The following is a 57,671-nucleotide window of genomic DNA, read 5'->3' as shown; positions in this document are numbered from 1 at the left end:
AGCGAGGGAGTAATTCATGCCCCCGTGGCCCATGGCGATCCCGTCGTCCACGCCGATGGTATTGAACTCGAAAGGCACCCCGCCCGCCGCCCGGACCGCGGCGCGCACCTTTCGCCCCACGACATCAAGATGGGCGTGGCCGGGGATGATCTGGACGAAGGAGTTCGCGATGGCGATGAACGGTTTGTCCCAGTCGCTCTCGGATTGAATCGCCCCGGTGGCCCGGAGGAGGCTGCGGTGCGGGGCGCGCAGGCTGCCGCGCTTGATGGTGTCGCTGATGTGCATGTCCCCTATTTAGCGTCCGTGACAGCATGACAAAAATACCACTTTCGCCACTTTATGATACTGTTTCGGTATGGACTACTCCTTGCGTGAACTGGAATGCTTCACCGCCGTGGCGGAGGAACTGTCGTTCACCCGGGCGGCGCAAAAACTGCACCTCGCGCAGCCGCCGCTCTCCCGGCACATCCGGGCGTTGGAAGATAAGCTGGGTGCCGCCTTGTTCGACCGGTCCGGACGGAAGGTCGCGCTCACCACGGCGGGAGCGGTCTTTTATGAGGAAACGCGCACCGTCCTGCCGCAGTTGGTGCGCGCGGGAGAGACCACCCGGCGGTTCGTTTCGGGAGAAACGGCCCGCCTGCGGCTCGGGTTTGTCAGCGCCGTGCTCAGCCCGGAACTCGTCGAGATTCTACGGGCGTTTCGCGAGCGGCATCCCGCCGTGCAACTGTTGATGCAGGACTCTCCCCCGGCGGAACAACTCGCGGCCCTCCGCCACGGAAGTCTCGACGGTGGATTCATCGGCCTGCCTCCCGATGGACCCACGCCCGGAATTCAGTTTGTTCCCTGGCGCCGGGAACCCCTGGCGGCGTTTGTGCCGTTCGGCCACGCATTGGCGGCGCGCCGGCAAATCGATTTGCGCGAGCTGGCCGGCGAGGCCTTGGTCGCCGTTTCCGGTGAAGCGGCCCCCGCCTTTTCCGCTTATCTGCGCAAAGTCTGTGGCCAGGCCGGCTTTCGGCCGCGCATCGTGCTGGAGTCTCCCCGCGCCCAAGCGGTCGCCATCATGGTCGCGGCCGGCACGGGCATCGCCCTGCTCCCGACATCGCTGGCCCGCGTGGTGGGCGATGCCGCTGCGATCATTCCGCTCAAGAAGGCGCCCAGCGTCGCGCATGTCTTTGCCCGCAACGCTGGTGCGCCGTCCCCGGCCATGCGAGACTTCGTCGCCCTGCTCACAGGGGGAGGTATGGACAAGGGCCGGAGATGAACGGCCCAGAGGATGCACCAAAAGTTTCTGAGCTTCTCCTCGCGTGTCAATCTGAGCGGAGTGTAACGGAGTCGAAGAACCCCGTCGCTCGATCATCGCTGGTTGTTCGACGGGATCCTTCGACTTCGCTCAGGATGACATCGTGGAGAGACCGTAGTGATATTTCACAATCGCTCTACTTGGCCCCCGCGGCCACGGGGGCGGCGGCGGGTTTCGGCTCGGCGGGCTTGGCGGCGGATTTCGGCACTACCTTCCAGAAGCGTCCGGCAAACTTTTGCCAGTCGGCGAGGATCTCCTTGGCGCGCGCGCTTTCGGTGGCTTCGAGATGCTTGTAGATGAGCTTCTGGACCAGCCCCTTGTCGTCGTCGGTCAGGCGCTCGATGCCGACCATGCCGGGATTGTAGAGGTCGGAGAAGCGCTCCTCCATATCGAGGATGAAGGCCAGGCCGCCAGTCATGCCGGCGCCAAAGTTTTTGCCCGTACGGCCGAGCACCACCACGGTGCCGCCGGTCATGTATTCGCAGCCGTGGTCACCCACGCCTTCGACCACGGCCGTCGCGCCGGAGTTGCGGACGCCGAAGCGTTCGCCCGCGCGGCCATTGGCCAGGAGCGTACCGGCAGTGGCGCCGTAGAGACAGGTGTTGCCCACGATGGAGTTGTCGCCGGCGGCAAATTTGTGGTCGGGCGCCGGCTTGACGATGATCTCGCCGCCGCTCATGCCCTTGCCGACGTAATCGTTGGCCTCGCCCTCGAGAATGAGGCGGATGCCCGGCGCCAGGAAGGTGCCGAAGCTCTGGCCGGCGCTGCCCTCGAGCTTGAGCTCGAGCGTGCCTTCGGGCAGGCCTTCCTTGCCGTACTGGTAGCCGATTTCGCCGGAGACTTTCGTGCCGACGCTGCGATTGAGGTTGCGCACCTTGTAGCTCAGCGAGATGGGCTGCTGCTCGGTGATCGCGTCCTTCGCGTCCTGCAGGATGATATCGTCGAGCGGGCGCTCGTGCATCCCATCGTTGCGGCTGCGGGTGCAATAGCGGGGCGCGTCCTCGTTGTCGGCGACATTGGCGAGGAGCCGCGAGAGATCGAGCGTGTTGGCCTTCGGGTGATTCGGCACATGGCGCTGCTTGAGCAGCTCGGGCCGGCCGATGATGTCGGTGAGCTTGCGCACGCCGAGATCGGCGAGCAACTGGCGCACTTCCTCGGCGACGGCGTTGAAGAAACTCACGACCATCTCCGGCGTGCCCTTGAACTTGGCACGCAGCTTCTCGTCCTGCGTCGCGACACCGACCGGGCAGGTATTCAGGTGGCACTGGCGCACGTAGACGCAGCCGGTGGCGATAAGCGCCGCGGTGCCGAAGTTGAACTCCTCCGCGCCGAGGATCGCCGCCGTAATGATATCGCTGCCCGTGCGCATGCCGCCATCGGTGCGCAGCACGATGCGGGAGCGCAGGTTGTTCGACACCAGCGTTTGCTGCGTCTCGGCGACGCCGAGTTCCCAAGGCGTGCCGGCGTGCTTGATCGAGGAGAGCGACGACGCGCCCGTGCCTCCGTCATGGCCGCTGACGAGCACGATGTCCGCATGCGCCTTGGCCACGCCCGCAGCGACCGTGCCGACACCGGCCTCGCTGACGAGCTTCACGCAGACCTTGGCGCGCGGGTTCACTTCCTTGAGGTCGTGAATGAGCTGCGCCAGATCTTCGATGCTGTAAATATCATGGTGCGGCGGCGGTGAGATGAGCATCACGCCGGGTACGGTGTGCCGGAGCTTGGCGATGATCGTGCTCACCTTGTGGCCGGGGAGCTGGCCGCCTTCGCCGGGCTTGGCGCCCTGTGCCATCTTGATTTCGATCTCCTTCGCGCTGGCCAGATAGGCCGCAGTCACGCCGAAGCGCCCGGAGGCGATCTGCTTGATCGCGGAATTCGCGAGGTCGCCATTCGGGCGGCGCTTGAAGCGCTCGGGATCTTCGCCACCTTCGCCGCTGTTCGACTTGCCGCCGATGCGGTTCATGGCGATGGCGAGAGTCTCGTGAGCCTCGGGGCTGAGCGCGCCGAGCGACATGCCGGCGGTGGTAAAGCGCACGCGGATATCCTCGATCGATTCGACTTCGTCGAGCGGGATCGGCTTGTTCTTCGGCACGAGCTCGAACATGTCCTTGAACGAGATCGGCTGCTGCGCTTTCACCGCCGCGACGTACTTCTTGTACTCATCGGGATTGCCGGTCTTCACGAAGGAATGGAAAGACTGGATGACGGGCGGGGTGACCGCGTGGTTCTCGCCATTGCGGCGGAAGCGATAGAAGCCGGGGTCGTCCAGCTTCACTGGGCCCGCTGGCTCCGTCGGTACGGGGGCAAAGCCTTTCTCGTGACGCGCCAGCGATTCGCGGGCGATCTCGACGTAGCCGATGCCGCTGACCTGCGAGGGCGTCCGCCAGAAGCACTCCTCGATCACTTTCGCCCCGAGGCCGATGGCCTCGAAGATCTGCGCACCGCAGTAGCTCGAAAGCACGCTGATGCCCATCTTGGACATGATCTTGAGCAGACCGCTCTCCAGCGCCGTGCGAAGATTCTGGAGCGCCTTGGCATACGTCAGCGCTTCCGCGTCCTTGAGTGCGGCTTGCGCCTTGGCCAGCTTGTCGGGGTCGGCGCCGGCCTTGGTGACTCCCTGCTGCGCCGCGACCTTCACCTGGTCGATAATCTCCCGGGCGGAGTCGAAAACGAGATAGGGATAAATGGCGCTCGCGCCGTAGCCGATCAGGCAGGCCATCTGGTGGACGTCGCGGGCTTCGCCCGATTCGCAAACGATCGACGCCTTCATCCGCTTGCCGGCGCGGATGAGGTGGTGGTGCACCGCGCCGGTGGCGAGGAGCATGGGCACTGGGACATGCGCGTGATCGACCGCACGGTCGCTCAGGATCAGGATCCGCGCGCCATCGAGCACCGCGGCTTCCGCCTCGGCGCAAATGCGTTTGATGGCCTTTTCCAGGCCCTCTGCGCCTTCGCTCAGCGGCCAGGTCGCGTTGATCGTCTTCGCCGGGTGATACTTGTCCGCCAGGTTGCGCAGCACGGCGATCTCGTTCTCGAGCAGGATCGGCGACTCGGCCTGGATGAGCCGGGCGTGCTCGGGTGTCTCGGCGAGCAAATTGCGCCGCCAGCCGTAGTTGACGTTGAGCGACATGACGAGCTTCTCGCGGATCGGGTCGATCGGCGGATTCGTGACCTGGGCGAAGAGCTGCTTGAAATAGGTGTAGAGCAGGCGCGGCTGGAGCGAGAGCACGGCCAGCGGCGTGTCGTCGCCCATCGAACCGATCGCCTCGGCGCCGTCGCGGACCATCGGCTTGAGGATGATGTCGAGTTCCTCCGCGGAATAACCAAAGGTGATCTGGCGCTGGGCGAGGGTGAGAATGTCGAGCGGCTCCGTCGGTTCCTTGACGGGGTCCTTCGCAAGGTCGTTGAGGCGAATGAGATTGTCCTTCAGCCACGCGCCGTACGGCTTGCGGGCGGCGAGCGCGGTCTTGATCTCGGCATCGCGCATCAGTTTGCCCGCGGCGGTGTCGATGGCGATCATCTCGCCGGGCGCGAGCCGGCCTTTTTCCACCACATGCGCGTCATCGAACTCGATGGTGCCCACCTCGGAGCCGATGCTGAAAATGCCGTCGTCGGTGAGCTTGTAGCGGGCGGGGCGCAGGCCGTTGCGGTCGAGGCAGGCGCCGATGGTGATGCCATCGGTGAAGCAGAGGGCGGCGGGGCCGTCCCACGGCTCGTTGAAGCAGCGGTGGTATTCGTAGAAGGCTTGGAGCGCCTCCGGGACGTGCTTCTCGCTGCGCCAGGCCGGCGGGACGAGCATGGTCATCGCATGCAGGATCGAGCGGCCCGACATGACGATGGCTTCGAGAGCGTTGTCGAGTTCGCCGGAGTCGCTGCCGCCGGGCTGGATGATCGGCTTGAGCAGGTCGATGTCGGCGCCCCAGAAATCGGCTTCGAGCTCCGCCTCGCGGGCCCGCATCCAGTTCACATTGCCGCGGCGGGTGTTGATCTCGCCATTGTGGGCGAGCATGCGGAAGGGGTGCCCGAGCGGCCAGGTGGGGAAGGTATTCGTCGAATAACGCTGGTGATAGATGGCCAGCGCCGTCTCGTAGCGCTCGTCCTGCAGATCCTTGTAGAATTTTTGCAGCGATGGCGAGACCAGCAGGCCCTTGTAGATGATCAGCCGGTGCGAGAAGGACGCGATGTAGAAGTGCTTGATGCCATCGGTTTCGGCGCGCTTCTCGATTTCGTTGCGCGCGAGGAAAAGGCGGCGCTCGTACTCGTCGTCCACCATGCCATGCGGACGGCCCACCAATACCTGCTCGATGCGCGGCAGGGTGGAGGCGGCCTTGTCGCCCAGCATGTGAATATTGGTGGGCACTTCACGCCAGCCAAAGAGAAAGAGCCCCCGCTTTTGAATGACGTCCTCGGTGATGGCCTTGGCCCGCGCCTGCGAGTAGGCATTGTCGTGCGGCAGGAAAACCATGCCAACGCCGAGGTCGGACTCCTGGAAAAGACGATGGCCGAGCTTCTGCACCTCGGCGGTGAAGATTTTGTAGGGAAGCTGCGTGGAGACGCCGGCGCCGTCACCGGTTTTGGCATCCGCGTCGACCGCGCCGCGGTGGGCGAGGTTGCAAAGCGACTGAAGCGCGTATTTCAGCACTTGATTCGATCGCTTGCCGCTGACTTGGGCGATGAAGCCCACGCCGCAGGAATCATGTTCAAAATCCGCCGAGTAGAGCGAAGGGCGGCCTGACGTTCTGTCCAGAGTGACTTGATTCAGCATATTAATATTCCCAAGGTGTTTCCCGGACGACGAAATTAGGAGCGAAGACGCGCAATTCAAGACAAAATCTGCGGCAATTGTGCAAAATCTTGTCGCCAACCGACCGCAAGCGTGTCTAACTTCCGCCCTTTTCCCCGACATCACCCTCTCAACGCATTGGTATGAAAGAACTTGACGAACAGGAGCGGCTTATCGTCCGTCACCTTATCCGCGACCCCCGCGAGTCGGATAATGGCATCGGCGAGGCGACCGGGGTAAACGTGCGCACTGTCGGCCGCAAGCGACAACGACTGGAACAGGCGGGCATTCTTTCCTACTTCACCCATCTGGATCTTTCGGCACGGGGGACCGGGCAGTTCGGTGCGCGGCACCTTTACATCATAAAGTTCAGGATTGGAGTCACTTACAAACAACTCCTCGAGGATATCCAGCGCGAGCCCTTCGTGCGGTCGATATTTACTGAAATTATTTTTGAGAGCCATATCGCGGAAATCGACGGCAAGCTCGCCATGCTGCTCTTTATCGATGGCGAGGATGAAACGAACATCGTCCAGACCGTGCAGGAACAGCTCATCCCCAGCCTGCTGCGCAACCACGGCGAGAATTCCATCGAGGCGGTGAATACGATCCGCGTGCTGGCCCCGGTACGGACGATGCGCAACTACATCCAGCCGGTGAACATGCACGCCGGGTACATCAAGAAGGACTGGCCCGACGAGGCGATCTACGTCGGGCATTCGCACACCTGAGCGATTCTCGCACGATGCGGCGCCGGCTCATCGGAAGCGGGGTCTGGCTGGTGATGGCGGCGGCGCTCTTCGCCGCGCCCGATGCGGATCCGTATCCGACGCCGACTTCGAAGAAGGGCCTGCAAGTGCAGATGGTGGATGACGCCATCGCGCTCGGCATCCGGCACGCGGGGCTGAACTGCCACCTCGCCAGCTTCGTCGATCTCGCCGCCCGCCCGGACAGCATCCGGTTCACGTTTGAGGGCAACGACTACTTCTTCCTCGCACCACCGGTCGCGCATTTGGATGCGGAAGTCCAGCCGCTGTCCGCGCATGGCATCGTCATCAGCCTCATCCTCCTCAATTACGAAAACAAAGACGAGGCGCTGAACAGCATCTTCCTGCACCCGCGCTACGACCGCGCGGCGAAGACGAACCACATGAGCGCCTTCAATGTCGCCACGCCCGACGGCGTGCGCCATCTGCGCGCCACGGTCGCCTTCCTCGCGCAACGCTACAGCGAAGCGGGCGCGCCGCATGGCCGGGTGTGGAATTATATCGTCGGCAACGAGGTCAACTCGCACTGGTGGTGGAACAACATGGGTCGCGCCACGACCGAGGACGTGGCGTCCGAATACGAGCGCGCCGTCCGGAACGTGCACGCCGCCGTGCGCACCGCCTCGGACAATGCGCGCATCTTCCTCTCATTCGAGCATCATTGGTCGATCCGCTATCCCGCCGGGGCGCCGGATCAATCCTGCCCCGGCCGCGAACTGCTCGAAGCTTTCGCCCGTTTTGCGCGCGAGCGGGGCGACTTCGACTGGCACCTCGCCTATCATCCTTATCCCGAGAATCTCGGCGAACCACGCTTCTGGCTCGATAAATCGGCGACCCAGTCCGCCGACACGCCGCGCATCACCTTCAAAAATATCGAGATCCTCCCGCGCTACCTTGCCCGTCCCGAGTTGCTCTGGCAGGGCCATCCACGCCACGTCATCCTCTCCGAGCAAGGCTTCCACTGCCCCGACCGCGCCGATGGCGAGCGCGACCAGGCTGCCGCGTATTGCGCCGCGTGGTGGAAGATCGCGCATCTTGATGGCATCGACGCCTTCATCCTCCACCGCCACGTCGACCACGCCTATGAAGGCCTGAACCTCGGCCTCTGGACGCATCAGCCGGACACCATCGCCACGCCTAACCGGCATCGGCAATTGTACGAGGTTTTCCGCGTCGCTGACACGCCGGAGTGGGAAAAGGCCTTTGCCTTCGCTTTGCCGGTCATCGGGATCGAACGCTGGGAGCAACTGCTGCCGGCGGCCGGACCTCGTTAACCGAGAATTCCCGCCTCGACCCACCGGTGTTCGCCGGCGAGGACACGCTGCGCAATGCGATACCCGGCGCGATCCGTGTGATGGTGCAAAGCGTGAAATAGCTTCTCGATCCGGAGTCGCGAGGCCCGCGCGAAGAAGTCGGCGAGCTCGAGTGCTTCCGGTGCCTTTAGCGCTTCGGCCCGGCCGCACGTTGCCGCGATAGCAAAGAGCTCGGTGCCGATATCGACAAACCGGCCGAGCAGCATCTGCTCCCGTTCCAGCTTCGGTCCGTGCAAGGCCATCGCGTGGAAGAGTTCGCGGGCGAGCCGATGCGAAGCGCGCGCCGCCCAGCGCACATGACCGGACAGGCGGGCGTTTACGTGTGAGAAGAGCAGCCCCGCATTCGCCAGCGGCCCGAGCCATTGCCGCGGATACCAGCCCGCGTAATTCAACACCGCGCGTCCGGCGGCCCCGGCGCGGGTCTTCCACGGCAGACGGGTATCCAGCATCGGGGCACCGATTTTCAAATGCGGATCGAGCGCCTCGCGGGCGATGAAGAGCCGCATGATCTCGCTGGAGCCTTCAAAGATTGTATTGATCCGCGAATCGCGCAGCAGCCGCTCGACCGGCACAGGTGGCTCACCGCGCGCGGCCAGCGATTGCGCCGTTTCATAGCCGCGACCGCCACGGATTTGCATCGCTTCGTTCACGTGTTCCCAGCACCGCTCGGTGGCCCAGAGCTTGCACATCGCGGCTTCGAGTCGCACGTCGGCATGCTTGTCGCGGTCGACGAGACTCGCGGCATAGAGCGTCATCGATTCCATGGCAAAGGTCTCTGCCGCCAGCCGCGCGATTTTCTCCGCGATGGCCGCGTGCCGGCCGATCGGTGAGCCCCATTGCACCCGCTCGGCGGCCCAGGTGCGCGCGATTTCGAGGCAACGCTTCGACAAGCCGACGCACGCCGCCGGCAAGGTGAGGCGGCCCGTATTCAAGGTGGTGAGCGCCACGCGCAAGCCCTTGCCCTCGGCGAGCAGGATATTTTCGCGCGGCACTTTCACCTCGGTGAAGCGAACGACGCCGTTGTAGAGCGCGCGCAACCCCATGAAATGGCAGCGCCGCACGACCTCGACGCCCGGCGTGTCCATATCGACCACGAACGCCGTGATCTGGTTGCGCCCGTTCTGGTCCGGAGTGCGCGCCATGACCACGATCACGCCGGCCTTCACGCCGTTGGTGCACCACAACTTCTCGCCATTGATGATGAAATGCGCGCCGTCGGGCGTCGGCTCCGCGCGCGTCTCCATCTTCGCCGGATCACTGCCCACTTTCGGCTCCGTGAGCGCAAAGGCCGAGACCTCGCCGGCCGCGACGCGCGGCAGCCAGTGACGCTTCTGCTCTTCGTTGCCGAAAAGGATCAGCGGTTGCGGCACACCGATGGATTGATGTGCAGAAAGCAGCGCGGTGAGATTGCCGCAATAGCTGCCGAGCAATATCGCCGCGCGGCAATAGTTCGTCTGCGAAAGCCCAAGCCCACCGTATTCCACGGGGATCTTGATGCCGAATGCGCCAAGCTTCGCGAGACCCGCGAAGACACGATCGGGGATTTCGCCCGTACGATCGATCTCGTCGGGATCGGCTTCGGCTTTCAGGAAATCGCCCAGGCGTTGGAGAAACGCATCGCCCTGATCGTGGTCCTCCGAGCGCTGTCCGGGGAAGGGATGGAGCGTGTCGAAATCAAAGCGGCCCATGAACAAGCCGCTGACGAATCCGTCGCGCGTTTCCGCACGGGCCGCCTCCGTGAGCTCCAGCGCCGCTCGCTGCTCGGGAGACATTTTCGAAGTATCGATGATCGATGTCGGTTCGCTGGCGGAGGCGGGTTCAGTTTTCATAAAGGGGAGCGATTAGTCGTCGTCGTAAAAGCGCTGGCCGGATTTCGCCATTTCCTTGATCAGCGTACAGGGCGCGTAGTGCGGGCCGGCGCTGGTGGCCAGGCGCGTCAAATCATCGGCCACCTTGGCGACGGCCACGCTGTCCGCATGGCGCAACGGTCCACCCCGGAACGGCGCGAAACCCGTGCCCATGACCATCGCGAGGTCGATTTCACCCGCCGAAGCGACGATACCTTCCTCCAGGCAGCGCGCGGCCTCATTCACCATGAGCAACACCAGACGGTTTTCGATTTCGTCGCGGTTTGGCGGATTCGGCATGCGCGGCGGCCGTAGCTTCACGACCTGTTTGTTGAGCGAAGCGTCAGAGCCCTTGCGATATTTGTAGAAGCCTTTGCCTGCCTTGCGGCCGAGCATGCCGGCGCCGAGCAATGCGGGCAACACGTCGGGCACGTGCATGCGCGACGGGAAGGCCGCCGCCAACGTCGCCGCCACATCGAGCGAGATATCGACGCCTACTTCATCCGTCAGGCGCAGCGGTCCCATCGGCATGCCAAAATTGAGCATCGCCGAATCCACATCCGCCACACTTGCGCCCTGCCAGAACAGCGCCGCCGCCTCGATCATGTAAGGCAGCAGGATGCGGTTCACGAGAAAGCCCGGGCTGTCCTTGACCAGCACCGGCAGTTTGCCGATGCGTTGCGCGAATTGCACCGCGCGTTGGGCCACTTCCGGCGACGTGTCGCGGCCCTGGACCACTTCCACGAGCTGCATCTTATGGACAGGATTGAAAAAGTGCAGGCCGACCACGCGGCTGGGATGCCGCGTGACGGCGGCCAGTTCGCTGATCGACAGCGCCGAGGTATTCGTCGCCAGGATGGTGTCTTCCGGTACGAGCTCGTCCAGTCGCTGGAAGAGCTTCTTTTTAATATCCATCTTTTCCACCGCGGCTTCGATGACGATATCGGCACCCTTCAACGGCACTTCTGTCGGAGCGGGTGAAATGCGATCCATCCCCACTCGCACGTCGCGTTCCGTGAAGGTGCGCGAGCGCAGGCCGGCGGCATAAAGTCCCGCAATTTTGCCCATGCCCGCGGCGACGCGCTCCGCATCGATGTCGCGGAGGATGACCGACACTCCCCGAGCACTGAGCCACTGCGCGATGCCGGCACCCATGATGCCCGCACCGATCACCGCCGCGCGGGCCACCGGCTTCGCATCGCGCGCCGCCTTCGTCACGGAAAATTTGCGCGCTTTTTCCTGGAGGAAAAAGAGATTCAGCAACTGGCGGGTGGTATCGCTGGCGATCAACTCCGTCACCGCTTCGCGCTCCCGCTCGAGCGAGTCCTTCTCATCCCACGAGGACGACCCTTTCAAGATCACTTCCAGCGCCTTGTCGATCGCCGGGAAGTTGCCGTGCGTTTTCTTGTAGACATCATGACGCGCCCCCGGAGCAATGACGGCGTCCACCACCGCATTCACGGTGGCGGAGTGGGTGAAGCCATGATCCCGTTTCCCGCGTTCCAGCCAGCGCCGCGCCGCGATCAGCAAGTGTTCGCGCGGCATGACTTCATCCACCAATCCCGCGCGCAAGGCCTGCTTCGCCGGCAGCACTTTCGCGCCGAGGATGATGTCGAGTGCCTTGGGCACGCTGAGCAGACGCGGCAGGCGCGTGCAGCCGCCCCACGCGGGAATGATCCCGAGCTTCGTCTCGGGCAGGCCGATCTTGGTCGCGCTGTCCGTTGAAGCCACGCGCCAATCGCACGCGAGGCACACCTCGTAGCCGCCGCCGAGCGCCGCGCCGTGCACCGCGGCCACCGTCGGAAAAGAAAGCGCCGCCAGCTTGTTGAAAACGTCCTGCCCGCGCTGGATGAAATTCTTCACCTCCTCGGTGTTCATCTTGCGAATGGCATGTAGGTCCGCCCCGGCCATGAAGATGCCCGGCTTGGTGCTCGCGATGATCAGCCCGCGCGTGACGGCTTCCGGCTTCCCCAGTTCATCCAGGTGCGATTCGAGTTCGGCCAGCGTTTCGAGATCGAAAATATTTGCGGGCGAATCGGGCCGATCGAACTTCAGCACGATGATTCCGTCTTCCAGGGTTTGGCGTTGGATATTGGGCATGGCTTAAATCCTTTCCAACCAGATGGCGCCGCCCTGGCCGCCGCCGACGCAGAGCGTGACGAGCGCGCGTTTGGCCTGGCGTCGGGCGAGTTCCTTTAAGCTGCTCAGGACGAGCCGTGCACCTGTGGCGCCGACGGGATGCCCGAGTGCGATGGCGCCGCCGTTGACGTTCAGCTTGTCGGGTGGAATCCCCGGCTTCAATCGCGCGAGCACCGCCAGCACTTGGGCGGCAAAGGCTTCGTTGATTTCCACGAGGTCGGCGTCGGCGAGGTTCAGGGTGCTGAATTTGGCGAGGCGCTCGATGGCGGCGACAGGACCCAGTCCCATGCGCGCGGGGTCGCAGCCCGCGTAGGCATAGGCGGTGAGCACACCCAATGGCTGAAATCCCAGATCCTTCGCGCGCGACTCGGTCATCAAGAGCAGGGCGACCGCGCCATCGGTAATCTGCGACGAATTGCCCGCCGTCACCGTCCCATACTTTTCGAACACCGGGCGCAGATTCCCGAGCACGGCCATCGATTGATCAGAACGCGGCCCGTTGTCGCGCAGGAGCGCTTTTCCGCCGACGAAAACCGGGCACATTTCTTCGGCCAGTCGCGCTTCCGCGGCCAGCGCACGCTGGTGGGATTGCAAGGCAAAGGCGTCCTGTTGCTCGCGCGTGATGCCATCCTCGCGCGCCAGCAACTCGGCCGTTTCACCCATGTTCAAGCCGCACACCGGATCAGTGAGGCCGAGCTTTAAGCCGGCGCGCGGTTCGAAATCCGCCACGCGAAACGCGGTGAGTGCGCTGAGCTTTTGCGCCGTGGATTTCGACTTGGCGAGATCGGTAAATTTCCGCGCCGTGGCTTCCTGGAAGAGCAGTGGCACGTGCGACATGCTCTCCGTTCCCCCGACGACGTAGATCGAACCGCGTCCCGCCGCCATGCGCTCATAGGCCGTGGTGAAAGCTTCAAAACCCGACGCGCAGTTGCGATGGACCGTTACTGCGGGAACCGATTCCGGAATGCCCGCGCGCAAGGCAATCACGCGCGCGATATTGGCCGCTTCCATCGGTTGCGCCACGCAGCCGAAGATCACTTCGTCGATCAGTGCCGGATCCAGCCCAGTGCGCGTGAGCAGCGCATTCACCGCGATGCGCCCGAGATCGTCCGCGGAAAAAGCGGAAAGCTCGGTGCCGCTTTTGCAGAAAGGCGTTCGCACGCCGTCCACAATGACCATGCGCTCATTCATAGGATTTGGCTGTTCTACGTCTGTGAAAGGCCTCTCGCGCGGGCCGTAGGGTGGGTGAACTCATGAGTTGGATGGGCTGCTCAGTGCGCTTCGCGGGCTGGCCACGCCTGGCATGCTCCCGTCCCCTTTGGGTCGATGATCGATGATCCGCACTTCCTTGAGTTGTGTGCCCGTGCCTTGCATCGTCTTCATCTCCTCTTCGGTGTGAAATTCGATGCGGTTGGGGTGCACTTCCACCTCGCTGAAAAAGCGCGCATTGAGCATCTCCCGCAGCCGCGCTTCGCCACAGTCATCCGCCTTCGTGACGTGAAGCACGAGTTCATCGAGATCGAGGGGGTCGTCATGTTGCTTGCGCAATTCGAGCTGCCAGGTGCCAACGTGTTCCGCATTGTCGAGCACATGCTCCAGGCGGTTGAAGTCTACCAGCGTCCCCTTGAGTTTGCCAATTTGCAGTTCGCGAATCTCCGAGGTGCGCGAAATCTCGCCGACCAGCCGCGGGACCATGGCGCCGCAAAATGGGCACGTTTCGTGGAAGAGCCCGCCGTCGATACAGTCGCCGGTGCGATAGCGCAGCACCACCGAGCCGCGCGCGGCCAGCGGCGTGAAGACGATCTCGCCCGGCTCGCCTTCGCCGCGCGGCTCTCCCGTCTTCGGATCGACGATCTCGATCAGCGCCAGGTCGGGATGCACGTGATAGCCCGCCGAGCCGGCATCTTCGTCGAAGGGGCATTCCGTCCACGCCAGCTTCGCCTCGGTGAATCCGTAAGTGCGCAGGACATCGATCTTCGGCGCGCCCATTTGCGCGGCCAACGCGCGCAGTTTCCGGCGTGTTCCGGCGGGAGCCTTCTCGCCGCCGAGCACGATCTTGCGCAGGTTGGGCAACTCGATGCCCTCGCTCACCGCGCCTTGCATCAGATGGTAGAGAAACGTCGGCATGCCGATGAGGACATCCGGCTTGATCTTCCGGATGAGCCGCAAGTTGCCGTCGGTGCCGAGTACTTTGCCGCCGCCGGTGCCGAGGACAAACGTGCCAAATTCCGCGCCGCCGTAATGAGCGAACCAAAACGCCAGGTGCGGCGCAAAGGGGAACATGTTGAGCATGCGCATTTCGCGCGTCGCGCCGCACAGCCCGTAGACCCGGGCGCCGGCGACCTGGAGATTTTCGATGTCGCGGTCCGTATAGATGAAGGGCACCGGCTCGCTGCTGCGCCCCGTGGTGCTCGTCAACAACAGGGGACGAAACTCCCGCTCGAAGCCCTCGGCGACCGCCGCTTTTCCCCGCAATAGCGCGCGCAAGATCGTGGCCGGCCGCCGGGAGAGGACGGCACGATCCGGGACGAGGACAAAGTCCCGCACCGGATCGCTGCCGTCACTGCCGGGGAGGAAATCGGTCTTCGAGGTGAAGGGGATGCGCCGCAGATCATCCGCCGAGCGCAGCATTTCGGGAGATAGATGTTCCTTTTGAAACATTCGCCCGTAGTGCGCCGAGAAGGGCAGCACGGTATCGCGCAGGTAAGTGCGCAACCGGGCCAGTTGCCAGCTACGCAGCGATTGGGGGTGGGACGGCCAGTGGGATGGCGTTTTCATAAGGGGTGGGTTTCGCGAGCCGCAGCAATTCCGTGAGCTGCGCCTCGGCCGCGGCCCGGCCGAGCGCGATGTATTTCTGCGGACGCGTGAAGTCGTGCCATACGGCGTCGTTGGCCAGCGGACGCAAGACTACGTCGGCCTCGCGCGCGGAAGCCTCGGCCACCCGCGTCTGCGCGCCATTGATCGCGCACATCATCGTATCGAGAATGTTGCCGTGGGCGCCGTAATCGAAATGCTGGTGGAGAAAACGCCCGAAGGCCGAGGGAGCGCGCTCGCGGCCGTTTTGTTCGCGGCCGCAATCGAGCCAGTAGCGCAGCCGCTCGGGTGTAGGGATGACGTTCACGCCGATGATGCGCTCGATGCCCATTTCCATGAGCACATCCACGGGCAGCGGATCGGCGATGCCACCGTCGATATAGATGTCGCCGTCGAGGGTGACCGGCACACAGACGCCTGGGATGGCGATACTGGCTTCCACGGCGCTGGCCACGTCGCCCGCGGAAAAGACCACGCGCTCCAGCGTATCGAGCCGCGTGGCCAGCACCCGCAGCGGACGAATGAGATCGGAAAAATGCGCGTCGCCGATCGATCGCCGCAAGCGCGCCACCGTGCGTCGCGTCCGAATGAAACCACGCCGGGGCGGAATCACCGGATCCACGAGCCGCAGCAGACCCCAGCGGCCTTCCACTTCACGGGCGATCTTTTCCAGCTTCGCCCCGTCCAGCCCATAAGCCCAGATGCCGCCCACATACGCTCCCATGCTCGCCCCGGCGATGCAGTCGACCTCGATCCCGTTTTCCTCGAGCACCTGCAGGACGCCGATGTGGGCGAGACCCTTGGCGCCGCCGGAGGACAGCGCCAGGCCCACCCGGCAACGCGCGATCTCCCGCGCCAGCCGGTTGACGTGCAGGTCGAACCGGTGGTCCGCCGCCGACGGCTCCGTGCGCCGTGGAAAACCGCGCATGATCGAATGGGCCGGGTGACCCAATTGCTGGAGCAGACTGTGAAATTCCGGGGCGGCGATGGCCTCCTCGGCGCACAGGATCGCTTTGACGTGTCCGCAAGAGCCTTGCGTGCGATCGCACACCTCGTGCAGCAGCAGTTTAAAGTCGTAAAAATTCTGCGTGCTCGGCTGGAGCAGGACGTAGGCAAGATCGGATTCAATGATGGTCTGGATCATCGCCCTGGAGGGCAACTCCGGGTGCAGATGGAGCAGCACATAATCGTAATGCCGGGCGCAATGGCTGATCAGCGTCGCGATGCCCGCCAGGTCGCGCGGTTCGGTATCCAGGCGAATGTGGAGCTCATCGGCATTGTCCTCCCGGCTATGCACGTGCCGCGCGAAGAAAAACTCGGCGCCGAGAGCCGCATCCGGCGATGGGAAGACCGGCATCGGCACTCCCTCGGTGCGCGTGAGCCGGACGAGGAGCGTGCGCTGCTGGGTGATGTGCCGGAGCGCGCTCCCCAACCGCGCGATCACCACTTCCGCGTCGATGCGCGGCGACAACGGCAGAATGGAGACCACCCGCTTCACCGCGTCTTCCGGGACCGGCGAGCCCTTGCGCAGGGCTCTCGGCCATTCGATAACGCCCCGGGAGAAACGCCCCGCCACACTCGGGTCTTGGGCGAAAAGTCCTTCCAGTTCGACCGCCGGAATGCGCAGCAAGACCGCATGCGTCGCTACAATCACCGTCCGTCGATGCGCGTGGTGATTGAGCAGCGCGCGGTCGCCGAGTAAATCGCCAGGTCCGGCCACCGTCTCCACGAAGTCCATGCCGTCATCATCCTTCTGAACTTCGCAACGCCCGCTCAGGATCAGGAAAATCGCCTCACAGGGGGAACCTTCCCGGTAGATCACCGTGCCCTTCGGATATTCCGCGATGGCGGAATCGGCGATCAGCCGATCCAGCGTTCCCGGGGGCAAGAGGGCCAGCAAAGGGTGGGGGACCAGAGTATCGACGGCCAAACCTCGGTTTCCCGTATCTGCTGGAGGCTCCAGAACTACCTCTGCCCTTCTGGTCGCCAGCGTCGCCGGGTTAGCTTTTCTTATTTTAAGCCAGCCGAACATACATCTGATTTATAGCATGGACGATGCCGTAAAACAAATCGCCGCCCACCTTCCAGGTGGATTCACCTCAGGGGACGATATTTAGGGACCGGCCCGCGACGAAGGCGGTGATGTTCTCCAAGGTCACCCGTTTTACCCTCTCGACGGCCTCGACGCTATTGAAGGCCACGTGCGGGGTAAAAACGACGTTGCTGCGCGAGAGGACGTCGTCTCCCAGCATCAATTCCTGCAGCTCTCGCACGCGGTCGGCATCGTGGGCATCGTGCGCCGCCGCGTCGGACCGGAGGTGCTGGACGATATCGGCCGCGATGATACCTGAGACAGACTGGCGCATTACGCGCTCGTCCTGCAAGACATCCAGTCCCGCTGCGCCAACCTGGCCGGAGTCCAGTGCCTCCCGCAACGCATGGGTGTCGACCAGCGCTCCCCGGGCGGTATTCACGATCAGCACGCCCTCGCGGCACTTCGCCAGCGTCTCGCGATTCAGGATGTGGTAGGTGTCGGCGGACAGCGGGGCGTGGAGCGAGATGATGTGCGCCTCGCGCAGCAGCTCGTCGAGCGGCACGAAAGTGAAGTCCAGGGCCTGCTCCAAGCCCGCCGGATGGTCGATATCGTAGGCCAGCACGGTCATGTGAAACGCGTGCGCCAACTCGGCCACCCGCTGCCCGATCCGCCCCATGCCGATGACCCCGAGCGTCTTCCCCGCGAGGTCGAACCCGCGTTTCTCCGCGTAGGAGAATTTGCCGCCTTTCGGGATGAGCATCACCTCGCGCAAGCGACGGGAAAGCGCCAGGATGAGCGCAAAGGTGTGCTCCGCGACGGTGGTGAAACCGTAGTCGTTCACATTGGCCACCGCGATCTGGCGCTCCCGGCAGGTCGGCAGGTCGAGATGATCGATCGCTGTCGACCGCGTCGCGATGAAGCGCAGCCGCGGGTGCGCCGCGAGGAATTCCGACGTCACGCGGAAATTGATAAACACACTGAGCACCTCCACGTCCTCGCCGACCTCATCGAGCTGTGCGACGAAGCGGACATTGTGCGCGGCCAGCTGCCCGGCAAAGTACTCTTCTTCAGCGGACTCGGTTTCGACGAAGTAGATGATCACGTGGAAAGGATTCTCGTAGCGTGGCGGCAAGGAACCACACGCCCCTTGTTCAAGGCGATGCGGAAATTGCGCTTTCGCCGCCCGTCCCGCGAAAAATCCAGCACCTTGATTGGCTTGATTTACCTTGAGTCGCCTTGATTTCCTCTGAACCCCGAATCGCACCCTCTGTGGGCCGGGGTGCGATCGAAGGCCATGGCCCATTGCCTCACGCGCACCCTGTCGTCGGCCGCTTTTAAAAAAACTCCGACCTTAAATCGCCTTAAGGCACCTTAAGCCACCTTAATTCGGGCCGGATTTCCCGGCGGGCCACGGTTCGGCCGCCCAAGGTTCCCGCGCCCGAAAAAATCGGACCTTGACCCGCCTTGACCAGCCAAGGTGTCACTCGGTCCGGTCCCGGACCACCAAGGCACCAAGTCGCTCCCGATCAGTCTGTCAAAGAACACCACCCCATCTTGCCGCCGCCGCAGTCATCAAACTCCCTTCACCCCTCTCCCATTTCCAGCGCGCGAGTATTGCACATCGCCTCCAAAAAGTCAAGTAAAAAATGACTCAACTCTTGCTGCTGGCGTTCGCCATGCGGGAGCAGAAACCGATGATGCCGAATGCCAAAAGGACTTTGATCAGCAACTGCGCATCGTGACTCGCCCCGGCCAAACGGGCCAAAGCCAGCGTGCCATAGATGAACAGCAGCATGAACGCCAGCCACACGAGCGCCGACGGCCGGGCAAAGTTGATCGTCCACCCCAGACCACGAATCCGTTTCGGCACGATGATGCGTCGATCGTCCCGGCAAAAATAAAAGATGCCCCATTTCCAATTCGCGGGATCCGCGTGCAATTGATCTTGGGAAGGATGGTTCATAGGTGTTGCCGCTGCATGATTGAGGCCCGCCAGGCGGGCTGCACCGCAGCAGATATTCCAACAAGCTGGATCATGACCAAGAAATAGTTCGAGGGGGCGGGGCAAGGAACCACCCACGTCTTGTCCAACGCGATGCGGAAATTGCGCTTTCGCCAGTCGCGGGCTGACAAAGCGGGTGGCAGGTGCGATGCAATGACTACGCAACCCATGCCTGTGCCAATCGACCAGTCGCCCGCCGCGGTCCTTCCCCTCCCCGTGGACAAACCACGCCGGAGCTGGCTGCCGCGGGTCGCGAACCGGGAGGTGGAATTACCCGACCACGATCACGACCATGAGGGCGAGTGGCGGGTGCAATTGATCGCGAGCGGGTTGTGCGCCGTCTTCGGTATCGCCGGCTGGCTGGCGGCGCGCGGTGGTTTCCCGGCGCCGGCTCTCGTGGCGTTCGGCCTGGCCTATCTCGCGGGCGCCTGGTTCACCGCCCAGGAAGTTTGGGAAAAACTTCACCATCGCGAGGTCGACATTCATTTCCTCATGCTCGCTGTGGCGGGCGGCGCGGCGGCCATCGGCGCATGGAACGAAGGGGCGGTCCTGCTTTTCCTGTTTTCCTTCTCCGGCGCCTTGGAGCACTACGCCATGGAACGGACCCAAAACGAAATCCGCTCTCTCTTCAATGCCGCACCCAAAACGGCCACGGTGCTCGATGAAGCGGGCACGGAAACCGTTGTATCCGTGGCGGAGTTGCGCACGGGACAGCGGCTCCGCATCAAGCCCTCGGATCAATTCCCGGTCGATGCGGAAGTCGTCAAAGGCGAAACCGCCGCCGACGAATCGACGCTGACCGGGGAAGCGAAACCCGTGGACAAGGCGGTGGGCGATTCCGTGCTCGCGGGCACACTCAACCTTTGGGGCGTGGTCGAGACGGTGGTCAGCCGGCCCGCGCAGGAAAGCGCCCTGCAAAAGATCATCCAGCTCATTCAGAATGCCCAGCGCAACAAGGCACCCGCGCAGCGTTTCACCGATCGCTTCGGCACGCATTACACCTACGGCGTCCTTGCCCTGACGACGGTGATGTTCTTCGTCTGGTGGTTGCCGCTCCATCATCGCCCGTTCGTTTCCGTGCCGGGCGACGTGAGCGCCTTCTACCACGCGATGACCCTGCTGGTGGTCGCTTCGCCGTGCGCGCTGGTGCTCTCGATTCCCTCGGCGATTCTCGCGGCCATTGCGTGGGGCGCCCGTCGTGGCATCCTCTTTCGCGGCGGCGCGGCCGTGGAGCAACTCGCCGAGGTGAAGATCGTGGCCATGGACAAAACGGGCACGCTGACTTCCGGGGATTTGCGCGTGGAGAAGGTGGAGAGTTTCCCGCCCGGGCATGAAGAAGAAGTCGTGCGACTGGCCTGCGCGCTCGATCGTCACTCGAATCACCCGCTCGCCCGCGCCATCGTGCGTTATGCACGGCAACGCGGCATCGAGCCGATCGAGGTCACCGACTTCGCCCAGACTTCCGGCGCCGGCATCACGGCCCGGTGCAACGGCCGCGAATTGCGTCTCGGCCGGCGGGCGTGGGCGCAGGATACCAGCCACGCCGATTGCCTCGCCGTGACCCCGCCCCAGGACATCGGAGTCTCCGAAGTCTGGCTTTCGGCGGGAGATTTTTGCGGACGCCTGCTCTTGCGCGACGACCTGCGGCCGGAGGCGCGCGAACTGATCGATCAGTTGCGCCGGCGCGGCCTGCGCACCGTGGTGCTCACGGGTGACAACCAGGGCGCGGCCGATTTTCTGCGCACCGAGCTCGGTCTCGACGACGTGCGCGCCGGCCTCAAGCCTGAGCAAAAACTCGAGATCATCCAGTCATTCAACAAAAACGGCAGCCGCGCCGCGATGATTGGCGACGGCGTGAACGATGCGCCGAGCCTCGCCGCTGCCCACGTCGGCGTGGCCATGGGCGCGCGCGGCAGCGATGCCGCCCTGGAGCAGGCCGCGGTGGTGCTCATGAACGACCGCCTGGAAAACTTCCTCGCCGCCTATGAGCTCAGCCGTCGCGCGCGCACGATCATCCGGCAAAACCTCGCCCTTTCGCTGGGCGTCATTGTGGTGCTCGTCACGCTGGCACTCTTCCAAAAAATTCCCCTTACGCTGGGTGTGGTCGGTCATGAAGGCAGCACGCTCGTCGTCGTGCTCAACAGTCTGCGCCTGCTTTTCGGCCCGACTCCGGCATCTCCAGGGAAATAGTCGCGGCTCTTCGGCATTGCTCCCGCGGGCCGGTGGGATTAGCTGTGCCGGTATGAGTCAAGCCCAGCGATTGCTCCGCCGCGTGGCCGCTCGCATGGTGCTGGCCTCATTCGGCGGCGGGTTGCGGCGTGGCTTGATCGTGGGTGCCGTTCTTTTCCTGACCACAGTCCCCAATCCGGCCCCCAAATTTCTGGAACCACATCCCCGATGAATGACTTGAGATCAACCGGATTCCGCATCCTGTCAGCCCTCGTGTGTTGCGGATTGCTGGTGATCACGTTCGTGTGCCAGTCGGAAAATGGCATGGCGGGCTTTCCGGATGGGCATCTGACCGACTATGACAAAGCGATCGCCACGCCTTACCATTACCTGTGCATCGCGAGTCTGCTATTTTGCCTCTATTTTGCCTGGCTGGCGATTGTGAAAAGCCGGAAGACCGGCCTCCGTTTGATGCTCGGGTTTGCTGTTTATCTCCTGGTGATTGTGCTGCCGGCAGTGGCCCTGAAGTATTATTTTCTCCACTGGCTGCAGCTCGATAACGGGATCGGCGGGTAAGTCGTCCCGGACTCTTCGGCATTGCTCCTAGGGGCCGGTGGGATTAGCTGTGCGGATATGAGTCAAACCCAGCGATTGCTCCGCCGCGCGGCTGCGCGGATGATGCTGGCCTCATTCGGCGCTGGATTGCGGCTGGGCTTGATCGCGGGCGCAGTTCTTTTCCTGGCATATCTGGCGGTGGCGCGGCTGCTTGGGTTGGTGACGGATCACTTTGCGAGCTTGGTCCTTGCGGGTTTGGGGGGCGGGGCGTTGATGTTCGCGCTGTTGCTCATCCGCCGGCCGGCGGAGCAGCGGGTGGCGCGAATGGTGGATGCGCATGCGGGGACCAAGGAGCTGTTTCTTTCTGCGGTGCTCCAGGCGGATGGCGCGGGGGAATTTCTGCCGGTGGTCCAGGGGGAAGCCGAACAGCGCGCGCCGGAGATTGATCTGGCGCGGGTGCTGCCCTTTCGCTGGACGTCGGGGGCGCTGCAAATCGTCGTCGCGGGGTTGCTCGTGGCGGCGGCGTTGCGCTGGGTTCCGCATCTCGATCCCTTTCGGAAGGTGGAGCAGCGGCAGAAATCCGCGCAGCAACAACAGAAGCTGCAGGAGATTCGCAAGATCACGGCGTTGCGCGCCGAGACGCTCGCCGAGGAATCGCAGCGCCAGGCCGCGCAAATGCAGCAGGCGCTGGCCAAGCTGGACAAGACTTTCAAGGAAGCGCAACCGAAGGAGAAAGACAGCACGTTGAAACAACTCGGCGAGGAGCAGCGCGAACTCGGGGAGCTTTGGCGCAAGGTGAACAACGACCAGCTCAAGCAGGCGCTCGATAAATCGGCGCAGAGCTTCGGCCCGATGAATGCCAAGGAGCGCAATGAGTGGCGCGAGCAATTGCAGAAGGGTGACCTCTCCGGCATCAAGCAGGAACTGGGGGATTTGCGCAAGGAACTGGCGAAGATGGCGGCCATGCCGGATTCCGCGGAGAAGCGGGCCGCGCAGGAGCAGCTCGCCCATCGGCTCAGCCAGTTTGCCGAGGCGATGAAGAACATCGTGAAATCGCCCAATGTGGACGAGGCGCTGAGCCGCGCGCTGGCCCAGGTCGATGCGGCGAAGCTGAGCGAACTCGCGCAGGAAGCGACGGAGGATGCGATGAAGTCGCTCGAGCTCAGCAAGCAGGAACTCGAGCAGCTTGCGCAATCGATGAAGGACGGCAAATCGCTGGAAGAGGCGCTCAAGAGTTTGCAGATGGCGAAGAAGCTCGCCGCTGCCGGCAAGCTCGATGGCGCGGCCGGCAAGGATGGGGAGGGCAAGGAGGATTATGCGGCGCTCTTCGCGGCCAAGATGGCGGAGATGGAACTGCAGGAAGATCCGCAAGGCGAGGCCCGGGCGGGCAACGGTCCGGGTACGGGCAACGGGGCCAAGCGCCCGGAAGACGACTCGGTGACGACGGGCTTCAAGTCCGAGAAGTCGACGTCGATGTTGAGCAACGGCAAGATGCTGCTCGAATGGAAGTCGAAGGAAGTGGGCGAGACCGGGGAGCGCGCGGAGCAATTCCGCGAAGCCGTGCGCGGGGTGAAGCAGGGCGTGAGTGAGGCGTTGCAGGCCGAGCAGGTGCCGCCCGGCTATCACGACGCGATCAAGAAATACTTCGATACGCTGCCGGAGAAGAAATGAGGAATCGCCTCGCGTGGATCGCGCTCGGGGCCGTGCTGGTGCTCGGTGTCTGCGGGTGGTGGCGCGCGGCGCATCGCGGCACGCTGGTCGTCTACTGCGCGCACGACGCCATCTACGCGGAAAAGATCCTCCGTGATTTCGAAAAGCGCAGCGGCATTCCCGTGGCCATCCGTTTCGACACCGAAGCCACGAAATCGCTCGGGTTGACGGAATTGCTCATTCGCGAAAAGGACGCGCCGCGCTGCGATGTGTTTTGGAATAATGAATTGCTCGGCATGCTCGACCTGCAGGAGCGCGGGATTCTGCAGCCGTATCAGGGTCCCGGTTACGCGCGCATTCCCGCGGCGTTCAAGGCGTCCGACGGAAGCTGGACGGGATTCGCCGCGCGGTTGCGCCTGGTAATTTTCAACACCGCGAAGATCGGCACGACCCCGCCGAATATCACCGGCCTGTTGCCGGGCAGCGATCTTTCGCACGTCGCCATCGCGAAGCCGCTCTACGGGACGACGCTCACGCATTACACGCTGCTCTGGCACTTGTGGGGTGGGGACAAGCTCAAGGCCTGGCATGCCGACTGGCGGCGTTGCGGTGTGAAGGAATTGAATGGCAACGCCGCGGTGAAGGACGCCGTGGCCGATGGCGTGTGCTTCGCGGGATTCTCGGACACGGACGATTTTTTCGAGGCGAAGGATGACGGGCATCCCGTGGCGATGACCCCGGTAAGATTAGACAACGGGAAGACGATTTGCATTCCCAACACTGTCGCCATCATTCGCGGGGCGAAGCACACCCGCGCGGCGCGTGAGCTCGTGGATTTTCTCTTGAGCGAGGAAACGGAACTGGCGCTCGCCGCGTCGAAATCGCGGCAGATCCCGCTCGGTCTGGTGCCAGCGGATCGGCTCTCCGCCGAGGTGCGGGAACTGGCGCAATGGGCGCGCGACGGAGAAGACCTCACGGCACTCGGGGCGGCGCGCGCGGAATGCCTCGCGTGGTTGAAATCGCAATACGCACCATGAACAGCATCGGCGCACAAACAGCCATGGCCTTGGGGCGCGCCCTGCTCATCGCCTTGCTGGCCATCGCCGTCTCCGCGCCACTGGGCCGCTGGCTGGCCGCACAACAGGGACGCGCCAAACTGCTCGCGTGGATTCTCCTCCTCGCTCCTTTCTTCACTCCGCCGCTCCTCGTCAGCTACGCCTTGGTGAAATTCTCCATGACGTTGATCGTTTCCGCGTGGGGTCACGAGGCGCTCTACATCGGCGTGCTGGCGTTGAAACTGATTCCCGTGGCGGTGGTGTTGCGCGTGCTGCTCCCGCCGCCGCTTTCCGCGGAAGCGCGGCACGCCTTCCGGATGCACGCTCCTGCTGGCTGGTGGCCTCGCGTTCGATTTCACCTGCGCGCCGCCGGGCACGGTCCGTGGATTACCGGCGGCCTCGTTTTCCTCCTCGCCTTCGCGGATTTCGAGCTGGCTTCGTTGTGGAGTGTGAAGACATGGACGATGGCGGTCTTCGATGCGCAGGTCGGCGGCTCTGCCCTCGGCGCCACCTTGCGTCTCGCCGCATGGCCGCTCGCCGTGCAGCTCGGCGTGCTCGCCGCCATCGCTCTGGCCAAACGCGATCTGCCCAGCGCCACGCATGAAACAGCTTCGCGCGGTGGAGCGGGGCCGTGGTGTTACCTCGCGATAGCAGCCTCGGCCGTCTGCATCGTGCCGCTGGTGATCGTGGCCGGGCAGGCCGTTGCGGGTATTCCAAGCTTGACCGAAAATTTCGTCCTGGGCGGCGAGTTGGGTGCCAGCGTCGCCTTCGCGCTGGTGGCTGCGGGAGCGGCGACCGGCATCGCTACCTTGGCCCGCAAGTCTCCGGCGCTCGCGCTCCTCCTCGTTATTCCCGGATTGCTGGGCGCGCTGATCGTCTCCTTGCTGCTGCTCGCACTTTTCCAGGTGCCGCTGTGGCGCGCCTTTTACGATACTCCTCTTCCGCTGGGCCTCGCGCTCATCCTTCTCCTGCTGCCGCTGGCGCTGCTGCTCGGCGCGCTGTGGTTGCGACCGACTCCCGCCGCGCACATTGCCCGGCAAATGGGCAGCCGCCGGCTGATCTGGGACTTGGACACGCGGCCTCGCGTCATCGCGGCCGGGATCCTGTTTTGCTGGGCTTACTTCGACTTCACGGCCTCCTCCATCCTTGCGCCCACGGGCTTCACGCCGGTCTTTGTCCGCTTGCATAATCTCGCACACTATGGCCAGACAGCGGTGCTTTCCGCGATGATGCTCGCGGCTTTCGCCACGCCGATTTTCGTTCTGCTGTTGACCGGTACGGCATGGCGCCTCTATGCACGCGGGCATGGCCGCTGATCCCCTCTGGCAACTCGATGCCGTCTCGCTCGATCCGGCGCGACTGCGCGAGGTTTCGGTAGCCATCCCGGCGGGTGTCACGGCCGTCATCGGCTGGTCGGGAGCAGGCAAGACTTCGCTGCTCAATCTGTTCGCCGGCTTCGAGCGTCCGGATCGCGGCGCGATTCACGGCGCGCCGCGCGTGGCGTGGGTTCCGCAGAATGGCGGCCTGTGGCCACATTGCACTGGGCTGGAACATTTGGAAATCGCCTGCGGCTCGCGCGATGGCATCGAGACATTGCTCGCGGCCTTCGACCTCGCGGAGAAGCAAGCCGCCCGCCCGCCCCAGCTTTCGCAGGGTGAACAGTCGCGCCTCGCGGTCGCCCGCGCGCTGGCCACGAAAGCGGATGTCCTCGTGATGGACGAACCGCTGGCGCACGTCGATCCGGCACGCGCCGGCAATTACTGGCGCGTGATCCGCGAGCACCTGGCCAGGACCGGCGCCTCGCTCGTCTTCTCCACGCACACGCCCGAGTCCGCCGTCGGCGAGGCGCAACACGCGCTCTGCCTGCGCGCCGGGCGCGTCCTGCAGGCCGGACCGGTGGCGGCGCTCTACGCGGAACCGCCCGATGAAGAATTGATGGGCTACCTCGGCGCGGGCAATTGGTTCACCCCCACGGAGGCCCGCCGCTGGCTGCGGCTCCAACTCGCCACGCCGCGCTGCCTGCGGCCCGAGCAACTCGCCGTCGCTCCCGCGGACGCCGGGGCGTTGCGGGTGGAAGCTTCCCATTTTCGCGGGGCGTGCGCCGAGATCGAATTGCGGCATGTGCCCAGCAATGCCACGCGCACTTTCTTTCATCGCCCCGCGCGCGATGAACTCCGCCCCGGCAAATTCGTGCAACTCACCGCGCTGCTCTGTTTTGCGTTGCTCTTTTTCCTCACCGGCTGCCAGCGCCACGCCTCGACCGCCGCGCTGACCCCGCGTGCATGGCGCACCTGGCAGCTCCCGCCGGAAGGCGCGTCCATTCCGACTCCGCGCAGCCTCGCCATCGGCCTCGGCGATGAAATCGCCACGCTCGACACCGCGGGCCGTGTGCTCATTTACAACGCCGACGGCGCGCTCCTGCGGCAGTGGCACATGCTCGACGTAAAGGTGGGCAAACCCGAAGGCATCGTCGTGCTGCACGACGGCCGGATCGTGGTCTGCGATACGCATTATCATCGCGTGGTGTGGTTCGACCGCGACGGCAATTGGCTGAAAAATATCGGCCAGCAGGGAAAGGAAAACGGCGAGTTCATTTACCCGGTGGGTATTTGCAAGGACACCGCGGAGAACCTCTACGTGTGCGAATACGGCGGGCATGACCGGATCCAGAAATTTTCGCGGGAGGGCCAGTGGCTGGCGAGCTTTGGCAGCTTCGGCACCGGGCCGGGACAATTTCAGCGGCCCTCCGGACTCACGTGGCTCGCGGGCAAGGTCTACATCACCGACGCGGTGAACAACCGCGTGCTTATCTTCACCGACGCGGGCGAGTACCTCGGCGTGCTCGGCACCCCTGGCCAGCCGCCCCTCGACTTCAATCTCCCCTACGACATCGCCGCCGGCGGTGACGGCGCGCTGTACGTCATCGAATATGGCAGCGGGCGACTGACCAAGGTGAGCACCGAAGGCCAGCTGCTCGGGCGATTCGGTCACACCGGCAGCGGGGACGGCGAATTCTCCACGCCGTGGGGATTGGCCATCGATTCCCGCCTGCGCCTGCGCATCGCCGATACCAAGAACCGGCGCCTCGTCTCGTTGCAGCTATGAACCCGCTGCGCGCCTTGTTTCCCCGGGCCCGGCGGCCGTTCACGTTCGTTGCGCTTCTGCCTCTCTTGATCTTTCTTGCGTTGTTCGGTGCGGGTTGTGTCTTCGCGGAATGGCGCGGACTGCTGCGGTTTTCGTATCGTCCGGCCTTCGCGCTCACCGCTGTCCTGCCGTGGGTGTGGTGGCTGCATCACGCGGGCGGCTCCGGGCTTTCGCGCGGGCGGGCGCTCGTGGCGCTGTTCACGCGCTTCATCATGATCGCCGCGTTCATTCTGCTGCTCACGGAGCCGCGCGCCGTGCGCCGCAGCGATGTGCTTTCCGTGGTCTATGCGCTCGATGTTTCCGACTCCATGGGCGCCAAGGTGCGCGACCAGGCCCTCGGATGGATCATGCAAACGGCCACGTCCAAGCCGCAGAAGGACGAGGCCGGTCTCGTGGTCTTCGGCCGGGACGCGGCCGTGGAATTGCCGCCGCGCGCCAGCTTCCCGTTCGAGGCGATCAACTCGCGCGTCGCCAAGGACGGCACCGATCTCGGCCAGGCTCTCAGCCTCGCCGCTGCCATGTTGCCCGAGGAAAACCAGGGCCGCATCGTCCTCATCACCGACGGCAACGAAACCGAAGGCAGCGCGCTGGCCAAGGTCGATGAATTGAAAGCGCGCGGCGTGGCGGTGGACGTCCTGCCCGTGAGCTTTTCCTACGACAAGGAAGTGTGGCTCGAGCGCCTCGATCTCCCGCGCGTCGTGAAAGCGGGCGAAACGTACGAGGCCACCGTGCTGCTCAATTCGCTCGCGCCCGGCCATGGCACCTTGCGGCTGCGGGAGAATGGCAAACAAATCTTCGAGAAGGAAGTCACCTACACGGCGGGCAAGAACCGCTTCACCCTCCCGCTCTATCTCCGCGAACCGGGCTACTACGAATACGCGGCCACGATCGAGGTTGCCGCCGGCGAGGACGGCTGGTCCGAGAACAACGTCGCCATCGCCGATCTCTACCTGCGCGGCGCCGGCCAGGTGCTGCTGCTGACCGATACACGCGCCGATACGCGCGATTGGGAGCCGCTCGTCGCGGCGCTCAAGGCCAGCGAACGCGTCGTCCAGGTGCGCATGGCCTACGAAGTCCCGCGCGAAGCCACGGCGCTGTTGCCTTACGATCTCATCATCCTCGCGAATGCGCCCGCCGATGCCTTTGATCCGCCGCAACTCCAGGCCCTGCGCGACTCGGTCTATCATCACGGCACCGGCTTCATCATGCTTGGTGGCCCGCAAACCTTTGGGCCCGGCGGTTATCACCGCACCCCGATCGAGGAAGCGCTGCCCGTGGAAATGGACGTGAAGCAAAAGAAGGTGCTGCCCAAGGGCGCACTCGCGATCATCCTGCACACTTGCGAATTCGCGGAGGGCAACACCTGGGCCAAGCGCATCGCCAAGGAGGCGATCCGCGTGCTCGGCGCGCAGGATGAAGTGGGGCTCATCGACTATGACTGGGCCGGCGCGAAAAGCGGCTACCAATGGGTCTTCCCGCTGACGCCCGCCGCGCAGTACGACAAGCTCGTCCCGCTCATCAACGCCGCCGAGCCCGGCGACATGCCCGATTTTCACAGCCCCATGCAGCTCGCGCTCGCCGGCCTGCAACAGAGCGACGCGGCGCTAAAGCACCTCATCGTCATCAGCGACGGCGATCCATCCCCGCCGACGCCCGCGCTCGTCCAGCAGTTCGTGGACGCCAAGGTCAGCGTCACGATGATCGCGATCAATCCGCACGGTGGTCGCGACATCTCCATCATGCAGGCCATCTCGCAGCAGACCGGCGGCCGCTATTATTTTCCGGAAGATCCCGCCGCGCTCCCGAGCATCTTCATCAAGGAAGCGAAAACGCTGAAGCGCTCGATGCTGCAAAACAAAACATTCACGCCCGTCGTGGAGTTTCCTTCGCCCGTCCTCAAGGGCATCGAGCAAGTGCCGCCCTTGCGCGGCTACGTCCTCACCACGGCCAAGCCGCGCGCCAGCACCATCCTGCGCGTGCCACCGGACAAAGACGCGCCCGACCAGCTCGACCCGCTGCTCGCCACGTGGCGCTTCGGCCTCGGCAGCACCGCGGCGTGGACTAGCGACCTTGGCGCCTCGTGGGCGCAGGACTGGCTGGGTTGGGATAAGTATCGCGCTTTCGTGAAGCAGCTCGCGCAGGAAGTCTCGCGCGTCGAGCAGGCGAATGACTTGCGGCTCAATACCTTCGCCGCCGGTAACAACGGCGTCGTTTCCGTCGAGGACTTCGCCAAGGACGACGCGTTCCTCGAGATCGCCGCGCGCGTCACCGGGCCACGCGGCGATACCATCGATCTGCCGTTGCGCCAGACCGGCTCGCGCCGTTACCAGGCGCAATTTCCGCTCTCCGGCAAAGGTCGCTACCAGGTTTCCGTCGCTGCTGCCGGACGCCCTGGCAAGGAAAACGGGCCCGAACAGCTTTTCGGGGGTTTCGCCGTTCCTTACTCTCCCGAGTACCTCAACTTTCGGAGCAATCCGCGGTTGCTCCAGCAGATCGCCGCGCGCACCGGCGGACGCGTCCTGGATGGAAGCAACGCGGATATCTATCATCCCGCGCGTCAGTCCCACGAAAGCTCCCGACCAGTCTTTGACTGGCTCCTTCTCTTTCTCGCCTGCCTGCTGCCGATCGATGTTGCCGTGCGCCGGGTCCAACTCGACTGGAGCGTCATCCGCGGCTGGTTCACCTTTGGCAAGAAGGCCGAAGAATCCACCACGACCATGGGTGCCCTGCTGGGTCGAAAACGCCGCGTCGAGGCCGCGATCAAACCCCCGTCCGAGGGTCTTCAGAAACCCCGCTTCAAACCTGCGATCAAACCCGCGCCACCCGCTGCGCCGAAGTCTGCGGCGCCCATTCCCAGCGATTCCGCCGAATCCATTTCCACCACCGAGCGTCTCCTCGCTCGCAAACGCAAACGCGACCAAGACCAGAAATAAACCGCCATGGAACCCTGGAAAATCCAAGCTCTCCTCGCCGCGCTCTTCGCCGGCCTCACCTCGATCCTCGCCAAGAGCGGCATGAAGACGCTGGGCCCCGATGTCAGCCTCGCGTTGCGCACCAGCGTCGTTTTCGCCCTCGTCGTCGCGAATGCGTTTGTGTGGACCTCCGGACGTCCCATGGAAGCCCTCGCCGCGGCGCGCCCGCGTGATCTGCTGCTGCTCGCGCTCAGTGGCCTCACCACTTCGCTCTCGTGGATTTTTTACTACCGGGCGATGAAGACCGGCACGGTTTCCTTCGTCGCTCTCGTCGACAAAGGCAGCATCATCATCACGCTGCTGCTGGCCTTTTTGCTCCTCCACGAGCCTTTCACGCGGAAGACCGCCTGTGGCGGAAGTCTCATCCTCGTTGGCATCGCCGTGCTCACATGGAAGTAGTAACTATTTAGCAAATACGACAGTTACCCGCCGGCTACTTCCAACATGCTGCCGGTCTGAGATGGGGTCTGATTCATGACAAACCGGTTCCAGGAAAAGCCGAATGGAAATCGAAAACCCGATTTCGGATGCGCCCAAAGATGGTATTCATTCGTGGTGTTGATCAGTCGGCTTTCGGCGGGAAATAATTCCACGGCCTCGTGCTCCGGTCCGATCAATTCGCTTTTGATCTGCTGCATATGATTCCAATCCGTGCACGGCCTTCGATCATGACGGCGGATGCAAGCATGGATCAGTGGCGAAGTCATTTCGATCACCACGAGGTAAATGTTATTTCGATAGGTGATCCAGGAGGCCGATTCCCGGACCCTTTCCTCGATCCAGGATAACTTCTCGTGCAATGTCGGTGTCCGCCCGCCGAATACGTTTTGAAAATATTCGGCCGACTGGGCGAGGAGGGTGCCTCGCTGTTCCATCGCGGTGGTGGCGTCGCGCTGTACTCGTTGGAATGGCTCCATGGCGGGCTCTTCCGCGGCGGAGGCCATGTGGCGTGGGGGTAACTCGGCGAGAATCATACGCGTGGTTGGTTGCCCAGCATTGAGTATTAATTTGCCCGTCTCCGCAAAAGACACCGCTTGTAGTGTAAATATCGACATTCCAGATTCGACGAATGACGAGAGTTCTGGAATGGTGCGCACCACCATGAGCGACCCCACTCAACTTCAGGCCGAGGCCCAGCAATTCCGGACGGATTTCCAGAAACTGCGGGAGGCCGTCGGCACGGTCATCGTCGGCCAGCAGCGCGTGGTGGAGGGCGTTCTCACGGCGGTCGTCGCGGGCGGCAATGTGCTGCTCGAAGGCGTCCCGGGACTCGGCAAGACGGAACTGGTGAAGACGCTCTCCCGCGCGCTGACGCTGGATTTCCGCCGCATCCAGTTCACGCCCGACCTGATGCCGGCCGACATCGTGGGAACGAACGTCATGACCGCGGGACCGGATGGGCGCTACAACTTCGAGTTCCGTCGCGGCCCGATATTCACCCAGCTCCTGCTCGCCGATGAAATCAATCGCGCGACCCCGAAGACGCAAAGCGCGCTACTCGAGACGATGCAGGAAGGGAGCGTCACCGCCGCGGGCACGACGTATGTGTTGCAGCAGCCCTTCTTCGTGCTTGCGACGCAGAATCCACTCGAGCAGGAGGGCACGTATCCGCTGCCCGAGGCGCAGTTGGATCGCTTCATGTTCAAGCTTAACGTGCCCTTCTTAAATCGCGCGGAGCTCAATGAAATGGTCCGCCGCACCACGCTCGGTGGCGGCGCCGATGTGCCGAAGATCATGGACGGCGCCCGCATCCTCGCGCTCCGCGCCATTCTGGAAAAAGTCGTGGTCGCCGATCCGATCCGCGACTACGCCGTGCGCCTCGTGCTCTGCACGCATCCCGAGGCCGTGGAATCCGGCGATGACGTCAAGCGCTTCGTCAAATGGGGCGCGAGCCCGCGCGCCGTGCAGGCCCTCATCCGCGCCGCCCGCGAGCGGGCGCTCGCCGAAGGCCGCGCGCACGTGGCGTTCGAGGACGTGCGGCATTTCGTGCCTGAGGTGCTGGGGCATCGCGTGCTGCTGAACTATGACGGCCTCGCCGAAAACCTCAGCGTACCAGCCCTCGTCGTCGACGCGGGCAAAGCGGTGCCGGAGGAAGCGGTCGCATGACAGTCCCCGCGCCGCAACTGACCACGCTGCTCTCGAACCGCGACCTCGACCGGCTCGCGCGGTTGCGGCTCAAGGTCTCGCGACGCTTCACCAATCGCGGGCGCGGCGAGCATCTCGGCGTGAAAGGCGGCACGAGCACGGAGTTCTGCGACTATCGCGATTACACGGCTGGCGACGACGTGCGTTTTGTGGACTGGAACATTTTCGCGCGCATCCAGCGGCCGTATCTCAAGCAATTCCACCAGGAGGAAGAACTGCACGTCGCGGTGCTCATCGACGCCTCGCGCTCGATGCTCTTCGAGGAGAAGTTTGCCCTCGCGCAGCGGCTCGCCGCGGCGCTCGGCGTGCTGGTGCTGCGCGGCGGTGAAAAAGTCAGCGCCTATGCGCTCGGCACCGCGGGGCCGTCGCTGCGGCTTCGCCCCACGCGCGGACGCAGCGCCCAAGGCAAGCTCTTCGCCTTTCTGGAAAATATCGAGGGCGGTGGCGATACGCCGGTGGAGCAGGGGATCGCGGGCTTTCTCCGCCAGCACAGCGGGCGCGGTGTCGCCGTGGTGATCAGTGATTTTCTGACCGACGGCGACCTGCGGCGTTCCTTCAATCTCCTGCATAATGCGGGCCTTGAGATTTGCGCCGTGCAAATCCTCGGCCCATCGGAGCTCGCTCCCGAAATCGCCGGCGACCTGCGTTTCGTCGACAGCGAGACCGCGGCGAATCTCGACATTTCCGCCGCGGGCGACCTGCTCTCGCTCTATCACGAATACCGTCTCGCGCACGAGGCGCAGCTCACCGCACTCTGCCAGCAGCGCTCGGGGAAATTCCTGTCGATCTCCAGCGCCGAGCCCTTCGAGCGCGTGGTCTTCGACATCATGCGCCGCCGCGGCTGGATCGTGTAGCGCGCCATGCTCCCCGCCTTCACATCGCTCGGCAACGCGTGGCTCTTCGCGCTCCTGGTGCCGCTGATCGCCTTCTATTTCCTCAAGCTCAAGCGGCCGCGCGTCGCCATTCCATCGCTCGTGCTCTGGCGGCAGGTGCTGAACGACCAGCGCGTGAATTCGCCCTTCCAGCGCTTCAAGCGCAACCTGCTCCTGCTCCTGCAAATCCTCATCCTCGCTCTGCTCGTGCTCGCGGCGATGCAGCCCTTCCTCCGGCGTGAAGCGGCGCGCGCCCACCGCCTGCCGGTGCTCATCGATGTCTCCGCGAGCATGGGCGCGCTGGATCACGCCCGCGGCACTACGCGGCTCGATGAAGTGAAGCGTACTCTGCGTGAACGGATCGATGGGCTCTTGCCGGACCAGGAGCTCTGTCTCGTCGCCTTCGGCAAAACCGCGCACCGGCTCACGCCCTTCACGAACAACCACCGCGAACTGCGCGACGCCCTCGACGCGCTCACCGTGGAAGATGTGCCGAGCGACGTCGAGGAAGCGCTCCGTCTCGCCCAGGCGCTCGGTCGCACCGAGCCCTTCGACAAAGTGCTGCTGCTCTCCGACGGCAATCTGCCGACGCAGGCCAACTTCGAACTGCCCTTCCAGATCGATTTCCAAAAGACGACGCCCGGAGGGTCGAATTTCGGCATCGTGGCGTTCAGCGCCCGGCGCGCGCCGGGTGGGCACTGGCAGGTCTTCGTGCAACTCGCCGGCTCTGCGAATGCCGAGTCCACGACCGGCACGCTCGAGCTCCGGCAGGAAGACAAAGTCATTGCGCACGAGGACCTGTCGCTCACTCGCGGCAGCAGCCCGCGTCTGGCCTTCGACCTCGCGGGTGGCCCCGGTGCAATACTCGAGGCGCGGCTGCGGCTCAATGATTTCGACTCCCTCGCCGCGGACGACACGGCGTGGCTCACGCTGCCCGCCACCCGCCCGCTCGCGATTTTCGTTCCGGAGAATCTTGCCGGCTATCGCCACGCCCTCGCCGCGCTCGAAGATGTGAACGTGTTCCCGCAAGCCGACGCGCCCACTCCGGCCGTGTTCGACCTCGTGATCAGCGACCACGAGGAGGACATGGAAAAGCCGGCCCGCGTCCGTTGCGCCATCGGCATCATTCCCGTGGATGTGCGCTCGCTCGTGACCATCGAAGGCAAAAGCGCGCAAGCCATCGACTGGCGTCGCGATTCACCGCTGCTCCAGCACGTGAGCCTGCGCGACGTCGTCTTCATGGAACAACCGGTGAGCACCGGCGCCACGACCGACGACGCGCTGGCGCAACTCGGCTACGAAATTCTCGCCCAGGGCGAACACGGCCCGCTCATGCTGGACAAGCACGTGGGCGAAACCCTTCACATCGCCCTGCTCTTCCACACCGACCGCTCGACGCTGCCCTTCCGAGTCGGCTTCCCCATCTTCGTTTCAAATCTCGTGCAAATCGCGCTGCATGAGAGCGGCCTCTCCGAGGCGGAAGCCGCGCGCACCGGCGTGCTCAACGCGGGAGGTTTCACGCCCAACGCTTCCTGCTCGATCAGCGGGCCCGCAAATTTCCGCCGCACCGCGCAGGCCGATGAACTGGGCCGCCTCAGCGGGCTCCCCGCGCCGCACGCGGGCGAATACACCATCACAGCCAGTGGCGGATCACCGCAACCTGTCGGTGCGAGCCTGCTCTCCACGACGGAAACTTCGCTGGCGGCCGTGGACCAGTTGCAGTTCAACGACCAGCTCACCGTGGCTGCCGCCACCGCGCCGGCGAAGAGCGATCGCACATTGTGGTGGATCATCGCTTTCGCCGCTTTCCTCGCGTTGTTGGTCGAGTGGTGGTGGTTCCAGCGTCCGGCGCGAGTGGTGTGATCGAGATGGCGGCATCGATTGTCATGGGAGGAAACGGGAGGAGGGGATTCAGGCGAACACTCGGGCTGGTGGGCGTCTTCTTCGTCGCCTTGTTTGCCTCGGCGCGCGCGAATCCTTCGCCGCTCAGCGTCGAAGTCACGCCGCTGACCCTGCGGCCCCGCACTTACGCGCCTGCTTACCTGGATCTCAAATTGCATTCGCAGAGCCGTGCGCCTCTCGAGGGCACTCTCGAAATGGAGATGTCGGGAGGCGGCCAGGTGATCTGCCGCTCGCAAATCCCCGATCTCACGCTCCTCTTTGGCACTTCCAGCCAACGCATTCTGCTGCCCCCGCCGGTAAATGCGCGTGTCTTCGAGGAGGTGCACTTGAAATTCTCGACCCGCACCGGTGTGCACGATCTGGGCCGCTTTCCCACGGCTGGTGAGATCCCGGCGGCCCGGCAATATCTCATCGGCATCTGCCGCACCGATTTCAGTGCGGCCGAATCGCAGACCCTCCTTTGGCGGGCGCTGCGCCCCGATCGCCTTTTCCGCGATGACGCGATCCGCGTGGCGCCTCTGGTCACGGGGCCGGCTTGGTTTCTTCCCGAGGATCTCCCGCCATCGTTGGGATTGTGCGCCTTTGATGTGATCGTGCTCGAGGGGCCGGCCCTGGCCGCGCTCAGCGAAAAGCAACTCACCGATCTCGCCATTTGGGTCGAGGCCGGCGGCAGCCTGTGCCTGGCGCTGCCGCGTGATCTCAAAGGCGAGCACATCGCCTTTATCAATCGCCTGGCCGCTTCCCAGCCCGGTTCCGCGTCATTCGATCGCGCGCCCGATGGAACGCTCGTCCGTCCGATCGGCGCGGTGTCATCTTCCCGGGCGACAAGCCCCATTCTCTTTCGGAGAGCCGGGCTCGGGCGTGTGGCCGTCGCTTTCACTCTCCCCGCCAGCGAAGGAGAACTCATGACGGACTCATGGATCAAGGCCACCCACTTTCTCGCCCACTCCAATTCATGGGCGCGCGTCCTGACGGCGGAGGAAATCGCCCGCTGGCCTTTTGACTCCTCGCTGTTGGGCGCGATGCAGGGAGAATTGGTGAAGGCTCTTCCGTACACCGCGCGCATGATTCCTCTGCCGGTCATTGTCACTATTCTCGGGGTCTTCGTGTTGCTCATCGGCCCGGGCGAGTGGCTCATTCTCGGCCGGTTGCACCGGCGGCGTTGGACGTGGGCGACGTTTCCCGCGATTGCCGCGGGGTGCACGTTCTGGACCGTGCGCACGGCCGAGCATTACCTCGGCATTGCCGATCAGCGGGTGTCCATGATCGTCACCGATTACTCGTCGCAGGGAAGGGCGTTGCGCGAGAATCGCTTCGACTTATGGTTTGCCGGCCGGAATCAAGATGCCGTATCGGAAAAGCGCCAGGCGCTGGCGGTGCCTTGCCTGGTGGGATTCTCCGCGCGGTCGATCGAGCGCGGGATCATGTCGGTCTACCAAGGCCGCGTGCCCACGCACTATACCTTGCGCGAGCCACTCTCTCAATGGACGCCCTACGTCCAGCGCAGCCTTTCCCTGGCTCCGGCCGCCACGGGTCCGCGATTGCGCTGGGAAGCAATCAAGGTTGCACCCCCGGAATTCGAGAACCGCCAAAAATCAAACGAGGATCTTTCACTGGCGGAATTCGTGACCGAAAAAATCGAGGCGCAAGGCTGGACTATCCATGTCTTCAAGCCGCGTTTTCCCGTGCCCGAGAGGCCATCTTTTACCGAGAGAATTTCCATCAGCGCCCAGCCATGGGTAATCGCGCGCTCACCCAGCGGCGAGACGGACCTGCTCGATCTCACGCTCGATCACGGCGGTGGCGATATGCTGGTCGTGGCCGAGCGACACGTGAGTCAGGAAATCCAAATTCAACGCTGCGTTTACCATTTTAGCTCCGATGAGTAACTCCGATCCCGTCTCCGAAAAACCTCTCGTCGACGTCCACGACTTGCATGTGGCCTACGGCCGGACGCACGCCGTCCGCGGACTGTCTTTCACCATCGGACGCGGCGAAATCTTCGGCTTCATCGGGCCCAATGGCGCGGGTAAAACCTCGACGATCAAGGTGCTGGCTACGCTGCTTAAGCCCACCCGGGGCTTTGCGTGCGTAAGCGGCATCAATGCGTCCATCAACCCGGCGGCGGTGCGCCGCAAGATCGGTTACATGCCGGATTTCTTCGGCGTTTACGATGACCTTACCGCCTCCGAGTACCTGCAGTTTTTCGCCGCGGCGTACCACATTCCCGTCCACGATCGCCCGCCGCTCATCCGCGATGTGCTCGCGCTCACCGATCTCACCGAAAAACACGACGCCCCAGTCGATGGCCTCTCGCGCGGCATGAAGCAGCGCCTGAGCCTCGCGCGCGTGCTCCTGCACGATCCCGAGTTGCTCCTCCTGGATGAACCGGCTAGCGGCCTTGATCCCCGTGCGCGCATCGAGATGCGGGAGCTGCTCAAGGAACTGCAGTCCATGGGCAAGACGATCATTGTCTCGAGTCACATCCTCCACGAACTCGCGCAATTCTGCTCGCACATCGGCATCATCGAGGCGGGACGCATGATCGCGAACGGTTCGCTGAATGACATCTATCGCGCACTCAGCCTGCGCCGCACGATTCATCTCCAGTTGGTCAATGCCTCGACCGAGTTGCTCGCCTCGATCCGCGCGCTGCCGCAGGTCGCCAGCGTGGAAGAGCAATCCGACCGGCTGGCGCTGCAACTCCAGGAAGACCAGACGGCGCCGGAAGATCTGCTGGCCGCGTTGCACGCCCTCGGCGCACGCGTCCGCATGTTCCAGCCCGACGCCATGGACATGGAGACCGCCTTCATGAAACTCACCGAGGGCAAAGTGGCCTAATGGCTCGGCCGTGGCGCCATTTCCTGTCCGTCGTGCGCACGCGGCTGTCGCTGCCCTTGCTCGGAAAGGAACTCACCGAGACGGCCGCCCGCCGCCGCACGTTTATTCTCCGTGTGGTCTATGCTCTCCTGCTTTTCGTGATCTTCGGGCTGACCATCCCGCACCGGTCATTTATGTACGGCGATGGGAGAAATTTACCTTATAACTTGCTCGGATTTGGACGCCATCTCTTCGAGCAGTTGATCATCATCCAGGTCTTCGGCGTCATTCTTTTTCAGCCGGCGCTCATGTGCGGGCGCATTACGCAGGAAAAGGAGCGCGACTCATTGGTCCTGCTTTTTCTGACCGAGCTCCGGCCATGGGAAATCGTGCTCCAGAAGTATGTCGGCGGCCTCGTCCCCATGTTTTCGTTCCTCCTCATCGGTCTGCCGCTGGCGGGAGTGGCTTATGCCTTCGGCGGCGTGGAAAGCCGCTCCATCGTGGAACAGATCTCGGGCCTGCTCCTGCTTTGTCTCCAACTCGGCGCGCTCACGTTGATGTGTTCGGCGTGGTGCCGATCCACGGTCGGCGCGCTTATCTCCTCCTATCTCCTGGCGGTGATTCTCTACGCCGGGCCGCCTTTGCTGGGGAGCTTTCTGGAAGGATTGCACCGCTTCCTTTTCCACGTCACGCCTTACGGCTACGAGGATTACCAAATGCGGCAGTACCGCTTCCTCTTGATTCCGCAAGCGGCGATCGAACTCGCCCGGACCAACTCGACCCACCGGTATGCGCTGCTCCTTCCTTCGGTGGTTTCCGTGGGCCTGTTTCTCCTTTTCGCCCGCCTATTCCTCGTGCGGCGCGCTTTCGTTCCGCCGCTCAATTTCCTGCCCCGCTTATTTGCGCGGCTCGATCGCTTCATGAAATGGGCCAATCATTTCGTGGGTGGCGTGGTGCTGTATCGGGACTCGGGTTCGCTGCCCGGCTACGAACCGATTTTCTGGCGCGAGACCCAGCGTCGTGTACTGGGCAAGCTGCACTATTTGTTTCGCCTGCTATGCGTCTTGGAAATCCCCACGGTCTTGATCTGCATGGTAGTCGTTTTGGGCGACTACTCCTCGATGGACAGCGACAGCCTTTCCCTCACCGGGTTCGTCCTGGCCGCGCTGGCGATGTTCGCTCTCAGCGCCACGGCCGCCAATAGCATCGTCTCGGAACGCGTCGGGCAGACGTTGGAAGTGCTGCTGACGACACCTCTCAGCGCCGGGCAGATCATCCACCAAAAGGAGCGCGCGTTGCGGCGGTTGGAGTGGATCCTGGCCATACCTTTACTCACTGTCTTTGCGTGCCGGGCATTCCTCATGGCGGGAAGTTACAGTCGGCGTGGTGAACAGCCCGATTGGATTCCCTACCTGACCTGCGCGGCGCTGATGCTCGTGATTTATCTGCCGATGATCACCTGGCTCTCCCTCTGGATTGGCCTGCGGGTCCGCACGCGGTTCCAGGCCATCCTCGCCGCTCTGGGGACACTCACCGCCTGGATGGTGCTCACGCCGCTGCTGGCGGTTGCCCTCAACGAGCGAGACGCGCTCTCTGGGAAGTGGCTGTGGTGGTTTCTCGTTTCGCCGCTGGGTATCCCGGCGCTCAACGAATCCGCTCATATGCCTCACGTCGGCGATTCGACGAACCCGTGGCCGGCCATCGTGGCCAACGCCGTCCTTTATTCGATCATCGCGGCTGCCATCCGGATCCGCCTCTACCGCGATGCCGACCGTTGCTTGCGCCGATGATCACTCGCGATGCAAGCTTGGAACACCCGGCGCCCCTGCCGTAGTCTCGCGATACACATGGCCGGCATATTCGTTCCCCGTTGGTTGCTCATCGCGATGGCGGCGCTCCTGGCCGCGCCCCTCTATGCGCTGGAGGTGGAGCAAACCCTCTGGGGTTTCGATGGCCGCGTCGTGCCGGATCATTTCAATCCGTTCTCCGTGCTCGTCTCCAATCCGGGCAATCTCGCCTTCGATGGCGCGCTCAGCTTGGTGTTGAACGGAAGCGGCCCGGGCGGAAACGCCAGTCTCCGCGGGGCCAGTTATGTGCAGCCGATTTTTCTGGCGCCGCATACCTCGCGCTGGGTGCAGTTCTCCGTCCCGGGCACCCATAGCGCGGGACCTTCGGAGTTGCGCTGGGGCAGGGGCGCGAAGGAATTTTCCGACGTGGACGGACCGCTCAGCACCGGCCCGCCCTCTTGCGTCTGGCTGCGCGATCTCGATAGCCCGTTTACCGCTGGCGGTTCGCTCAAGTCCTTTCCCGACCAGCTTTTCCCCACGAGCGCCGTCGCTGCGGAAAGTCTCGATGCCGTCGTGCTCGATCATGTCCCCCATTGGGAACCCGCCCGCCGCGATGCCTTCCTCGATTGGGTGCGACTCGGCGGCACCCTGCACCTGGTGCCCGATACCAATGGTGCGCTGCCTGCCTTCGGTGGCGACTTGAAAGAGCTTGATGCGCAGGACGAAGTCACGCGTGTCGGCGCGGGCCGGGTCGTCCACCACGCCATCGCGTTGCGGGAAATGAGCGAGCAGTACCTGACCGCTCACGGCTATCCCGCGCGCACGCTTGAAAACGTCAAGGGCCCGATCCTCTACGACATGGAGAGCACCTTCTTCCGCGACCTCTCCTCGCTCACGCGACCCAAGGTGAGTTGGACGCTGATCAATCTCGTGATGATCGCCTACGTCGCGGTCGTGGGACCGATGCACAATTACTTCCGGCGCCGGATCGATTACCGCGTCTCCATCCTCATCTTCCTCGGTTGCGTGGCCGCATTCGGCGCGGCTCTCGGTATCATCGGCCGGCGCGGCTATGGCGAAAGCCAGACCGTCCATTCGCTCGGCATCGCGCGTGCGCTCGGCGGCGGGCGCGTGGACGTCACGCAATGGATCAGCGCCTTCGCGACCGCGGGAGATCGCTACACGCTCACGCACCGTGCGCCGGCCAATCTCTACGCCAGCGACCGCTTCGCCGAGACGGGCAGCGGCCTGATCTTCAACGGCAAGGACGGCTACATGCTCATGGACATCCCGCTCTACTCGGCGCGCGCCTTCACCCACCGCGCGATCATGACCGGCGATGACACCTCCGTCACCGTGGAAAAATGGGGCAGCGACAGCTATGGCAGCGATTTTCGCACCCCCGGCACCTTGCATGACCTGCGCTTGCGGACGGGCCCCGGCTTTCCCCAGCACGCCAGGGCAATCCACGCCGTTTATAAAGACACCATCTTCGAGCTGGAACTGCACGACGGCGTGCTCACGCGCAATAGCAGGACCGGCGAAGCGCTCTCCAGCTATTTCTCGCGCGATAAGCTCAACGCCGCGAGCTACCAGGATTTTTCCAGCCGTACCACAACCCCGCACACCGCCGATACGCTCAGTGTGCTCCTGCCCGCGCTCGCCGCCCGCACCCTGAATTACCCCGCCGTGTTTCCCACCCACATCTCTGCGCCGAAAAATCGCGCCGAGATGCAACTGCTCATCCTCGCGCCCGCGCCGCCTTCCCTTCAACTCCAAGGCAAGGGCTTCGCCCACGAAGACGGCTGGGTGCTCTACGTGCAGGACGTCTCCAAGCCATGAACCACCGCGCCTTTTCGATCTCCCATGGAAGCTGAAACCCTTATCGACATCCAGAATCTCGGGCATCGCTACAAGACGCACCAGGCGCTGGGGGGCGTCACCTTTGCCGTGCAGCGGCAGTCCATCCACGGCTTCGTCGGGCCGAATGGCGCCGGCAAGACGACCACGTTGAAAGTCCTCGCCACGCTGCTCAAGCCGCAGTCGGGAAAGGTCAGCGTTTTCGGTCACGACATCGTCGCCGATCGCAAGGCGGTGCGCCGCCGCATCGGCTTCATGCCCGATCACTTCTCGATGTATCGGCAGATGACGGTGTTCGAGTATCTGGATTTCTTCGGCGCGGCCTACGGCATCGGGCTTGGCGAGCGCGACAAGATCATCGGTGACGTCCTCGCGCTCACCGACATGGCCGGCCGCAAGGATGAACTCATCAATGGCCTCTCTCGCGGCATGCAGCAGCGCGTCTCCCTCGCCCGCGTCCTCGTGCACGATCCCGATCTTCTCTTGCTCGATGAACCGGCCAGCGGCCTCGACCCGCGCGCCCGCATCGAGCTCATGGAAATCCTCGAGGAATTGCGCCGCCTCGGGAAAACCATCTTCATCAGCTCGCACATCCTCAGCGAACTCGCCACGCTCTGCGATCACGTCACCATCCTCGATCGCGGCGAAGTAAAATACACCGGCACCATGCGCGGTCTCGTCGCCACCAGCGATGGCCTTACCGCGACCTATCAGCTCACGCTCGCCGCCGAGCATCCGCCGACGAGCGACGCCCTCGCCAGGTTGCCCGGCGTGAGCCGCGTCACGGCGCCGCTGCCCAATGAAGCCCGCTATTCGCTCACCTTCGATCGCGCGCAGCTTTCGCCCAATGCCATCCTGCGCACCGTGCTCGAGGCGGGCGGAGAAGTCGTGAGCTTCACCGAGGATGTGAAGCAATTGAACCAGGCCTTCATGGATCTCACCGAGCCCGGCGTGCGGACATGAGTTCGCCGCTCCTCGCCCTGTTCGTCCGCTCCCTGCGCGAAGATGCGCGCAGCCGTGCGACCTACTGGACGCGCGGCGTCCTGGGCGGCTTTCTCCTGCTGATGCTGCTGGGGTTTGCCGCCAGCAACCGCTGGAGTAATGCGCCCGGGCGCTCGTTGTTTACCACGATCATGATTTCGCAACTGGTCGCCCTGACCTTCGTCGGCCTCAGTTACTTCACCTCGGCCATCGCCGAGGAAAAAGAGGAGCAGACCCTCGGCCTGCTGCGGATGACAGGTCTCAGCCCGCTCGCGATTCTGCTCGGAAAATCCACCAGCCGGCTTTGCGGCGCCCTGCTGCTCCTCGTGGGGCAGTTCCCTTTCACGATCATTGCCATCACTCTGGGCGGCATTTCTCTGCGGCAAATCATTGCGGTCTATTGCGCCGTCGGCGCTTTCACGTTCCTGTTCTGCAATCTTGCGCTGCTCGGCTCCGTGTTGGCTCGACGCGGCCCCAACGCCGCCATATTTTGCCTGGTCGCCATGGCGGTCTTTCTCGGCGGGGCTCCTCTCTTCTTGTTGGTGCCTTCCGCCGCGCGCAGTGTACTCGGCGCGGATTCCGCGATCGATCGCTTTTTGGAATGGTGGTGGAATTCGACGCCTATCGCCCGCTTGCAGGAGGTGCTCGCCACCGGCTTCAGCGGCGCGCCCATCGGCTGGCAGGTGGTGAGTAATCTCGCCCTCGGCGTTGCCTGCTTCCTGCTCGCCTGGACGGTCTTCGAACGCTTTTGTGATCGCGCCCCGGAGAGCGCGCCCGCCGCGGGGTCTCCGCCGCGCCGCTTCTTCGGCTTCCGCCTCAGGCGCCCGCCCCGTCCGTGGAAAGACGCGCTCCTGTGGAAGGACTTTTATTTTCTCTGCGGCGGCTACGCCGGGTTCGCCGTGCGGTTCTTCGCCTATGGCGGCACGTTGATCCCGTTCCTGTATCGATCGGGCGGCGCCGGGACCCAGTTCGGTATCATGCGCAGTCTGTTCACCTCGATCGTGCCTTTCGTTTTTTCCGTCGATGTCGCCGCGATGGCCTCGCGGATCTTTCGTTCCGAACTGCACGACCAAACACTCACCGACCTGGCCATGCTCCCCCTCACGATGCGGCACATCGTCTATCGCAAGGCGCTCGCCTGCGTGCTCGCCGCCGCGCCCGGCGCGCTGGCCGTGCTGATGGCCCAGGGCTTCGCGGTCAGTCTTTTCAAGTCCACTCAAAGCAGCCTCGCCGGGGCCATGTCGGTGACGGGCATGAACGGCCTGATGATCATGCAGATGTGCGGCTCGTGGGTGCACGTCGCCTTGTTGGTCTATGTCGTGGCGTGGCTGTCGCTTTCCATGAAACGCGGCTCCCTCGCGCTGGGTTACGTGCTCACCTATGCGCTCAATATTTTCCTCGCGACTGTCATTATGGCCGCCTTCGCCGCGACGGGTTTCATGCGGATGGCCGCGGCGTCGAGGTCGGGCGCAACCCGGATCAATATCTCGTCTTTTTTGTGGAGCCCCATCCTCACCATGGCCATCAGCCTCGTACTGATCTGGATCATTCACCGCCAGGGGCCGCGCCGGCTGGAAACGCTCGCCGCCGAGAGTTGAGTCGCCGCCGCATGTCTTCACCGCTGCTCGCCCTTTTCGTCCGCTCGTTGCGCGAGGATAGCCGTCTCAAGTTCACCTACTTCGCCCGCGCCGGTCTCGTCTCGGTGATCCTGCTGTTCCTCTTCATGACCCAGTCCAACGTCGGCTGGACGAATGCCCCCGGCCTGCGCTTTTTTGAGACGGTCATCAGCGTCGATCTTGTGTTCGTCCTGCTCGCCGGCGTTAGCTACTTCTCCTCCGCGATCAGCGAGGAAAAAGAAGAGATGACACTCGGTCTGCTGCGCATGACGAATCTCGACCCGCTCTCCATCCTGCTCGGAAAATCCACGAGCCGTTTATGCACGGCGGTCCTGTTGTTTGCCGCCCAGCTTCCCTTCACGCTGCTCGCGGTCACCCTCGGCGGCGTCTCGTTGCACCAGATTTTCGCCGCCTACCTCGCCATCGGCGCGTTCATCGTCTTCATTTCGAATCTCGCGCTGCTTGCCTCGGTCCTCAGCCGTCGGGCCAGCGGCTCGGCCGTGCTCACCGGAGTTTCGCTGCTCTTTTTCTTCATCGTCGTCCCGTTCGCCGCCTGGCTCGGAAAATTGCCCCTGTGGCTGGGCATCTTGAAAGAGGGCAACGCCTGGACGGTCACTATGATCGGCATCGCGGAGTTCGCGACCGAGGCGTCTCCTTTCGTCCGCGCCGGCAAGATCCTCTCCACCGGCTTTGTCGGTGACCTATTCACCTTTCAAGTCTGGAGCAATCTCGCCATGGGCCTCGTCCTTTTTCTGGGCTCGTGGGCGCTCTTCGAGAAATTCTGCGGCGAGCAAAAAGAGAGCGCCCCCACCCGTGCCGGCGTGACCAGCTCGCCCGGCCGCCGCCGCGCGCTGTTCAGTCCCGGTCGTCCGTGGAAGCGAGCCCTGGCGTGGAAGGATTTCTATTTCACCACCGGCGGGAAGCTCTGGATCTTCATCAAGCTCCTCGTCTACGGCACGCCCTTGCTGGTCATCCGTTGCTGGCCTCATCAACTGGGTGGCCCCCCGCGCTGGCGGGATTTCGGGGTCGGCACCTTTTGGATCATGCTCGGCTTTATCTGCATTGAGCTCGCCTTCGCCGCCGCCACCATTTTCCGCAACGAGCACCAGGGCCAGACCCTCTCCAGCCTGGCCATGCTGCCCCAGGGCCTGCGCCGTGTGGCCTACGAAAAGCTCCTCGGCGTCCTCCCGGCGCTCTTCGCCGCCGGCGCCTATTTCGCCCTCAGCATTCCGCTCATCGCCCGGCTCATTCTCGATACTTTCGGCCAGATGAATTCAAACGATGCCGCCGGCTGGATGTTCATGACTTTCTTTTTGACCCAGACCGTGCTCTTCCTGCACCTGGTCGTGGCCCTTTCGCTCTACGTCAAGCGGGGTGCGTTGCCTCTCGCCATCGGCGTGCATTTCCTGCTCGGCCTCCTCATGAGCGTCGTGGAGTCGGTCCTGTTTCGCGATGTTGCGGGCTTCTATGTGCTGATCTTTCTCTCGGTGGGCGCGAGCGCCTTCCTCCACCTGCACATCATCCAGCGCCTCGAAACCCTCGCCGCCGAGGAATAAGCACGCCGCCCCGGCATCCGCGTCGTCACAGGATTCTGCAATTGGAGGTTGGACGTTGGATGTTGGGTGTTGGATGTTCTGCCCCTCCTATGCCCGATCCTATCGCCAGCGCCAGCGAACTCACCGTTCGCTACGGCCCGCATCTCGTCCTCGACCGTGCCACCGTCGCCATTGGCGAAGGCGAGCGCATCGGGCTGGTGGGACGCAACGGCGCCGGCAAATCCACCTTCCTCCGCATCGCCGCCGGCGACCTCGAGCCCGACGCCGGCCAATTCACCCGCCGCCGCGATCTCATCACCGGCTACCTCCCGCAAGTCTTCACCCTCGACGACGCCGCCACCGCCGAGGCAAACATCCGTAGCGGCGCGCAACGCGTCCTCGAGATCCTCGCCGAGTACGAAACCACGCCCCCCGAGAGCGACCGCGCGGCGATCCTACTCGACCAGATCAATCATCACGACGGCTGGGCGCTCGACCGCCGCATCGAAAGCCTCGCCACCAATCTCCACGCGCCGCCGCTCGACCGCCTCGTCGGCACGCTCAGCGGCGGCGAAAAGCGCCGCGTCGCCCTCTGCCGCGCCCTGCTTTCGCGCCCGGATTTCCTCATCCTCGACGAGCCCACCAACCATCTCGACACCGAAAGCATCGAGTGGCTGGAAGACTTCCTCTCGCGCTACACCGGCGCCTGCCTCTTCGTCACCCACGACCGTTACTTCCTCGATCGCATCGCCACCCGCATGCTCGAGCTCTCCCGCGGCGAATTCGTCAATTACGACGGCAGCTACAACGATTACCTCGTCGCCAAGGCCGAGCGCGAAGCCGCCGAAGTCCGCGTCGAGCACAAGCGTCAGATGTTCCTCAAGCACGAGCTCGAATGGGTGCGCAAAGGCCCCAGCGCCCGCCGCACGAAATCCGTCGACCGCATCGAGCGCTACTTCGAGGAAGCCGCCAAGGGGCCGCCCGAGCAGGAGATCGACGTCGAGATGATCATCCCGCCCGCTCCCAAGCTCGCCAATCGCGTCATCACCCTCACCAACGTCGGCATGGAACTCGGCGGCCGCCAGCTCTTCGACTACGTCAATCTCGACCTCGCCGCCGGCCAGCGCCTCGGCATCGTCGGCCGCAACGGCCTCGGCAAATCGACCCTGCTCAAGATCATGATCGGCGAGCTGGAACCCACCCACGGCAAGGTCGAGATCGGCACCCGCACGCAGATCAATTACGTTGATCAAAATCGTCTCGCGCTCGATGACGACAAGACCGTCTGGGAGGAAGTCGGCGGTGGCAGCGAGCACGTCCGCATCGGCGAGGAAAACATCACCCTGCGCAGCTATCTGCGCCGCTTCCTCTTCACCGAGGACCGCATCAATACCAAGATCGGCCAGCTCAGCGGCGGCGAACGCAGCCGCATCCTGCTCGCCAAAATCCTCAAGCGTGGCGGCAACGTCATCATCCTCGACGAACCGACCAACGACCTCGACCTCGCCACCCTGCGCCTCCTCGAGGAAGCGCTGCTCGGCTTCGGCGGCGCCGTCATCGTCGTCAGCCACGACCGCTATTTCCTCAACCGCGTCTGCACCGACACCATGGCCTTCGAGGGCGAAGGCCTCGTCACCCTCAACGCCGGCAACTACGAGTACTACCGCGAAAAGAAAGCCGCCAAGGACATCCCTGCCGCCCGCGCCGCCGCTGCCGCCAAATCCGCCGAAGCCACCGCCCCGCGCCGCGCCGAGCGCGCCCGCAAACTCAGCTACAAGGAAACGCGCGAACTGGAAACCATCGAGGCCACCATCCACGCCGCCGAGGAGGAAGTCACGCGTCTCGAGGCCACTTTCCTTGACCCCGATTTCTACGACAAGCACGGCCACGAATGGGAAGCCCTCGAAGCCAAACTCGAGAAAGACAAGGAACGCGTCGTCCAGCTCTACGCCCGCTGGGAAGAACTCGAAGCCATCCGCGCCGCCACGGCGTCATAAGCGGCTGCCTGCTCTAACACAGCAGTGCGCGCCGGCGGGCGTGTCCCGGAGGGACAATAGAATGTAGCCCCGGGTCGAGCGAGTTTTGCGAGCGACCACCCGGGGTACAATCCCCCGGCGGACGCTCCAACGGTCCCGGCGCCAGCCGCATCTTTTCTGCTGATCGAGGCGCCGCGCCCTTCAATTCAAATGCGCCCGCCCACCTTCCCCCTCATGCTTCCCCCCACGCCGTTCCGCCTCAATTTGCCTCTGTAACAGTTTGCCCAGCTCGAAGAACCTTTCCGCCGCCCGCGACCGCCGGCGAAGCCGCCTCGCTGGCACTTGCAACGGGAGTTCTGGCTGGCAGTTTCTCACACCACTGAATCGCTCGCGCTGGGCTTCGTGCGTGCATCGTTTAAACACCGCCCAAAATCCCACGCCGTCGCAAGCACTGCTCTCCCAGTGAGTTCCGGGTGGTCATACAGCCAGGATCGCGCCGTCGGCGATATCACTCTGGGACTCGATTGCACGCCCTCGCGCCATCTTCTGTCCCCGCCAAACTTTTATGAGCATCCAGGTCTACGGCTGCAATCACGTCGCCATCGAAGTCGGTGACATCGAAAAAGCCGTCACATTCTATGAGGACGTCTTCGGTCTCGAGAAACTCGACGAAGGCGAAGCGGATGCCTTCTTCCAGCTCGGCGAGCACCAGTTCCTCGCCATGTTCGAGCATCGGGGAATGCAACCCGACACGAGCGACCGCCACTTCGGCATCATGGTCCGCGACGACGCGCAACTCGCCCAAGTCCGTCACAAACTCACCGCCAAATACGGCCTGAAACTCATCGAAGGCTTCCGCTGCGACTTCCGCGACCCGTGGGGCAACCGCATCCAGGTCGTCGACCTCCACGATGAATCCCTCATCTGGCTTCTGCCTTATCGAGAAGTGCAAAAAGCGGGCGTGAAGTTCGCAGATTGAAACACCGCACGAGATAGCGCGTCCCCCCTTCCCGTCATCCTGAGCCTGCGAAGGATCTCTGATGTCTGCCTTTCCTCTATCGCCTGGCGTCAGATGCCAGAGCGAATTCAGAGGTCCTTCGCAAGCTCAGGATGACAAAAAAGGGGGCGAGCGCCGTCCCGGGCGACGCGGCGTTCGCTCGCCGCGCCCGTCCGCCTACAACTTCGTCCCGTTCACCTTCACCCAAGGCGCCCACGCCCCCGTCGCGTGGACCTTCACCCTCCGCTTCCAGATCTTGTCGGCGGAAAAGGCGTAAAGCGTATCGAGATCCTTCCCACCGAGACAGACCGCCATCACCCTGCTGTTGTCCGGCAGAGGCAGGATGACCTGCGTCGGCCCATCATCGGCGGAAATCTGCACGCCCGTGCGCGTCGCCACAAACATCTGTCCTTCCTGCGCATAACACAGGCCATGCGTACCCGCATCGTCGTCCCAGTCGGCGACGTGAAAGTGAAAGTAGCGTTCCTTGTTCGTCAACGTGCCATCCGCATTGATTTGATAACTATATCCCCATTTGGAAAATTCATGGGCTACACATAGCAGCCACTGATCCGGCCGATAGGCAAGGCAAGTCGGTGTTTTCAGGCCATTATCCACGAGCGTTTTCTTACCATCCTTGATGTACCAAACGCCATATTCCACAGCCTCGCTGTCTTTTGTCACAACGCCCAAACCGGTGATATAGAGCCCCCCGTCAGGCATGGAGAGAATCGACCCGCCGCTAACCCAGCCATTTTCTATTGGTACCTCGCTGCCTTGCCCGGTGTTGTCGTAGCTGATCACCCCTCGTTGCAACACCGCATAAACTCGACCGTCGGCGCCCACGGACAAGCTATTGGGAAAATTCGGTTCCGAAACAAAGACCTTCACTTGGCCATCGGTATTGAATCGGTAGATCTTCTTGTCTTTGGTATCGGTAAAAAAGACTTCCCCAGATGCATTGCAGGCGGCGGAAGTAATTGTATTGTAGCCTTGCCCAACTTGCTGCCACCCTTCCCCCGGCAGCAACACATCCTGCGCCCGCGGCGCACTCGGCCCCGCCTTCACCTTCTCCGGCCAACCCTTCCAAAGATACGCCATCGCTTCCTGCCAGTTATCCATGTAACCGGCCACGTGCCGCCCATCGATGATGCGGAACTGGTAATCATACCCCGAAAATTTCAGCGCCTTGTCCATCTCCTGGTCGAGCAGGAACCAATCACCGGCGCAATTCTCCATGTCGTGTGTGGCTGTGGTGAAGTACCCGCGGATCGGCTTGGCCTCAAACTTCCGCACCATCGTCGGAAATTCATGCCCGCCGCGAAACGCCACAAAGCTCCCGCTCGCCACATACACGCGGCTGAACGCATCCGGCCGGTTCCACGCCGCGGCAAAGGCCGCGATGCCGCCACTGCTGCCGCCCGACATGCAACGATCGTTCCCGTCGGTCGATAACTTCAAATTCAACTCCTTGCTCACATACGGCAGTAACTCGTCGATGAGAAACCGCACATTGTCATCGTTCACCCCATCGTATTCGAGATCGCGATTGCGCCGTCCCAGCGTGCCCTTCATCGGCGCGGGCACTTCACCCGGCCGCACAAACACGCCAATGGTCACCGGGATCTCCTTCGTCGCGATCATCCGCTCCATGAATTCCTTCTCCTTCGGGTTGTAACCGTCCGTCTTTACATACACGCACGCCGGCTTCGATCCATCGTACTGCTTCGGAATGAAGACGTTCACTTCCCGCACCGTCCCCGGGAAAATCTTGCTCTCCGCATAGGTGAATTTCTTGATCTCGCCCGGCACGATTTCCTCCGGCTTGATCGCCGGCGGTTCATACGTCTTTGCCTCCGCGGCCACCGGCGCATCCTTCGCCGTGCTCCCGGCCAACGGCTTGATCATCCATTGCAAATGCGGATCGTTGGGGTTGTGCTTCCAGAGATCGATCTTCGCCCCCGGAATCTGTTTCCCCCCGTTATCATCGATCCCCATGTCCGGCGCATGCTGCGGCACGATGGCGTAATTGCCGCTCTCCTGCTTGGCCAGCGTCCACAACTGCCACGGCTGCCCGCTGTCCGTCTCCAGCACGATCAGCGCCCCGATGTTTTTGCCGCCCTTGGCCACGGACAACGCCAACGTCGAGCTGTACGAGGGCTTGATCGAATACCCATTCTCGCCCTTCGGCGTGATCACCCATTTCTGGTTCGGCGTGCCGGCAGGTTTGTTGATTGAGACCGCCGTCCCCTCCGCCGTCCCCGAACCCACCGCCTCCAGCACCATCATCGGCGCACTCACCGGCGTGATCGAGTAAGCGCCAAAGTCCTCGGCGAGTGCGTGGGCGCTAAATACTGCGACGACCAAAGCGGTGAGCAGGGAGGCGATTTTCATAAGTGGAGGAAATTCTTTCTCGGTGTCATCCTGAGCGGAGTGTAACGCAGTCGAAGGACCCCGTCGCTCTACCAGCCGTGTCGCTGGTTGTTCGACGGGATTCTTCGTCCCGCGGCTGCGGGATCAGAATGACAGAGAGTTTGGAAGCGAACGGTCAGAGGGTGACGAAGCGATTTTCAGAAGCAGCAGAACGATCCAGCTAGCGCACATGCGCTCGCCGCGCTCGCCCCTCACTTCCCCGCCAGCGCCGCATCGATCGCCTGGGTCAATGTCGTCGAATCCGGTTCCACATCCGATTCATAGTGCGCCAGGATCTTCCCGTCGCGGCTGATCAAGTACTTGTTAAAATTCCACGTCACCTTGCCCGGCACCGGGGAGCTCGGCCCGCTCAGCGCCGCATAGAGCGGATGCTGCTCCGGCCCCTTGGTGTGCAGCTTGTCGAACATCGGAAACGTCACGCTGAACTTCGACGAGCAGAACTTTTTGATCTCGTCATTCGACCCCGGCTCCTGCTGCCCGAAGTCGTTGCATGGAAACCCCAGCACCACCAAGCCCTTGTCCTTGTACTTCCGGTAAAGCGCCTCCAGCCCCTCATACTGCGGCGTAAACCCACACTCCGAAGCCACATTCACAATCAGCAATGCCTTCCCCGAGTAGGCCTTGAGCGTCGTCTCCTTCCCATCGATGTCCTTCAGCGGAATGGAATAAACCGCCGGTTCTTCCGCAAAAAGGGAGGTAGCCATAAAAAGAGCGCCGCAGGTGAGGAGGAGGGAACGAAGTGACTTCATAAGTTCGGGTTGCCGAGAACAACCCCTATCCCCCCCACATCTTGGAGTCCATCGCCGAGCGTTTCTCTTTCCGGTGAGTGTCCGCCGGAATCTCACAGCTCCGGCGGAATGCCGCGCCGCAATTCCGAGAGTCGATCCAGTGTTCCGTGCCGTTCGCACCACGTTTGCAGGTACACTTGGTCGATGCCCGCGCCCTGCACGGCGAGAATATTTTGCACATCGTCCAGGTCTTTGCGGCGAGCCCAGCGCAATTTTTGGATGACCAAATCCTCGGCGGTCGGAACCCACGCCTCCCGGTCGATCATCCCGATGTGCTCCCGCCGTTTACGGCGAAAAATTTCGGCATGATGAGGATCGTCGCCCAGCAGAAATACTTCGATCTCAAACGAAGTGTTCTCGACGTGCAAGACCCACCTCAATGTGCCGGTGAAGAGTTCCATGCGAGCTTGTGGATCGACGGAAATGGAGGGTGGTAATTGGCGCAGGACCGCATCCAATTCCGGCGCCGCACAGGCGACCACAAAGTCTGCGTCCTTGGTGGAGCGCGGAATCCCCCAGGCGCCCGCAGCCAGTGCCCCCACGATGACATACTTCACCCCGGCGGCCTCGATCGCCTCCAGCAGCGTGACTACTGCTTCCGAGGACGTCATAGCCGCGGCTGCGCCGGGCCGTAGCAATCGCGTTCGTCCATCGCGCGCACCAAGGCCAGTCGCCGCCGCAGTTCCGGGTCATCTTTGTCAAAATGCATCGCCGAAAGTTCCAGCACGTCGCTCATCCGTTCTCCTGGTGTCTGCCGCCGCGCCCGCAGCACTTTCTCTCGAAAGATTTGATCGATGAGGGGTTGATGCGGATTCACAAGAGCACGATAGCGAACTTCGCGGCTGATCGCATCCCGAAAATGCGCCGCTGAGGCGCTGCTTCGGGAAGCCGCCCTACAAGTAAGTATCGAAATCCTTCTCGCTATGCATCTTTCGCCGCACGCGGAAGATGTGGGCGGGCTTGTCGGGGTGCAGGCGGACGAAATTGCGGCGGCCGGTCCAGAGATAGCGCTCGTCGTTGAGGAGATCGTGGACCTGGTAGGTCTGGTCTTCCAGCCAGCCGAATTGATCGACGGGGACGTCGATGAACGCGTCCTGGAAATGGAAGGGGTCGAGCGAAACGATGACGAGGATGAGGTTGTCTTTCGCCGCGGTCATCTTCGAGTAGTAGAGGACGAAATCGTTGTCCGCCCGCTGAAACTGGAGATTGCGCAGTTGCTGGAGCGCGCGGTTCTCGCGCCGGATGCGGTTGAGCCGCGTGACCACGGCTTTGATGTTCCCTGGCGCATCCCAGTCGCGTTCCTTCCACTGGTATTTCTCCGAGTCCACGTACTCCTCTTTCGCGAGCTGTTTGTAGTCGTTGTCGCAGAGGTGCAGGAATTGCCCCAGCGCTCCGGCGGCGTCCCACGGTTTCTTTTCGAGCCCGGCATTTTCGCAGAGCTCGAAACCGGAATAGATCCCGTAGACCGGGGCGAGCGTCGCCGCGAGTACGGCGCGAATGAGGAACGCCGGGCGTCCGCCGAATTGCAGGAAGCTGGGCAGAATGTCCGGCGTATTCGGCCAGAGATTGGGCCGCATGTATTCCGCGCATTCGGTCTGCGTGAGCTCGGTGAAATATTCCGTGAGCCCCTGCTTGGTATTGCGCCAGGTGAAGTAAGTGTAGCTCTGCGTGAAGCCCGCCTTGGCCAGTGTCTTCATCATTTTCGCCCGCGTGAAAGCCTCGCTCAAAAAGAGCGCGTCAGGGAAGCGCCGTTGCACGCGGCCGATGAGGTATTCCCAAAACGCCACCGGCTTGGTGTGTGGATTGTCCACGCGGAAGATGCGCACGCCGTGCTCGCACCAGAATTCGATCACGCTCGTCAGCTCGTCCCACAGCGTCCGCCAGTCGGCGTTGTGATAATTCAGCGGATAGACGTCCTGGTATTTCTTCGGCGGATTCTCCGCGTATTTGATCGTGCCGTCGGGGCGCTTGTAGAACCAGTCGGGATGCTCGTGCACGTAGGGATGGTCGGGCGAGCAGTTCAGCGCGAAGTCCAGGGCCAGCTCCATCCCGCGCGCGTGGATTTCTTTCACCAGCCAGTCGAAATCCTCCAGCGTGCCCAGCTCCGGCGCCACGTCCTTGTGGCCGCCGCCATTGGGACAATTCTGGTTTCGGTTGCCGATGGCGTAGGGCACACCGGGCTCGCCCGGCTGGCAGGTCACGGAGTTGTTCTTGCCCTTGCGCGCCGTCACGCCCACGGGATGCACCGGCGGGAAATAGATGACGTCGAAACCCATCGCCCGCGCGTCGTCCACGCGCGGCAGGCAGTCGCGAAAGGTCGAGCCCTTGTCGCCGCGGCCTTCCGCCGAGCGCGGGAAAAATTCGTACCATTGCGCAAAGTTGGCCCGCGCCCGATCCACATGCACCTGCGGATAGCGCGGTGTGTATTGAAAACCAACAGCTTCCATTGGCTGTGTTGGCTCCATTGGCTCCGTTGCGATTTTTGCTGTTTCTGGGGCATTTTTCTTCTTTTTGCCCGGGCCTTTCTTTCCCTCCGGCACCGGCTCCGTCGGAAACGCAATCACCTTCCCCACGCCCGCCTTGGACTTCGGTGCCGCCGCATTCTCGATCGCTGCCGTGGGAGCCTTCGGCAACTCGATCAGCTTCGCCACCGGCGGCAGATTTAGCACATACTCCGTGCTCTCGCTGCGGTCCGAGTAGGCCGTCATCAGCGCCTCCATTTCGGGTGAGTGCGCCAGCGCATTCACCGTCTCCGGCGTGCCTTCGCGAATCTTGTCCGCCAGCACGACCAGCCGCTCCGCATCGCGCTTCTGCCCCTGGTCCTGGGCCAGCCGCGCTGCACGCGCGACAAAGCTCGCGCCTTCCAGAATCTCACTCCCCAGCTCCGTCTGCCCCGCCTCGAACTTCACCTGGAATTCATGCTGCCACGAGCGGAAGAAATCGCCCCACGCCTCGATCGTGTATTCATAGACCGCATTCTCGAAGACCGAGAAGACTCCGCTCCAGCGATCGCGATTGTAGGGATCGATGCACTGCATCGCTGTCTCATACCATTGCGTCTGCCCCCGTTTCCGCCACTTCAGCAGGACCGAGACGACATCGTGCCCATCCTTGAAGACATCCGCCTCCACCTCGATGTCCTCTCCGACGGCGCGCTTCACGGGATACCGCCCGCCCTCGATGAGCGGCGAGACGGCTTCGATCACGGTGGTGGGCGGACGCGGTGTCATGGAGCCAAGGATGAAGGATGAAGGATGAGGGAGGAAAGGCAGAACATCGAACAGTCGCTGAAGTGTTCAGTAGTCAGTAATCAGTTCTACTGACTGCTGGGCACTGATTACTGATTACTGAGCACAGCACGTCTCGAATCGCGCCGCTAAAGCTTGCCCGCAGCGCAACCTTTTGCATCCTGTAGCGTTTCACCCGCTACACCCAATGAACAAATCCATCCTTACCCTCGTTGTCACCGCCGCCCTCGCTGCCTTCGCCCATGCGGAAAGCACGGTGAAACTCACCGGCGTCCATCTCTGCTGCAAGAGCTGCGGCAAGGGTGTCGACAAGGCCGTTGCCACCGTTCCCGGCGTCACCGCCGCCTCCGATCTCGACGGCGGCACCGTCACCCTCACCGCGACCGATGCGGCCGCCGCGCAGAAGGCCGTCGATGCCCTCGTCGCCGCCGGCTACTACGGCAAGAGCGAAGACGCCGCCATCAAGGTCAATTCCGCCACCGGCGCCAAGGATGCCAAGGTCTCCACGCTCACCGTGAGCGACGTCCATCTCTGCTGCACCAAATGCGTCAAGGCCGTCAATGCCGCCCTCGCCGACGTGAAGGGTGTGGCCAGCAACACCGCCGAGAAGAACGCCAAGTCCTTTGAGGTCAAGGGCGACTTCAATCCCGTCGACGTGTTCAGCGCGCTGCAAAAGGCCGGCCTCACCGGCAAGGCCACGAACTAAGCCGCGACCTTCGCGCTCCGAAAATCTTCAGCCTCTCGCGTCCCTCGGGCGCGAGAGGCTCTTTTTTTCCTATGGAGTGTTTGGAAAATCCCTTTTCTTCTGCAACCACCCCATCACCCCAGTCGATGAACACCCGCTCTCTGCCAATCCTCACCGCCGTCGCCGTATTCGCCTTGCGGACGACAATGGCCGCACCGCCCGCGGAAAACCCTCCTGTCGCACCGCCCCCCATTCCGGCCGATCCCACCGGCCCGATGTGGGACATGGCCGCTCTGGGGCAGGCGCCGAAGACCTATCCCGCCGACCCGATCCGCGCCGATGGCTTGAAGGGGATCTTCTTCGAAGGCCTGCCTTATCATGGCAAGCCGACCCGCGTCTTCGCGTGGCTCGGCCTGCCCAAGGTTGAACAGGGGAAGAAAGTGCCCGGCATCGTCCTCGTCCACGGCGGCGGCGGCACCGCTTTTGAAAAGTGGACGCAATTGTGGGTCGATCGCGGTTACGCCGCCATCGCCATCGATACCTCCGGCGCGATTCCCCTCCATACCATCGACGGCAAGAAGTGGCAGCACCACGATGCCGGCGGCCCGCCCGGTTGGGGCGGCTGGGACCAGATGAACGAGGCGCGCGAAGACCAGTGGACTTATCACGCGGTCGCCGACGGCGTGCTGGCCGATTCACTCCTGCGTTCGCTGCCGCAGGTCGATCCCGAGCGCATCGGCGTCACCGGCATTTCCTGGGGTGGTTACCTCACGTCGATGCTGGCCGGAGTGGACCAGCGTTTCAAATTCGCCGTGCCGGTTTACGGTTGCGGCTTCACCAATGAACACGGCTTCGCGCACAATGTGGAGGCGCTCGGCCCCGAGGGCGCCGCGCGCTGGATGCGCTGGTGGGATCCCTCCAGCTACCTCGCTCACGCCACCATGCCGATGCTCTGGGTCGATGGCACCAACGACTTCGCCTACACCATGAATGCCTGGCAGAAATCCTATCGCCTGCCCAAGTCCCCGCACACCCTCTGCCTGCGCCCCCGCATGTCCCATGGCCACGAGTCCGGCTGGGCGCCCAAGGAGATCGCGACCTTTGCCGACAGCATCGTCAACGGCGGCGACCCGCTCCCCAAGATCACCGGCCAGTCCCGCAAGGGAAGAGCAGTCACCGCCACCTTCACCAGCGTGCATCCCATCGCCAAAGCCGAGCTTCATTTCACCAAAGCCACCGGCCCCTGGCAGCAGCGCCTGTGGGAAGTCGCCCCCGCCACCTTTGCCGATGGTAAAGTGACCGCCGAACTCCCCGAAGGCACCAAGGTCTACTACTTCAATCTCACCGACGACCGCGAGTGCATCGCCAGCACCGAACACGAAGAGGTCGATCTCTAAGAGCCCAGCGGGCGGCCCAATAACCTTGTCAGGGAGTTTGGCGACGCGCCCCCGCCTCGCACGCCGCCTGCTAAAGCAAGCCGC

The 57,671-nt window shown here is 63.3% G+C and carries 40 protein-coding genes (1 of these 40 running past the window's edge); 25 read left to right on the top strand and 15 right to left on the bottom strand.

All coding sequences use genetic code 11. The features are described 5' to 3' along the window. Window positions 1–285 carry the 5' portion of a dihydroxy-acid dehydratase gene (ilvD, locus tag ABJF10_RS00885; protein ID WP_348542619.1) on the bottom strand. Its footprint begins 1,449 nt before the window's first position, so 285 of the gene's 1,734 nt are visible here — the first part of the coding sequence; the start codon lies at window positions 283–285; the stop codon falls past the left edge of the window. A 70-nt stretch (window positions 286–355) separates the two neighbouring features. On the opposite strand from ilvD, the gene ABJF10_RS00880 reads away from it, so the two are divergent. Then, window positions 356–1,261, top strand: coding sequence for a LysR substrate-binding domain-containing protein (locus ABJF10_RS00880; protein ID WP_348542618.1), 906 nt, complete (start codon window positions 356–358; stop codon window positions 1,259–1,261). 175 nt (window positions 1,262–1,436) lie between these two features. Here the strand turns inward: ABJF10_RS00880 and gltB are convergent, their stop codons facing one another. Continuing rightward, the gene (gltB, locus tag ABJF10_RS00875; protein ID WP_348542617.1) at window positions 1,437–6,065 is read right to left on the bottom strand and encodes a glutamate synthase large subunit; all 4,629 of its coding nucleotides are present in this window, start codon (window positions 6,063–6,065) and stop codon (window positions 1,437–1,439) included. A 161-nt stretch (window positions 6,066–6,226) separates the two neighbouring features. Between gltB and ABJF10_RS00870 the strand changes: the two genes are divergently transcribed. Next, window positions 6,227–6,814, top strand: coding sequence for a winged helix-turn-helix transcriptional regulator (locus ABJF10_RS00870; RefSeq protein WP_348542616.1), 588 nt, complete (start codon window positions 6,227–6,229; stop codon window positions 6,812–6,814). A gap of 14 nt (window positions 6,815–6,828) precedes the next feature. Then, entirely contained in the window at window positions 6,829–8,124 is a 1,296-nt protein-coding gene (locus ABJF10_RS00865) for a DUF5722 domain-containing protein (RefSeq protein ID WP_348542615.1), read from the top strand. Here ABJF10_RS00865 and ABJF10_RS00860 read toward each other — a convergent pair. From ABJF10_RS00860 to ABJF10_RS00830, 7 genes are all read right to left on the bottom strand, one after another. Continuing rightward, complete coding sequence (locus tag ABJF10_RS00860; RefSeq protein ID WP_348542614.1) at window positions 8,121–9,992, bottom strand: acyl-CoA dehydrogenase family protein; 1,872 nt, start codon at window positions 9,990–9,992, stop codon at window positions 8,121–8,123. The two genes, ABJF10_RS00865 and ABJF10_RS00860, sit on opposite strands and share 4 nt — an antisense overlap. Before the next feature lie 12 nt (window positions 9,993–10,004). Continuing rightward, on the bottom strand, window positions 10,005–12,110 hold the full coding sequence (locus tag ABJF10_RS00855) for a 3-hydroxyacyl-CoA dehydrogenase NAD-binding domain-containing protein (RefSeq protein WP_348542613.1): 2,106 nt from the start codon (window positions 12,108–12,110) through the stop codon (window positions 10,005–10,007). A 3-nt stretch (window positions 12,111–12,113) separates the two neighbouring features. Then, window positions 12,114–13,340: a thiolase family protein gene (locus ABJF10_RS00850; protein ID WP_348542612.1), complete on the bottom strand. Its 1,227-nt coding sequence runs from the start codon at window positions 13,338–13,340 to the stop codon at window positions 12,114–12,116. A 60-nt stretch (window positions 13,341–13,400) separates the two neighbouring features. Further along, entirely contained in the window at window positions 13,401–14,927 is a 1,527-nt protein-coding gene (locus tag ABJF10_RS00845; protein WP_348542611.1) for an AMP-binding protein, read from the bottom strand. Further along, window positions 14,881–16,863, bottom strand: a complete 1,983-nt coding sequence (locus ABJF10_RS00840) for a patatin-like phospholipase family protein (protein WP_348542610.1) — start codon at window positions 16,861–16,863, stop codon at window positions 14,881–14,883. Before ABJF10_RS00840 ends, ABJF10_RS00845 begins: the two co-directional genes overlap by 47 nt. A gap of 199 nt (window positions 16,864–17,062) precedes the next feature. Then, window positions 17,063–18,100, bottom strand: a complete 1,038-nt coding sequence (locus ABJF10_RS00835) for an NAD(P)-dependent oxidoreductase (protein WP_348542609.1) — start codon at window positions 18,098–18,100, stop codon at window positions 17,063–17,065. A 549-nt stretch (window positions 18,101–18,649) separates the two neighbouring features. Beyond that, a complete protein-coding gene (locus ABJF10_RS00830) occupies window positions 18,650–18,961 on the bottom strand; it encodes a DUF5808 domain-containing protein (protein ID WP_348542608.1) in 312 nt (103 codons plus the stop codon). Between the two features lie 207 nt (window positions 18,962–19,168). Here ABJF10_RS00830 and ABJF10_RS00825 point away from each other — a divergent pair, with 207 nt between their 5' ends. The 8 genes from ABJF10_RS00825 to ABJF10_RS00790 all read left to right on the top strand — a co-directional run bounded on the left by ABJF10_RS00825 (window position 19,169) and on the right by ABJF10_RS00790 (window position 30,944). Beyond that, window positions 19,169–21,190, top strand: coding sequence for a cation-translocating P-type ATPase (locus ABJF10_RS00825; RefSeq protein WP_348542607.1), 2,022 nt, complete (start codon window positions 19,169–19,171; stop codon window positions 21,188–21,190). Between the two features lie 207 nt (window positions 21,191–21,397). Then, window positions 21,398–21,745, top strand: a complete 348-nt coding sequence (locus tag ABJF10_RS00820; protein ID WP_348542606.1) for a hypothetical protein — start codon at window positions 21,398–21,400, stop codon at window positions 21,743–21,745. A gap of 57 nt (window positions 21,746–21,802) precedes the next feature. Continuing rightward, the gene (locus ABJF10_RS00815) at window positions 21,803–23,395 is read left to right on the top strand and encodes a hypothetical protein (RefSeq protein WP_348542605.1); all 1,593 of its coding nucleotides are present in this window, start codon (window positions 21,803–21,805) and stop codon (window positions 23,393–23,395) included. Continuing rightward, entirely contained in the window at window positions 23,392–24,411 is a 1,020-nt protein-coding gene (locus tag ABJF10_RS00810) for an extracellular solute-binding protein (protein WP_348542604.1), read from the top strand. Before ABJF10_RS00815 ends, ABJF10_RS00810 begins: the two co-directional genes overlap by 4 nt. Next, window positions 24,408–25,745, top strand: coding sequence for a hypothetical protein (locus ABJF10_RS00805; protein WP_348542603.1), 1,338 nt, complete (start codon window positions 24,408–24,410; stop codon window positions 25,743–25,745). Before ABJF10_RS00810 ends, ABJF10_RS00805 begins: the two co-directional genes overlap by 4 nt. Further along, on the top strand, window positions 25,735–27,534 hold the full coding sequence (locus ABJF10_RS00800; protein WP_348542602.1) for an ATP-binding cassette domain-containing protein: 1,800 nt from the start codon (window positions 25,735–25,737) through the stop codon (window positions 27,532–27,534). Before ABJF10_RS00805 ends, ABJF10_RS00800 begins: the two co-directional genes overlap by 11 nt. Further along, on the top strand, window positions 27,531–30,506 hold the full coding sequence (locus ABJF10_RS00795) for a VWA domain-containing protein (protein ID WP_348542601.1): 2,976 nt from the start codon (window positions 27,531–27,533) through the stop codon (window positions 30,504–30,506). The genes ABJF10_RS00800 and ABJF10_RS00795 overlap by 4 nt, the downstream gene beginning before the upstream one ends. 6 nt (window positions 30,507–30,512) lie before the next feature. Then, entirely contained in the window at window positions 30,513–30,944 is a 432-nt protein-coding gene (locus ABJF10_RS00790) for an EamA family transporter (protein WP_348542600.1), read from the top strand. Between the two features lie 23 nt (window positions 30,945–30,967). Here the strand turns inward: ABJF10_RS00790 and ABJF10_RS00785 are convergent, their stop codons facing one another. Further along, on the bottom strand, window positions 30,968–31,648 hold the full coding sequence (locus ABJF10_RS00785; protein ID WP_348542599.1) for a hypothetical protein: 681 nt from the start codon (window positions 31,646–31,648) through the stop codon (window positions 30,968–30,970). Here ABJF10_RS00785 and ABJF10_RS00780 point away from each other — a divergent pair. From ABJF10_RS00780 to ABJF10_RS00725, 12 genes are all read left to right on the top strand, one after another. Next, window positions 31,647–32,651 (top strand): MoxR family ATPase, encoded by a 1,005-nt coding sequence (locus ABJF10_RS00780; RefSeq protein ID WP_348542598.1) that lies wholly within the window; start codon window positions 31,647–31,649, stop codon window positions 32,649–32,651. The genes ABJF10_RS00785 and ABJF10_RS00780 overlap by 2 nt on opposite strands. Continuing rightward, on the top strand, window positions 32,648–33,544 hold the full coding sequence (locus tag ABJF10_RS00775) for a DUF58 domain-containing protein (protein ID WP_348542597.1): 897 nt from the start codon (window positions 32,648–32,650) through the stop codon (window positions 33,542–33,544). Before ABJF10_RS00780 ends, ABJF10_RS00775 begins: the two co-directional genes overlap by 4 nt. 6 nt (window positions 33,545–33,550) lie before the next feature. Then, complete coding sequence (locus tag ABJF10_RS00770; protein ID WP_348542596.1) at window positions 33,551–35,425, top strand: VWA domain-containing protein; 1,875 nt, start codon at window positions 33,551–33,553, stop codon at window positions 35,423–35,425. A gap of 68 nt (window positions 35,426–35,493) precedes the next feature. Beyond that, complete coding sequence (locus tag ABJF10_RS00765) at window positions 35,494–37,353, top strand: hypothetical protein (protein WP_348542595.1); 1,860 nt, start codon at window positions 35,494–35,496, stop codon at window positions 37,351–37,353. Then, window positions 37,346–38,305 carry an ABC transporter ATP-binding protein gene (locus ABJF10_RS00760; protein ID WP_348542594.1) on the top strand — a complete coding sequence of 320 codons (960 nt, stop codon included), beginning with the start codon at window positions 37,346–37,348 and terminating at the stop codon, window positions 38,303–38,305. Before ABJF10_RS00765 ends, ABJF10_RS00760 begins: the two co-directional genes overlap by 8 nt. Next, window positions 38,305–40,074 carry a hypothetical protein gene (locus ABJF10_RS00755; RefSeq protein WP_348542593.1) on the top strand — a complete coding sequence of 590 codons (1,770 nt, stop codon included), beginning with the start codon at window positions 38,305–38,307 and terminating at the stop codon, window positions 40,072–40,074. Before ABJF10_RS00760 ends, ABJF10_RS00755 begins: the two co-directional genes overlap by 1 nt. Window positions 40,075–40,131: 57 nt before the next feature. Continuing rightward, on the top strand, window positions 40,132–41,913 hold the full coding sequence (locus ABJF10_RS00750) for a hypothetical protein (protein ID WP_348542592.1): 1,782 nt from the start codon (window positions 40,132–40,134) through the stop codon (window positions 41,911–41,913). A gap of 24 nt (window positions 41,914–41,937) precedes the next feature. Continuing rightward, on the top strand, window positions 41,938–42,894 hold the full coding sequence (locus tag ABJF10_RS00745; RefSeq protein ID WP_348542591.1) for an ABC transporter ATP-binding protein: 957 nt from the start codon (window positions 41,938–41,940) through the stop codon (window positions 42,892–42,894). Then, window positions 42,891–44,510, top strand: a complete 1,620-nt coding sequence (locus ABJF10_RS00740; protein WP_348542590.1) for a hypothetical protein — start codon at window positions 42,891–42,893, stop codon at window positions 44,508–44,510. Before ABJF10_RS00745 ends, ABJF10_RS00740 begins: the two co-directional genes overlap by 4 nt. An 11-nt stretch (window positions 44,511–44,521) precedes the next feature. After that, complete coding sequence (locus tag ABJF10_RS00735; protein ID WP_348542589.1) at window positions 44,522–46,084, top strand: hypothetical protein; 1,563 nt, start codon at window positions 44,522–44,524, stop codon at window positions 46,082–46,084. Window positions 46,085–46,173: 89 nt separating this feature from the next. Next, window positions 46,174–48,060, top strand: coding sequence for an ABC-F family ATP-binding cassette domain-containing protein (locus ABJF10_RS00730; protein WP_348542588.1), 1,887 nt, complete (start codon window positions 46,174–46,176; stop codon window positions 48,058–48,060). Between the two features lie 544 nt (window positions 48,061–48,604). Next, window positions 48,605–49,018 (top strand): VOC family protein, encoded by a 414-nt coding sequence (locus tag ABJF10_RS00725; protein ID WP_348542587.1) that lies wholly within the window; start codon window positions 48,605–48,607, stop codon window positions 49,016–49,018. A gap of 195 nt (window positions 49,019–49,213) precedes the next feature. Here ABJF10_RS00725 and ABJF10_RS00720 read toward each other — a convergent pair whose 3' ends face one another. The 5 genes from ABJF10_RS00720 to ABJF10_RS00700 all read right to left on the bottom strand — a co-directional run bounded on the left by ABJF10_RS00720 (window position 49,214) and on the right by ABJF10_RS00700 (window position 55,487). Further along, window positions 49,214–51,430 (bottom strand): RICIN domain-containing protein, encoded by a 2,217-nt coding sequence (locus ABJF10_RS00720; protein ID WP_348542586.1) that lies wholly within the window; start codon window positions 51,428–51,430, stop codon window positions 49,214–49,216. A 230-nt stretch (window positions 51,431–51,660) separates the two neighbouring features. Then, window positions 51,661–52,173, bottom strand: coding sequence for a glutathione peroxidase (locus ABJF10_RS00715; protein ID WP_348542585.1), 513 nt, complete (start codon window positions 52,171–52,173; stop codon window positions 51,661–51,663). A 137-nt stretch (window positions 52,174–52,310) separates the two neighbouring features. Beyond that, window positions 52,311–52,868 carry a hypothetical protein gene (locus ABJF10_RS00710; protein ID WP_348542584.1) on the bottom strand — a complete coding sequence of 186 codons (558 nt, stop codon included), beginning with the start codon at window positions 52,866–52,868 and terminating at the stop codon, window positions 52,311–52,313. Continuing rightward, a complete protein-coding gene (locus ABJF10_RS00705; protein WP_348542583.1) occupies window positions 52,865–53,074 on the bottom strand; it encodes a hypothetical protein in 210 nt (69 codons plus the stop codon). The genes ABJF10_RS00710 and ABJF10_RS00705 overlap by 4 nt, the downstream gene beginning before the upstream one ends. Before the next feature lie 76 nt (window positions 53,075–53,150). After that, on the bottom strand, window positions 53,151–55,487 hold the full coding sequence (locus ABJF10_RS00700) for an alpha-1,4-glucan--maltose-1-phosphate maltosyltransferase (RefSeq protein WP_348542582.1): 2,337 nt from the start codon (window positions 55,485–55,487) through the stop codon (window positions 53,151–53,153). 205 nt (window positions 55,488–55,692) lie between these two features. Here ABJF10_RS00700 and ABJF10_RS00695 point away from each other — a divergent pair, with 205 nt between their 5' ends. Together ABJF10_RS00695 and ABJF10_RS00690 are read left to right on the top strand one after the other, a co-directional pair. Next, window positions 55,693–56,211, top strand: a complete 519-nt coding sequence (locus tag ABJF10_RS00695; RefSeq protein ID WP_348542581.1) for a hypothetical protein — start codon at window positions 55,693–55,695, stop codon at window positions 56,209–56,211. Between the two features lie 125 nt (window positions 56,212–56,336). Beyond that, window positions 56,337–57,587: an acetylxylan esterase gene (locus tag ABJF10_RS00690; RefSeq protein ID WP_348542580.1), complete on the top strand. Its 1,251-nt coding sequence runs from the start codon at window positions 56,337–56,339 to the stop codon at window positions 57,585–57,587. The last annotated feature ends 84 nt before the right edge of the window (window positions 57,588–57,671 follow it).

The organism is Chthoniobacter sp., from assembly GCF_040003245.1.
Classification (GTDB): Bacteria; Verrucomicrobiota; Verrucomicrobiia; order Chthoniobacterales; family Chthoniobacteraceae; genus Chthoniobacter.
This window is presented reverse-complemented; position numbering and strand designations above follow the sequence as displayed.

Excerpts from the sequence above, each read along its gene's own strand:
- ABJF10_RS00850 (WP_348542612.1), bottom strand. The coding sequence starts at position 13,340 with ATGAATGAGCGCATGGTCATTGTGGACGGCGTGCGAACGCCTTTCTGC.
- ABJF10_RS00825 (WP_348542607.1), top strand. The coding sequence starts at position 19,169 with ATGCCTGTGCCAATCGACCAGTCGCCCGCCGCGGTCCTTCCCCTCCCC.
- ABJF10_RS00710 (WP_348542584.1), bottom strand. The coding sequence starts at position 52,868 with ATGACGTCCTCGGAAGCAGTAGTCACGCTGCTGGAGGCGATCGAGGCC.
- ABJF10_RS00730 (WP_348542588.1), top strand. The coding sequence starts at position 46,174 with ATGCCCGATCCTATCGCCAGCGCCAGCGAACTCACCGTTCGCTACGGC.
- ABJF10_RS00800 (WP_348542602.1), top strand. The coding sequence starts at position 25,735 with ATGGCCGCTGATCCCCTCTGGCAACTCGATGCCGTCTCGCTCGATCCG.
- ABJF10_RS00715 (WP_348542585.1), bottom strand. The coding sequence starts at position 52,173 with ATGGCTACCTCCCTTTTTGCGGAAGAACCGGCGGTTTATTCCATTCCG.
- ABJF10_RS00865 (WP_348542615.1), top strand. The coding sequence starts at position 6,829 with ATGCGGCGCCGGCTCATCGGAAGCGGGGTCTGGCTGGTGATGGCGGCG.
- ABJF10_RS00820 (WP_348542606.1), top strand. The coding sequence starts at position 21,398 with ATGAATGACTTGAGATCAACCGGATTCCGCATCCTGTCAGCCCTCGTG.
- ABJF10_RS00755 (WP_348542593.1), top strand. The coding sequence starts at position 38,305 with ATGGCTCGGCCGTGGCGCCATTTCCTGTCCGTCGTGCGCACGCGGCTG.
- ABJF10_RS00815 (WP_348542605.1), top strand. The coding sequence starts at position 21,803 with ATGAGTCAAACCCAGCGATTGCTCCGCCGCGCGGCTGCGCGGATGATG.
- ABJF10_RS00690 (WP_348542580.1), top strand. The coding sequence starts at position 56,337 with ATGAACACCCGCTCTCTGCCAATCCTCACCGCCGTCGCCGTATTCGCC.
- ABJF10_RS00775 (WP_348542597.1), top strand. The coding sequence starts at position 32,648 with ATGACAGTCCCCGCGCCGCAACTGACCACGCTGCTCTCGAACCGCGAC.
- ABJF10_RS00740 (WP_348542590.1), top strand. The coding sequence starts at position 42,891 with ATGAGTTCGCCGCTCCTCGCCCTGTTCGTCCGCTCCCTGCGCGAAGAT.
- ABJF10_RS00725 (WP_348542587.1), top strand. The coding sequence starts at position 48,605 with ATGAGCATCCAGGTCTACGGCTGCAATCACGTCGCCATCGAAGTCGGT.
- ABJF10_RS00795 (WP_348542601.1), top strand. The coding sequence starts at position 27,531 with ATGAACCCGCTGCGCGCCTTGTTTCCCCGGGCCCGGCGGCCGTTCACG.
- gltB (WP_348542617.1), bottom strand. The coding sequence starts at position 6,065 with ATGCTGAATCAAGTCACTCTGGACAGAACGTCAGGCCGCCCTTCGCTC.
- ABJF10_RS00880 (WP_348542618.1), top strand. The coding sequence starts at position 356 with ATGGACTACTCCTTGCGTGAACTGGAATGCTTCACCGCCGTGGCGGAG.
- ABJF10_RS00720 (WP_348542586.1), bottom strand. The coding sequence starts at position 51,430 with ATGAAAATCGCCTCCCTGCTCACCGCTTTGGTCGTCGCAGTATTTAGC.
- ABJF10_RS00780 (WP_348542598.1), top strand. The coding sequence starts at position 31,647 with ATGAGCGACCCCACTCAACTTCAGGCCGAGGCCCAGCAATTCCGGACG.
- ABJF10_RS00785 (WP_348542599.1), bottom strand. The coding sequence starts at position 31,648 with ATGGTGGTGCGCACCATTCCAGAACTCTCGTCATTCGTCGAATCTGGA.
- ABJF10_RS00735 (WP_348542589.1), top strand. The coding sequence starts at position 44,522 with ATGTCTTCACCGCTGCTCGCCCTTTTCGTCCGCTCGTTGCGCGAGGAT.
- ABJF10_RS00770 (WP_348542596.1), top strand. The coding sequence starts at position 33,551 with ATGCTCCCCGCCTTCACATCGCTCGGCAACGCGTGGCTCTTCGCGCTC.
- ABJF10_RS00810 (WP_348542604.1), top strand. The coding sequence starts at position 23,392 with ATGAGGAATCGCCTCGCGTGGATCGCGCTCGGGGCCGTGCTGGTGCTC.
- ABJF10_RS00855 (WP_348542613.1), bottom strand. The coding sequence starts at position 12,110 with ATGCCCAATATCCAACGCCAAACCCTGGAAGACGGAATCATCGTGCTG.
- ABJF10_RS00745 (WP_348542591.1), top strand. The coding sequence starts at position 41,938 with ATGGAAGCTGAAACCCTTATCGACATCCAGAATCTCGGGCATCGCTAC.
- ABJF10_RS00845 (WP_348542611.1), bottom strand. The coding sequence starts at position 14,927 with ATGAAAACGCCATCCCACTGGCCGTCCCACCCCCAATCGCTGCGTAGC.
- ABJF10_RS00805 (WP_348542603.1), top strand. The coding sequence starts at position 24,408 with ATGAACAGCATCGGCGCACAAACAGCCATGGCCTTGGGGCGCGCCCTG.
- ABJF10_RS00860 (WP_348542614.1), bottom strand. The coding sequence starts at position 9,992 with ATGAAAACTGAACCCGCCTCCGCCAGCGAACCGACATCGATCATCGAT.
- ABJF10_RS00695 (WP_348542581.1), top strand. The coding sequence starts at position 55,693 with ATGAACAAATCCATCCTTACCCTCGTTGTCACCGCCGCCCTCGCTGCC.
- ABJF10_RS00760 (WP_348542594.1), top strand. The coding sequence starts at position 37,346 with ATGAGTAACTCCGATCCCGTCTCCGAAAAACCTCTCGTCGACGTCCAC.
- ABJF10_RS00870 (WP_348542616.1), top strand. The coding sequence starts at position 6,227 with ATGAAAGAACTTGACGAACAGGAGCGGCTTATCGTCCGTCACCTTATC.
- ABJF10_RS00790 (WP_348542600.1), top strand. The coding sequence starts at position 30,513 with ATGGAACCCTGGAAAATCCAAGCTCTCCTCGCCGCGCTCTTCGCCGGC.
- ABJF10_RS00830 (WP_348542608.1), bottom strand. The coding sequence starts at position 18,961 with ATGAACCATCCTTCCCAAGATCAATTGCACGCGGATCCCGCGAATTGG.
- ABJF10_RS00750 (WP_348542592.1), top strand. The coding sequence starts at position 40,132 with ATGGCCGGCATATTCGTTCCCCGTTGGTTGCTCATCGCGATGGCGGCG.
- ABJF10_RS00700 (WP_348542582.1), bottom strand. The coding sequence starts at position 55,487 with ATGACACCGCGTCCGCCCACCACCGTGATCGAAGCCGTCTCGCCGCTC.